The 57,671-nt window shown below is 30.5% G+C and carries 53 protein-coding genes and 3 pseudogenes (1 of these 56 only partly in view); 28 read left to right on the forward strand and 28 right to left on the reverse strand.

Annotation, left to right across the window (positions count from 1 at the left end; all coding sequences use genetic code 11):
* Positions 1–532, forward strand: the 3' portion of a protein-coding gene (locus tag A8C32_RS04455) for a LysR family transcriptional regulator (protein ID WP_069829366.1). It extends 380 nt beyond the left edge of the window; 532 of the gene's 912 nt are visible here — the last part of the coding sequence; the start codon falls outside the window, past its left edge; its stop codon occupies positions 530–532.
* 180 nt (positions 533–712) lie between these two features.
* The gene (locus tag A8C32_RS04460) at positions 713–1,411 is read left to right on the forward strand and encodes a hypothetical protein (protein ID WP_069829251.1); all 699 of its coding nucleotides are present in this window, start codon (positions 713–715) and stop codon (positions 1,409–1,411) included.
* A gap of 529 nt (positions 1,412–1,940) precedes the next feature.
* On the opposite strand, the gene lipB is transcribed toward A8C32_RS04460, so the two are convergent.
* From lipB to A8C32_RS19790, 3 genes are all read right to left on the reverse strand, one after another.
* A complete protein-coding gene (gene lipB, locus A8C32_RS04470; RefSeq protein WP_069829253.1) occupies positions 1,941–2,645 on the reverse strand; it encodes a lipoyl(octanoyl) transferase LipB in 705 nt (234 codons plus the stop codon).
* A 2-nt stretch (positions 2,646–2,647) separates the two neighbouring features.
* The gene (locus tag A8C32_RS04475; protein ID WP_069829254.1) at positions 2,648–3,406 is read right to left on the reverse strand and encodes a hypothetical protein; all 759 of its coding nucleotides are present in this window, start codon (positions 3,404–3,406) and stop codon (positions 2,648–2,650) included.
* A gap of 64 nt (positions 3,407–3,470) precedes the next feature.
* Positions 3,471–3,629: a YqaE/Pmp3 family membrane protein gene (locus A8C32_RS19790; RefSeq protein ID WP_083253250.1), complete on the reverse strand. Its 159-nt coding sequence runs from the start codon at positions 3,627–3,629 to the stop codon at positions 3,471–3,473.
* A gap of 291 nt (positions 3,630–3,920) precedes the next feature.
* Between A8C32_RS19790 and lysS the strand changes: the two genes are divergently transcribed.
* Positions 3,921–5,612 carry a lysine--tRNA ligase gene (gene lysS / locus A8C32_RS04480; RefSeq protein ID WP_069829255.1) on the forward strand — a complete coding sequence of 564 codons (1,692 nt, stop codon included), beginning with the start codon at positions 3,921–3,923 and terminating at the stop codon, positions 5,610–5,612.
* Between the two features lie 95 nt (positions 5,613–5,707).
* On the opposite strand, the gene A8C32_RS04485 is transcribed toward lysS, so the two are convergent.
* Positions 5,708–6,121, reverse strand: a complete 414-nt coding sequence (locus tag A8C32_RS04485) for a nuclear transport factor 2 family protein (RefSeq protein ID WP_205635370.1) — start codon at positions 6,119–6,121, stop codon at positions 5,708–5,710.
* An 84-nt stretch (positions 6,122–6,205) separates the two neighbouring features.
* The gene (locus tag A8C32_RS04490) at positions 6,206–8,839 is read right to left on the reverse strand and encodes a valine--tRNA ligase (protein WP_069829257.1); all 2,634 of its coding nucleotides are present in this window, start codon (positions 8,837–8,839) and stop codon (positions 6,206–6,208) included.
* Positions 8,840–9,149: 310 nt separating this feature from the next.
* On the opposite strand from A8C32_RS04490, the gene A8C32_RS04495 reads away from it, so the two are divergent.
* Entirely contained in the window at positions 9,150–9,575 is a 426-nt protein-coding gene (locus tag A8C32_RS04495; RefSeq protein ID WP_069829367.1) for a DUF1573 domain-containing protein, read from the forward strand.
* A gap of 60 nt (positions 9,576–9,635) precedes the next feature.
* Here the strand turns inward: A8C32_RS04495 and A8C32_RS04500 are convergent, their stop codons facing one another.
* Complete coding sequence (locus A8C32_RS04500) at positions 9,636–10,976, reverse strand: aspartyl protease family protein (protein ID WP_069829258.1); 1,341 nt, start codon at positions 10,974–10,976, stop codon at positions 9,636–9,638.
* Between the two features lie 125 nt (positions 10,977–11,101).
* Here A8C32_RS04500 and A8C32_RS04505 point away from each other — a divergent pair, with 125 nt between their 5' ends.
* The 4 genes from A8C32_RS04505 (at position 11,102) to A8C32_RS04520 (ending at position 14,711) form a co-directional block, all read left to right on the forward strand.
* Positions 11,102–12,292 carry a pyridoxal phosphate-dependent aminotransferase gene (locus A8C32_RS04505; RefSeq protein ID WP_069829259.1) on the forward strand — a complete coding sequence of 397 codons (1,191 nt, stop codon included), beginning with the start codon at positions 11,102–11,104 and terminating at the stop codon, positions 12,290–12,292.
* A gap of 3 nt (positions 12,293–12,295) precedes the next feature.
* Entirely contained in the window at positions 12,296–13,309 is a 1,014-nt protein-coding gene (gene murB, locus A8C32_RS04510; protein WP_069829260.1) for a UDP-N-acetylmuramate dehydrogenase, read from the forward strand.
* Between the two features lie 66 nt (positions 13,310–13,375).
* Positions 13,376–13,906 (forward strand): RNA polymerase sigma factor, encoded by a 531-nt coding sequence (locus A8C32_RS04515; protein ID WP_069829261.1) that lies wholly within the window; start codon positions 13,376–13,378, stop codon positions 13,904–13,906.
* A 16-nt stretch (positions 13,907–13,922) separates the two neighbouring features.
* Positions 13,923–14,711 (forward strand): anti-sigma factor, encoded by a 789-nt coding sequence (locus tag A8C32_RS04520; protein ID WP_069829262.1) that lies wholly within the window; start codon positions 13,923–13,925, stop codon positions 14,709–14,711.
* A gap of 150 nt (positions 14,712–14,861) precedes the next feature.
* Here the strand turns inward: A8C32_RS04520 and A8C32_RS04525 are convergent.
* Positions 14,862–15,233: pseudogene (locus A8C32_RS04525) on the reverse strand (aquaporin); the annotation flags it as partial.
* 555 nt (positions 15,234–15,788) lie between these two features.
* On the opposite strand from A8C32_RS04525, the gene A8C32_RS04530 reads away from it, so the two are divergent.
* Genes A8C32_RS04530 through A8C32_RS04560 form a run of 7 tightly spaced genes read left to right on the forward strand, consistent with a single transcriptional unit; the run spans position 15,789 to position 23,073 of the window.
* The gene (locus A8C32_RS04530; protein WP_069829263.1) at positions 15,789–15,992 is read left to right on the forward strand and encodes a membrane or secreted protein; all 204 of its coding nucleotides are present in this window, start codon (positions 15,789–15,791) and stop codon (positions 15,990–15,992) included.
* Positions 15,993–15,998: 6 nt separating this feature from the next.
* On the forward strand, positions 15,999–17,111 hold the full coding sequence (locus A8C32_RS04535) for a glycosyltransferase (RefSeq protein ID WP_069829264.1): 1,113 nt from the start codon (positions 15,999–16,001) through the stop codon (positions 17,109–17,111).
* A complete protein-coding gene (locus A8C32_RS04540; RefSeq protein ID WP_069829265.1) occupies positions 17,102–17,650 on the forward strand; it encodes an RNA polymerase sigma factor in 549 nt (182 codons plus the stop codon). The genes A8C32_RS04535 and A8C32_RS04540 overlap by 10 nt, the downstream gene beginning before the upstream one ends.
* A complete protein-coding gene (locus A8C32_RS04545) occupies positions 17,647–18,861 on the forward strand; it encodes an Nramp family divalent metal transporter (RefSeq protein WP_093455596.1) in 1,215 nt (404 codons plus the stop codon). Before A8C32_RS04540 ends, A8C32_RS04545 begins: the two co-directional genes overlap by 4 nt.
* A gap of 49 nt (positions 18,862–18,910) precedes the next feature.
* A complete protein-coding gene (gene lipA / locus A8C32_RS04550; protein ID WP_069829266.1) occupies positions 18,911–19,789 on the forward strand; it encodes a lipoyl synthase in 879 nt (292 codons plus the stop codon).
* 2 nt (positions 19,790–19,791) lie between these two features.
* Positions 19,792–20,808, forward strand: a complete 1,017-nt coding sequence (gap, locus tag A8C32_RS04555; RefSeq protein ID WP_069829267.1) for a type I glyceraldehyde-3-phosphate dehydrogenase — start codon at positions 19,792–19,794, stop codon at positions 20,806–20,808.
* A gap of 27 nt (positions 20,809–20,835) precedes the next feature.
* Entirely contained in the window at positions 20,836–23,073 is a 2,238-nt protein-coding gene (locus A8C32_RS04560; protein ID WP_069829268.1) for an ATP-binding response regulator, read from the forward strand.
* Position 23,074: 1 nt separating this feature from the next.
* Here A8C32_RS04560 and lpxK read toward each other — a convergent pair whose 3' ends face one another.
* The gene (gene lpxK, locus A8C32_RS04565) at positions 23,075–24,079 is read right to left on the reverse strand and encodes a tetraacyldisaccharide 4'-kinase (RefSeq protein ID WP_069829269.1); all 1,005 of its coding nucleotides are present in this window, start codon (positions 24,077–24,079) and stop codon (positions 23,075–23,077) included.
* 224 nt (positions 24,080–24,303) lie between these two features.
* Here lpxK and A8C32_RS04570 point away from each other — a divergent pair, with 224 nt between their 5' ends.
* From A8C32_RS04570 to msrA, 3 genes are all read left to right on the forward strand, one after another.
* Positions 24,304–25,398, forward strand: a complete 1,095-nt coding sequence (locus tag A8C32_RS04570; protein WP_069829270.1) for a Nif3-like dinuclear metal center hexameric protein — start codon at positions 24,304–24,306, stop codon at positions 25,396–25,398.
* 3 nt (positions 25,399–25,401) lie between these two features.
* Entirely contained in the window at positions 25,402–26,181 is a 780-nt protein-coding gene (locus A8C32_RS04575) for a zinc ribbon domain-containing protein (RefSeq protein ID WP_069829271.1), read from the forward strand.
* A 128-nt stretch (positions 26,182–26,309) separates the two neighbouring features.
* A complete protein-coding gene (msrA, locus tag A8C32_RS04580) occupies positions 26,310–26,969 on the forward strand; it encodes a peptide-methionine (S)-S-oxide reductase MsrA (protein WP_069829272.1) in 660 nt (219 codons plus the stop codon).
* 437 nt (positions 26,970–27,406) lie between these two features.
* Here msrA and A8C32_RS04585 read toward each other — a convergent pair whose 3' ends face one another.
* The 3 genes from A8C32_RS04585 to A8C32_RS04595 all read right to left on the reverse strand — a co-directional run bounded on the left by A8C32_RS04585 (position 27,407) and on the right by A8C32_RS04595 (position 29,421).
* Positions 27,407–27,796 (reverse strand): nuclear transport factor 2 family protein, encoded by a 390-nt coding sequence (locus A8C32_RS04585; protein WP_069829369.1) that lies wholly within the window; start codon positions 27,794–27,796, stop codon positions 27,407–27,409.
* A gap of 68 nt (positions 27,797–27,864) precedes the next feature.
* Positions 27,865–28,755 carry an MBL fold metallo-hydrolase gene (locus tag A8C32_RS04590; RefSeq protein WP_069829273.1) on the reverse strand — a complete coding sequence of 297 codons (891 nt, stop codon included), beginning with the start codon at positions 28,753–28,755 and terminating at the stop codon, positions 27,865–27,867.
* An 87-nt stretch (positions 28,756–28,842) separates the two neighbouring features.
* Positions 28,843–29,421, reverse strand: a complete 579-nt coding sequence (locus A8C32_RS04595) for a Crp/Fnr family transcriptional regulator (RefSeq protein ID WP_069829274.1) — start codon at positions 29,419–29,421, stop codon at positions 28,843–28,845.
* Between the two features lie 628 nt (positions 29,422–30,049).
* Between A8C32_RS04595 and A8C32_RS04600 the strand changes: the two genes are divergently transcribed.
* From A8C32_RS04600 to A8C32_RS04610, 3 genes are all read left to right on the forward strand, one after another.
* Positions 30,050–31,267: a hypothetical protein gene (locus A8C32_RS04600; RefSeq protein WP_069829275.1), complete on the forward strand. Its 1,218-nt coding sequence runs from the start codon at positions 30,050–30,052 to the stop codon at positions 31,265–31,267.
* Between the two features lie 106 nt (positions 31,268–31,373).
* Positions 31,374–31,835 carry a DUF4890 domain-containing protein gene (locus tag A8C32_RS04605; RefSeq protein WP_069829276.1) on the forward strand — a complete coding sequence of 154 codons (462 nt, stop codon included), beginning with the start codon at positions 31,374–31,376 and terminating at the stop codon, positions 31,833–31,835.
* A gap of 626 nt (positions 31,836–32,461) precedes the next feature.
* A complete protein-coding gene (locus A8C32_RS04610) occupies positions 32,462–33,283 on the forward strand; it encodes an alpha/beta hydrolase (RefSeq protein ID WP_083253251.1) in 822 nt (273 codons plus the stop codon).
* Between the two features lie 11 nt (positions 33,284–33,294).
* On the opposite strand, the gene hemL is transcribed toward A8C32_RS04610, so the two are convergent.
* Genes hemL through A8C32_RS04630 form a run of 4 tightly spaced genes read right to left on the reverse strand, consistent with a single transcriptional unit; the run spans position 33,295 to position 36,654 of the window.
* Entirely contained in the window at positions 33,295–34,584 is a 1,290-nt protein-coding gene (hemL, locus tag A8C32_RS04615; protein WP_069829277.1) for a glutamate-1-semialdehyde 2,1-aminomutase, read from the reverse strand.
* 9 nt (positions 34,585–34,593) lie between these two features.
* Positions 34,594–35,412 (reverse strand): glucosaminidase domain-containing protein, encoded by an 819-nt coding sequence (locus A8C32_RS04620; protein ID WP_069829278.1) that lies wholly within the window; start codon positions 35,410–35,412, stop codon positions 34,594–34,596.
* Positions 35,413–35,414: 2 nt separating this feature from the next.
* Positions 35,415–36,326, reverse strand: a complete 912-nt coding sequence (locus tag A8C32_RS04625) for a 1-aminocyclopropane-1-carboxylate deaminase/D-cysteine desulfhydrase (protein WP_069829279.1) — start codon at positions 36,324–36,326, stop codon at positions 35,415–35,417.
* Positions 36,316–36,654 carry a hypothetical protein gene (locus tag A8C32_RS04630; protein ID WP_069829280.1) on the reverse strand — a complete coding sequence of 113 codons (339 nt, stop codon included), beginning with the start codon at positions 36,652–36,654 and terminating at the stop codon, positions 36,316–36,318. The genes A8C32_RS04625 and A8C32_RS04630 overlap by 11 nt, the downstream gene beginning before the upstream one ends.
* Before the next feature lie 108 nt (positions 36,655–36,762).
* Between A8C32_RS04630 and A8C32_RS20525 the strand changes: the two genes are divergently transcribed.
* A complete protein-coding gene (locus A8C32_RS20525; RefSeq protein WP_165605790.1) occupies positions 36,763–36,927 on the forward strand; it encodes a C1orf53 family protein in 165 nt (54 codons plus the stop codon).
* A gap of 141 nt (positions 36,928–37,068) precedes the next feature.
* Complete coding sequence (locus A8C32_RS04635; RefSeq protein ID WP_069829281.1) at positions 37,069–37,626, forward strand: DUF4136 domain-containing protein; 558 nt, start codon at positions 37,069–37,071, stop codon at positions 37,624–37,626.
* A gap of 207 nt (positions 37,627–37,833) precedes the next feature.
* Here A8C32_RS04635 and A8C32_RS04640 read toward each other — a convergent pair.
* A pseudogene (locus A8C32_RS04640) lies at positions 37,834–39,298 on the reverse strand (IS1182 family transposase).
* A gap of 256 nt (positions 39,299–39,554) precedes the next feature.
* On the opposite strand from A8C32_RS04640, the gene A8C32_RS04645 reads away from it, so the two are divergent.
* Positions 39,555–42,245, forward strand: a complete 2,691-nt coding sequence (locus tag A8C32_RS04645) for a S8 family serine peptidase (RefSeq protein ID WP_069829282.1) — start codon at positions 39,555–39,557, stop codon at positions 42,243–42,245.
* 179 nt (positions 42,246–42,424) lie between these two features.
* Here the strand turns inward: A8C32_RS04645 and A8C32_RS21020 are convergent, their stop codons facing one another.
* The 3 genes from A8C32_RS21020 to A8C32_RS04655 all read right to left on the reverse strand — a co-directional run bounded on the left by A8C32_RS21020 (position 42,425) and on the right by A8C32_RS04655 (position 44,532).
* Positions 42,425–42,619, reverse strand: a complete 195-nt coding sequence (locus tag A8C32_RS21020) for a transposase (RefSeq protein ID WP_069829283.1) — start codon at positions 42,617–42,619, stop codon at positions 42,425–42,427.
* A 308-nt stretch (positions 42,620–42,927) separates the two neighbouring features.
* Entirely contained in the window at positions 42,928–43,077 is a 150-nt protein-coding gene (locus A8C32_RS21025) for a hypothetical protein (protein ID WP_240491689.1), read from the reverse strand.
* 351 nt (positions 43,078–43,428) lie between these two features.
* Positions 43,429–44,532 (reverse strand): bestrophin family protein, encoded by a 1,104-nt coding sequence (locus A8C32_RS04655; RefSeq protein ID WP_069829284.1) that lies wholly within the window; start codon positions 44,530–44,532, stop codon positions 43,429–43,431.
* Positions 44,533–44,695: 163 nt separating this feature from the next.
* On the opposite strand from A8C32_RS04655, the gene A8C32_RS04660 reads away from it, so the two are divergent.
* Positions 44,696–46,456, forward strand: a complete 1,761-nt coding sequence (locus tag A8C32_RS04660) for an aromatic amino acid hydroxylase (RefSeq protein ID WP_069829285.1) — start codon at positions 44,696–44,698, stop codon at positions 46,454–46,456.
* Between the two features lie 184 nt (positions 46,457–46,640).
* Here A8C32_RS04660 and A8C32_RS04665 read toward each other — a convergent pair whose 3' ends face one another.
* The 5 genes from A8C32_RS04665 to A8C32_RS04685 all read right to left on the reverse strand — a co-directional run bounded on the left by A8C32_RS04665 (position 46,641) and on the right by A8C32_RS04685 (position 50,646).
* The gene (locus tag A8C32_RS04665; RefSeq protein ID WP_069829286.1) at positions 46,641–47,393 is read right to left on the reverse strand and encodes an enoyl-CoA hydratase/isomerase family protein; all 753 of its coding nucleotides are present in this window, start codon (positions 47,391–47,393) and stop codon (positions 46,641–46,643) included.
* Positions 47,394–47,434: 41 nt separating this feature from the next.
* Entirely contained in the window at positions 47,435–48,049 is a 615-nt protein-coding gene (locus A8C32_RS04670; RefSeq protein ID WP_069829287.1) for a DUF4230 domain-containing protein, read from the reverse strand.
* Positions 48,050–48,468: 419 nt separating this feature from the next.
* A complete protein-coding gene (locus A8C32_RS04675; RefSeq protein ID WP_069829288.1) occupies positions 48,469–49,464 on the reverse strand; it encodes an MBL fold metallo-hydrolase in 996 nt (331 codons plus the stop codon).
* A 19-nt stretch (positions 49,465–49,483) separates the two neighbouring features.
* Positions 49,484–49,972: a YybH family protein gene (locus A8C32_RS04680; protein WP_083253252.1), complete on the reverse strand. Its 489-nt coding sequence runs from the start codon at positions 49,970–49,972 to the stop codon at positions 49,484–49,486.
* Positions 49,973–50,064: 92 nt separating this feature from the next.
* Positions 50,065–50,646: a Crp/Fnr family transcriptional regulator gene (locus A8C32_RS04685; RefSeq protein ID WP_069829289.1), complete on the reverse strand. Its 582-nt coding sequence runs from the start codon at positions 50,644–50,646 to the stop codon at positions 50,065–50,067.
* A 583-nt stretch (positions 50,647–51,229) separates the two neighbouring features.
* On the opposite strand from A8C32_RS04685, the gene A8C32_RS20530 reads away from it, so the two are divergent.
* Positions 51,230–51,385 carry a hypothetical protein gene (locus tag A8C32_RS20530; protein ID WP_165605791.1) on the forward strand — a complete coding sequence of 52 codons (156 nt, stop codon included), beginning with the start codon at positions 51,230–51,232 and terminating at the stop codon, positions 51,383–51,385.
* A gap of 336 nt (positions 51,386–51,721) precedes the next feature.
* Here A8C32_RS20530 and A8C32_RS04690 read toward each other — a convergent pair whose 3' ends face one another.
* The gene (locus tag A8C32_RS04690) at positions 51,722–53,449 is read right to left on the reverse strand and encodes a glycoside hydrolase family 9 protein (RefSeq protein ID WP_069829290.1); all 1,728 of its coding nucleotides are present in this window, start codon (positions 53,447–53,449) and stop codon (positions 51,722–51,724) included.
* 1,022 nt (positions 53,450–54,471) lie between these two features.
* On the opposite strand from A8C32_RS04690, the pseudogene A8C32_RS21030 reads away from it, so the two are divergent.
* Both A8C32_RS21030 and A8C32_RS04700 read left to right on the forward strand, forming a co-directional pair.
* Positions 54,472–54,969: pseudogene (locus tag A8C32_RS21030) on the forward strand (phage lytic cycle repressor MrpR family protein); the annotation flags it as partial.
* Positions 54,969–56,117 carry an IS91 family transposase gene (locus A8C32_RS04700; RefSeq protein WP_069829291.1) on the forward strand — a complete coding sequence of 383 codons (1,149 nt, stop codon included), beginning with the start codon at positions 54,969–54,971 and terminating at the stop codon, positions 56,115–56,117. The pseudogene A8C32_RS21030 and the gene A8C32_RS04700, both read left to right, overlap by 1 nt.
* Positions 56,118–56,400: 283 nt before the next feature.
* On the opposite strand, the gene A8C32_RS04705 is transcribed toward A8C32_RS04700, so the two are convergent.
* From A8C32_RS04705 to A8C32_RS04715, 3 genes are read right to left on the reverse strand one after another with little or no spacing between them, the layout of a single operon-like run.
* The gene (locus tag A8C32_RS04705) at positions 56,401–56,718 is read right to left on the reverse strand and encodes a type II toxin-antitoxin system RelE/ParE family toxin (protein WP_069829292.1); all 318 of its coding nucleotides are present in this window, start codon (positions 56,716–56,718) and stop codon (positions 56,401–56,403) included.
* Positions 56,718–56,948 carry a hypothetical protein gene (locus A8C32_RS04710; RefSeq protein WP_069829293.1) on the reverse strand — a complete coding sequence of 77 codons (231 nt, stop codon included), beginning with the start codon at positions 56,946–56,948 and terminating at the stop codon, positions 56,718–56,720. The genes A8C32_RS04705 and A8C32_RS04710 overlap by 1 nt, the downstream gene beginning before the upstream one ends.
* Before the next feature lie 31 nt (positions 56,949–56,979).
* Positions 56,980–57,603: a JAB domain-containing protein gene (locus tag A8C32_RS04715; protein ID WP_069829294.1), complete on the reverse strand. Its 624-nt coding sequence runs from the start codon at positions 57,601–57,603 to the stop codon at positions 56,980–56,982.
* Between the last annotated feature and the right edge of the window lie 68 nt (positions 57,604–57,671).

Genomic DNA, 57,671 nt, shown 5'->3' on the forward strand with positions numbered 1-57,671 from the left:
AATGTTAAAAGAACTGGATGAAGGCATTTTAGACTTAGTAATTACTCCTAAAAAAAATACGAATCAGAATATTTTTTACACTTCTTTTTTTAGTCAAAAGCTATTATTAATTGCTAATAATAAAATAGACACTCAAAAAATAGAACTATCAATTAAAAATAAAAATTGGAAGGTCTTAGAAAAACAATTAATGAATCAAATTTGGTATAGTTCATCTAATGTTACTGGCTTTATAAAACAATTTTGGCTTTTAAATTTTAACAAAAAACAATACAACAAACCTAATTACATTGTCCCTAATATGAATTCAATTCTTAGATGTCTAGAAAGCAGTGAAGGAGTTGCGTTAATTCCTAGTTTTTTATGCGAAAAAGAATTAAAAAATGGTACAATAAAACTTATATGGGAAGGTAATAATGAATTAAAAGACATCTTTTATTTTGCCAAGAAAAATACCCTGAAATTGAAAAATGAAATTTTAAAAATTGAAAGTATAATTTCCCAAGAAACTTTAAAATTTAATTCCTTATAAATAATAAACATAATTTCACGATCCTTTTCGATGTAGAAAATTAGCTTAACTTTGTCAGAAAAATTATCAACATTGTTTAATTTACAATATAACAATACCTTTTCTGAGTTATTTCAGATTAAAAAAAAATTACAAACCTTTACAGTTAGAACTATTTAAACAAACAGAAACCCCGTATTTATGAATTTACTTTTAGTAGAAGCTGCAAAAAAATTAGGTACAGATAAAGAGATAATGGATTCATATTGGGCGTACCATGAAAGAGAACAAAACTGGTTTTTCTCTCCCAATCCTAATTTAAACCAAGCATCAAGAAGACCAGCTTCATTTGACAATTGGAGTTCTTGGGATAGACTATCAACTAAACAAAAAATGACATTATCTACTTTGGCTGGATTTAAAAATGATGCAACCGATATAAAAAGGAATAAAAATCACTTCTCAAAATTAAGAGAAGCCTATATAAGTAAATGGAGAACAGATTTATATAGTATTTTTTGGGCTAATGATAGCAATGAGAAATTATGGCTTTGTAATGTTTTTGTTGGAGATGCTATTTATCTATGTAACGGTAAAAACTTTACTTCTGGAAACAATCATTATTATGATCCCAAACAAATTTATAATGGGCAATCCTTTTTAAAGAAACGAAATAGCTTTAAAAATGTACAAGCAGGTGATATTTGTGTTTTTGGAACTAGCCACGTAGAAATTATTACAAAAATTCATAAAAACTGGATTGCCGATGATGGCTTTTGTTCTATTGGAGCTGGACGTGGCGGAAACAGAGATGATATGGGACTTATTAAATGTGACTCATTTTTTTCTTTTGGAAAACGAGAATTAGATAATGATAATCATACTTATTTTCAAATATAAAACATGAAAAAAAACTTTAAATTTCATTTAATAGCCACTATAATTAATATTGTATTAATTATATTTTTATTAAAAATTCATGAATATGTTATTGACGAATTTATAGACGATTTGTTTTTTATAAGGGCTGAAGAAAACTTCTATCTGATATATCTAATTTCAATCTTTCTATTTTCTTGGCTTGCTACTTTTACTATATATAAATTTAAAAATTACAAAAAGCACTTTATAGTTTTTTTATCTTCACTATTACTTTTCATTTTTTCACTTATTGTATATGATATATTTAGTAATATTAAAATTGACATTGAATACTACGATGGTTTTTTTAATTATTGCTTAAAAAAAAGCTATTATGTATTATTCAAAGAAGAGACTCTTATTGCTTCTATTATAATTTCAGTTTCAATTTATATTAGCCAAATGGTAATTGGAAAAAAACTGCTACCAAAAATGTATAGAAATAAGATATAATGGCGGTTATTTATGTTTCTATATCTAGAAGAAGATTACGATCAAAAAAATAAACTTAAGACTTTATAAACTCCGCCTCAAAAAGCTTTGTAAAATGTTTTAATAACTTTTCTTTTACTTCTACCTCATCAACAGTTTTTTGTGCCAATTCTACATTTAAAGATGTTACTGCCTTACCACGAATACCACAAGGAATAATATTATCAAAATACCCTAAATTAGCATTAACATTAAGAGCAAATCCATGCATGGTTACCCAGCGACTTGCTCGCACTCCCATGGCACAAATTTTACGTGCAAATGGTGTACCTACATCCAACCAAACTCCTGTTTCTCCAGGGCTTCTTTCCGCTTTTAAACCGTATTCCTCTAAAGTAAGAATAATCATTTCTTCTAAGAAACGCAGGTATTTATGTATATCTGTAAAAAAGTTTTCTAAATCTAAGATAGGATAGCCTACTATTTGCCCAGGGCCATGATAGGTAATATCTCCACCCCGATTAATTTTATAAAATACCGCGCCTTTTTCTTTTAACTGTTCTTCATTTAAAAGAAGATTAGAAAAATCGCCACTCTTACCTAAAGTATAAACATGAGGATGCTCTACAAACAAAAAATGATTTTCTGTTTGTAAACCTGCATCTTCTCTTCTATTCTTTATTTTAGTATCTACAATATCCTTAAACAATTGCTCTTGGTAATCCCAAGTTTGTTTATAGTCTTTGTTTCCTAAATCTTGTATTTTTATTGTTTTATTCAATCTTAGTCTTCTAATACTATTTCTAAATTCATAACTTCTGGATCTGTCATGTATTCCATCAATCCATATTCTATGGTTACTGTTTTTCCATCTGCGCTAAATAGTGCATTTTCATTAGATACAGATTTTATTCTTCTAGGAAAATGGTATTTAAGTTTATATTTTGAAGTACCAAACATCATTGCGGCTTGTCCCAAACTATCTTGTAATTGTTTTTGTACTTCTTTATCTAATACCTTTACTGTTCGTTTAAATACGCCTTTATTAAATGAATAACTTAATTCTGAATTACCGCCACTTCCCATTGATGAAAATGGATTTGTTGGATCGTTAGCTTTTGCTCCTCCTTTTCCTTGTAAATTTCCCAGAGCACTTAATGCTGTAAACATATCTTGCAGTTCATTAGCATTTTTAAAATCTGTAGAAATATCAAAATTCATTTTCTTTTTCTCTTCACTCATTACCATATGTACTGAGAAAGGTTCTAAAGCTTTTAATTTTTCTTGTTCTTCTTTTGAAAGTAGAGCAACACTATCCTTTTTTTGTTCGAAAATCTCTTTAAATGTAAATGTAGAATCTATTTCTTTTTCGTCTGTCCCTTTGGTTAACTCTCCGCCTCCCATTTGCATAATTTCTGAGGCATCAAAACTAAACTCCATTTTCCCAGAACCATCTTCATTAATGTAAATGTTTTCTGAAAACTGACAACTAGCAAACATAAAGCTTACTACACATAACAGTAAAAGTGTAATTCTATTCATTTTTTATAAATAAATTTAAGGGTTAAAACCATATAACATAGTTTTTAATTTGGACAAAGGTAATTTAATTTTTAGGATTATTAAGTATTACTAATGCTGCAATAACTCCAGGTACCCAGCCACAAAGCCATAGTAAAAAAACAATAAAAATAGATCCACAACCTTTACCTATAACTGCTAAAGGTGGACAAATAATTGCTAATAAAACTCTCCTGAAACTCATAATATTTTTTTTGAATACCAAAATTTAAGTTTGGTATTTTGTTGATGTTATTTATTTGACGCAGCACGATCTATTTTGTTACAGTTTATGCTACAGCTTAATTTGGTATTTTCTTTCTTTTGCGTTAGGGATAGTAATGAAAATCCTTTTTGTAAGGCACGAACAAAAAGATTGTAATGTATAGCCCGACCCTTGTGGTAACGCCAAAAAAAATCGTAATTCAATAATCGTTAATCGTAATTCAAATGATTATCTTTGTGTCTTTAAAAATCACATATAGCATTTTAGAATATGTCGCAATTATCAGAGCAAGAGCTTGTACGAAGAGAAAAATTAGTAAAATTACGTGAATTAGGTGTTAACCCATACCCTGCAGATTTATACCCTGTAAATCATACCTCTAAACAGGTTAAAGATGCGTTTGAAGAAGGCAAGAAGGTTATTATAGCTGGTAGATTAATGATGGTAAAAGTGCAAGGTAAAGCGAGTTTTGCACAATTACAGGATGCTGAAGGAAAAATACAAGTATATTTTAATCGTGATGAGATTTGTCCAGGAGAGGACAAAGTAAAATACAATGAAATCTTTAAAAAATTATTAGATTTTGGTGATTTTATTGGCATTGAGGGTGAATTATTCACAACTCAAGTTGGTGAAAAATCGGTTAGAGTTAAAGATTTCACTTTATTAAGTAAAGCTTTAAAACCACTTCCTTTACCTAAGGAAAAAGATGGTGTAATATATGATGCATTTACAGATCCTGAGCAACGTTACAGACAACGTTATGCAGATTTGGTTGTAAACCCACAGGTTAAAGATGTATTTGTTAAGCGTACTAAATTGTTTAATGCAATGCGTTCGTTTTTTAATGATTCTGGGTATTTTGAGGTTGAGACTCCAGTTTTACAGCCTATTCCTGGTGGTGCAGCTGCGCGTCCTTTTATTACGCATCACAATGCTTTAGATGTGCCTTTATATATGAGAATTGCTAACGAATTATATCTTAAAAGATTAATTGTTGGTGGTTTTGATGGTGTGTATGAGTTTTCTAAAAACTTTAGAAACGAAGGGATGGATAGAACTCATAATCCTGAGTTTACTGCTATGGAGATTTATGTGGCGTATAAGGATTATAACTGGATGATGGGCTTCTGTGAAAGCTTATTAGAGCATTGTGCTATTGCTGTAAACGGAACTTCTAAGGCTACTTTTGGTGAGCATGAAATAGATTTCAAAGCACCTTATGCTAGAGTAACCATGGCAGATTCTATTAAGCATTTTACTGGTTTTGATATTACTGGAAAGAGTGAAAATGAGATTAGACAAGCTGCCAAAGACCTAGGTATTGAAGTTGATGAAACCATGGGTAAAGGTAAATTGATTGATGAGATTTTTGGTGAAAAATGTGAGGGCAACTACATACAGCCTACCTTTATAACGGATTACCCTAAGGAAATGAGTCCTTTATGTAAGGAACACCGTGAAAACCCTGAATTAACGGAGCGTTTTGAGTTAATGGTTTGTGGTAAAGAAATTGCAAATGCTTATTCTGAATTGAATGATCCTATTGACCAACGTGAGCGTTTTGAGCATCAACTTAAGCTTGCTGCTAAGGGTGATGATGAGGCTACTGAGTTTATTGATCATGACTTTTTACGTGCTTTAGAATATGGTATGCCTCCTACTTCTGGAATGGGTATTGGTATGGATAGATTAATTATGTTTTTAACTAACAACCAATCAATACAAGAGGTTTTATTCTTCCCACAAATGCGACCTGAGAAAAAGGCATTGGCTATTAGTGATGAAGGTAAAGCACTTTTAATTTTACTTAAAAAGGCTGAACGTTTAGGTTTAAATGATTTAAAAGTACAGTCTGGCTTATCTAATAAAAAATGGGATAAGACTATTAAAGAACTTACTAAAAACAATCTTGCTAAAGTTGAAAAAACGGAGGAAGGTTTGTTTGTTGAAACAGTATAAGTTTTAAAACTTAATTCTTATACCAAATAAAAAGCTCAAAATTGAATTCAATTTTGAGCTTTTTATTTTATAACTTTCTTTTATTTACAGAAAAACTACTTTAATTTTCTATCTGCTTCGTTTATTGCTAAATCGTTTATACTGGCATACCTCTTTTTCATAAGGCCATTTTCGTCAAACTCCCAATTTTCGTTACCATAGGCTCTAAACCAATCTCCATTCTTAGTTTGGTATTCATATTCAAATCTTACAGCAATTCTATTGTCTGTATGCGCCCAATAGTCTTTTTTAAGTTTATAGTTTAGCTCTGTATTCCACTTTTGCGTAAGAAATGCAATTATTTCTTCACGTCCATTAACAAACTGATCTCTATTTCTCCATTCGCTATCTACAGTATATGCTTTCGATACGTTTTCTGGGTTTTTACTATTCCAACCGTTTTCTGCCATTTGAATTTTTTCTTTGGCAGTTTCTATAGTAAAAGGAGGCAGTGGGTGTTTTTGTTCCATAATTAATGCTTTTATAATTTATTATTACATTAAACGTGTAATACGTTTAATGTAATAATAATGAGTCGAAAACCTAAACAAATACTAACCTAAATTAGCTAAACTTGTTTTAAGCGTTTCTATTTTAGCTAAAGCATCTGCTTCTTTTTTCTTTTCACTTGCTACAACTTGTTCTGGTGCTCCTGCAACAAAACGTTCGTTAGACAACTTCTTTTGTACCGATTTTAAGAAACCTTCTGTATATTTTAATTCTTCTGTTAGTTTTTTAACCTCTGCTTCTACATCGATAGTTCCTGCCATTGGAATAAAATATTCATTAGACTTTACTCTAAATGTTAAAGCGCCTTCAACAGCTTCGGTTGTATAATCTATACTTTCTAAATTACCAAGTTTTGCTATAATGGCATCAAAAGTTGTTGATGACTTTTCATTATTTATTGCAGAAAAACCAATAGCATCTTTAAATGCAATATTTTTTTGTTTTCTAATATTTCTTATCCCCGAAATTACTTCCGAAGCAAATTCAAATTCTGTAATTAAAGCCTCATTTACTGGCTTTGTTTCTGGCCACTTGGCTACGATAAGTGCTTCTTCTGAGGTTCTTTCAGAAATATAATGCCATATATCTTCTGTTAAGAATGGCATAAATGGATGTATTATTTTTAAATTATCTTCAAAAATAGCGATTACGCTTTTTAGTGTTTTCTCGTCTATAGGTTGCTGGTATGCTGGCTTAACCATTTCTAAAAGCCAACCACAAAAATCATCATAAATTAATTTATAGATAGCCATTAAAGCATCACTTAGTCTGTATTTGCTAAAATGATCTTCTATTTCTACTAATGATTTTTGAAATTTAGACTCGTACCATGCTATTGCTATTTTACTAGCTTCTGGTTGTTCTATATTGTTATCTACTTCCCAACCATTTACTAAGCGGTAGGCATTCCATATTTTATTTCCAAAACCTTTACCTTGTTGACATAGGGCTTCATCGAACATTAAATCGTTTCCTGCTGCAGAACTTAATAGCAAACCTACACGTACGCCATCTGCGCTATATTCTTCTATAAGTTTTAGTGAGTCTGGTGAGTTTCCTAAGGATTTACTCATTTTACGACGTTGCTTATCTCGTACCAATCCTGTTAAGTAAACATTATTGAATGGTTTTTCGTCTTTATATTCGTAACCTGCAATAATCATACGGGCTACCCAAAAGAATAGAATATCTGGCCCGGTTACTAAATCGTTTGTTGGGTAATAATATTTTATTTCTTCATTTTCTGGGTTTCTAATACCATCAAAAACACTCATTGGCCATAACCAAGAAGAAAACCAGGTGTCTAACGCATCTTTGTCTTGCGTTAAATTTTCTTTACTTAAAGTTGTATTTCCTGTTTTTGCTCTTGCTTTTTCTAATGCTAACTCTATACTTTCTGCTACTACAAAATCTTCTTTTCCATCACCGTAGTAGTATGCAGGTATTTGTTGTCCCCACATAAGTTGACGAGAAATATTCCAATCGCGAATATTCTCCATCCAGTGTCTGTATGTGTTTTCAAATTTCTTAGGAAACAATTTAATATCATCATCTTCTAAAACAGCTTTAATGGCTGGTTTTACCAAATCTTCCATTTTAAGAAACCATTGGTCACTTAAACGTGGTTCGATAACTGCTTTAGTTCTTTCAGAAGTTCCTACTTTATTTATATGTGTTTCCGTTTTAATTAAAACACCTTGTTCTTCAAGTTCTTTAGCTATTGCTTTACGTACTACAAAACGGTCTTTACCTTCGTAATGCATTCCAAAACTATTTAAGGATGCATCTTCGTTAAAAATGTCTATAACTTCAAGTTTATGCTTATCTCCTAAAACTTTATCGTTTTCATCGTGTGCTGGTGTTACTTTTAAACATCCTGTACCAAATTCTACATCTACATAATCGTCTTCTATAATTGGTATAACACGTTTACATATAGGCACAATGGCTTTTTTACCTTTTAAATGTGTAAAACGGGAGTCGTTAGGGTTAATACAAATGGCTGTATCTCCAAAAATAGTTTCTGGTCTTGTTGTTGCAATGGTTAAAGTATCGTCGCTACCTTCTATTTTATAATTTAAATAATATAGGTTTCCTTGACGTTCTTCGTGTATTACTTCTTCGTCTGATAATGTTGTTTTTGCTTCTGGATCCCAGTTTACCATACGGTAACCTCTGTATATTAATCCTTTTTCATGTAAATCAACAAACACCTTAATAACGGCTTCAGACATATCGTCATCCATTGTAAATTTGGTTCTATCCCAATCGCAAGAACAACCTAGTTTTTTTAATTGCTCCAAGATAACGCCTCCGTATTCGTGAGTCCAATCCCAAGCATGTTTTAAAAATTCTTCTCGAGATAAATCGTTTTTATCAATACCTTGCTCTTTTAATTTAGCAACAACTTTGGCTTCTGTAGCTATAGATGCATGGTCTGTACCTGGTACCCAGCATGCGTTTTTGCCTAATAAACGTGCACGACGAATTAATACATCTTGAATTGTATTGTTTAACATATGCCCCATATGCAGTACTCCTGTGACGTTTGGTGGTGGAATAACGATGGTATATGGTTCTCTATCGTCTGGTGTAGAATGAAAATAATTGTTTTTCATCCAGTAGTCGTACCATTTGTTTTCTACCTGTTTTGCATCATATTTTGCTGGAATGCTCATACTTTGGAATAGTTTTTGAATAATGATTGCAAAAGTACTTATATTTCTTTTGCTGTGAAATGAGCATTACTAAAAATTTTTCTATAAATATGAGATATTTATTATGTGTATTTACTGAAAAGTAATACATATGTATAGCCATGTTGTATATGTTAATATACAGGCAATACATCTATTATTTTTGTAGATTGTCGAAAAAGTAAGTATGTTTGACCCGAACTTAAGATTAAAAATCATGAAATATCCATTAAATTAACAAACAATAGACGGATGTTACATGCTAAACAATAGAACACTAAAAATAAACGCAATGAAACAACTAATTACAATTTTATTCATCGGATTAATAAGTTTTTCTGTTAATGCTCAAAAAGCAGCAAAAATAGAATTTAAAGAAGATACCATTGATTATGGTACAATTGAAAAAGGAGCTAACGGTGTTAGGACTTTTGAATTTACAAACACAGGAGATGCTCCACTTATTATCTCTAAAGTATCTTCTAGTTGTGGGTGTACAATTCCTAAAAAACCAAAAGATCCTATTTTACCTGGAAAAACTGGAGAAATAGAAGTTAAATATGATACAAATAGAGTCAACCCAATAAGAAAAACAATTACTGTTATTTCTAATGCAACAAATACACCTACAGTAGCATTAAAAATTAAAGGTTTGGTTGTAGATCCTAGCAAAACCAATGTACTTGAGAAGAAGAGCAAGAGTATTGTACAAAAATAAACTTCATTTTTAATAAATAATTTAAATAAGGCTTAAACAACATGTTTAAGCCTTATTTAATTAAAATAATTTTTGCAATTGAAAGTAAAAAGTTGAAACAAGACCATTTCTATCTATCTTTAATTTCATCCTTTTGCCTGCATCGTCATAAAACATTTCTACTATTTCCTGTAACGAGTACTCATGTGCTTGCTTATTATTTATACTTAAAATAACATCTCCAATCTTTAACCCTGATTCTTCTGCAGGAGAACCTTCTCGCAATTCTACAATGGTATAAGCTGGTTTTAATGATATTTTATACTCAGGATCTATAATAATTTTAGTACTATTCTGAGTTCCATTATCCACTAATGGAATATCATTATTTCTTAGTCTATTTTTATCAATTTCTTTAACCAACCTGACACCATCATGTTCCAATTCAATACCACTTTTATTATAACTAAATTTTTCTTTAAAATGGTTATTTTTTTTCAATTTTAATATTGCTTTCTGATAATCAAAAATAATATTGAATCGTTTTAAAATATTCCCAGACAAACTCCCATTACGATCCTTTATTTTTTTTGCCAATAATACTGATGTAGAATCGGGAAAAGCAACATTAGCATTTTTAAGTACAAAACTTTTTAAAGAAAATGTTTTAACTTTAGAACGTTTACCATAAACACTACCGCTTAGTCCATGACCAAGAAAATCATTAAAAAACTTATCTCCAGCTCTTATCCCTAAGGAATCATCTTCAAATAACCATAGTGCATCACTACCTCCTGAGTCTATTAATAATTTAACAGGAATATTTTTCTTACCCAGATTAACCTCTGCATATATATAAGGTTTCCCATTATAAAACTCCAAATTAAACCGCTCACATTTTTTACATTTTTTATATTTAAACTTCTTAGGAATAGTTAATTTCAAGTATTTACTTGAGTAATTTATTTCCACTATAAAATCTTTAAATATATCTAAACCAATAATACCATGAACAGGAACTCCCAATTTAAGGCCAAAATTCAAGTTACTATTAAATACAGCATATAAATCTTGTTTTAACTTTACTGCTTCTCCTATTTTAAAAACATTATTTCTAGACCTCAAAGCTTCAACTGTTTCCCCATTACCTAAGCCTCTTAAATGAATCGTTTCTGTATCTCGTATTTTTAGTGTGTCTGAAACATTTAAAAAATTAAAAATAATAGGTTTACTTACTCCAGTATCTAATAAAAAAGATAAGTTAACACCATTTACTTCTACAGGTAGAACTATTAAATTGTTTATTAACTTAAATTTTATTTTATCAGATTGTGTTTTATTTTGAATAACAAATTTACTTTGCGAAAATCCCAAAAAGCTAAAACAATAAAACAATACTATTAGGGCTAAAAACCTTTTCATTCAGGGAATATTAATAGTTTCATAAATTCAATTTACAACTCTTTATATTAGAATAATTATATTATAGTCATTTTTTAAAAAACTTTAAGATAATTTCCTCAACTTTGTACCTTAATTTTTTGTAAATGCCAACAATATCAAATAAAGGGCACTCGATGCCTGAATCGCCTATACGTAAATTAGTCCCACATGCAGAAAAAGCTATAAAAAACGGAAAACATATTTACCACTTAAATATTGGTCAGCCCGATATTAAAACTCCTGAGATTGCTTTACAAGCTGTTAAAGATAATGACATAGACATTCTTGCTTATTCTAATTCCAAAGGTGAAGAATCTTATAGAAAAAAATTAGTAAGCTACTATCATAAAAATGACATTAATATTTCTATTGATGATATTATTGTAACAACTGGAGCTAGTGAAGCTTTATATTTTCTTTTTAGTAGCATCATGGATCCTAACGATGAAGTTATAATTTGTGAACCCTTTTATGCTAATTACATCGCTTTTTCAATAGCATCTGGTGTAAATGTTGTTCCTGCTATTTCTAAAATAGAAGATAATTTTTCATTACCTAGCATTGAAGCTTTTGAAAAACTTATCACTAAAAAAACAAAGGCTATTTTAATTTGTAATCCAGGTAACCCAACAGGTTATTTATATTCGAAAGAAGAAATACAAAATCTTGCTGTCATTGCTAAAACTCACGATCTATTTTTAATAGCTGATGAAGTATATAGAGAATTTGTATATGATGGAAATACTCATTATTCTATTTTGCATGAAAAAGGATTGGACGAACATACTATCATGATTGATTCTGTCTCTAAACGTTATAGTATGTGTGGAGCTAGAATAGGTTGTTTAATTTCCAAAAACAAAACGATTATGCAAACCGTACTTAAATTTGCTCAAGCAAGATTAAGCCCTCCTTCATACGCACAAATTGCCTGTGAAGCTGCTTTAGATACCCCACAAAGCTATTTTGACGATGTTGCTGCAGAATATGTTGACCGTAGAAATACTTTAGTTGAAGAATTACAAAAAATTGATAATATTAAAGTAGCCATGCCTAAAGGTGCCTTTTATTGCATGGTAGAATTACCAATTAAAAACTCTGATAATTTTGCTAAGTGGCTATTAGAAGATTTTGATGTTAATGGTGAAACTATTATGGTTGCTCCTGCTGCTGGTTTTTACTCAACACCAAGTATTGGTTTAAACCAAATAAGAATTGCTTATGTTCTTAAAAAAGAAAGTTTAATAAAAGCTGTCGGTATTTTAAAAGAAGCTCTAAAAGTTTATAAAGACTAACTAGTGCAAATAAAAGATAATATATCCTTAAAACCATATAATACTTTTGGTATAGATGTTAAAGCAAAACATTTTGTTTCTGTTTCTAACATTGAAGACTTAAAGCCAATTGTATTATTACAAAAATACGCTAACAAACTTATTTTAGGAGGCGGCAGTAATATGCTGCTTACTAAAGATTTTGACGGGCTCGTTATTCATATAAATTTAAAAGGCATCGAAATTGTTTCAGAAAATAAAGACACAGTAATTGTAAAAGCTAATGCTGGTGAAAACTGGCATGAGTTTGTACTTTGGTGTATTGATAATGATTATGGAGGTATTGAAAACCTATCTTTAATACCTGGCAATATAGGAACTGCTCCAATTCAAAACATAGGAGCCTATGGTATTGAACTTAAAGATATTTTCGAATCTTGTACTGCTATTTCTTTAGAAACAAATGAGCTTAGTATATTTTCAAAAACGGATTGTAATTTTGGGTATAGAAATTCTATTTTTAAACAACACGCTAAGGGGAAGTTTATAATAACCAGTGTTAATTTTAAACTCACCAAACGCAATCATAAATTAAGTATAAATTATGGTAGTATTGCTTCTCAACTTGAATCTATGCAAATCACTAATCCTAGTATTAAAGACGTTTCGAAAGCAGTTATAGCAATAAGAGAAAGCAAATTACCTAATCCTAAAGACATTGGTAATAGTGGGAGCTTTTTTAAAAACCCTATTATACCTAAAAATCATTTCGATAAGCTAATTAAAAATTTTAAAGACCTACCAAGTTATCCTATTTCTGACAAAGAAGTTAAAATTCCTGCTGGTTGGCTTATTGAAAAATCTGGATTTAAAGGCAAACAATTTGGCAACTATGGTGTACATAAAAACCAAGCCTTAGTACTTGTTAATTATGGAAATGCTATGGGTTCTGATATTTTAAATCTCTCTAAATTAATTCAGAAAACAATAAAACGTCTTTTCGATATTTCTATTGAAGCTGAAGTTAATATCTTGTAATTTAAAAGAAATTTATACCTTTGGCCATTAAAAAATTTATTTAATTTTACATTAAACCAATTCAACTTGATTTCAGCTATAGAAAAAGAAATAGTTAAGTTATTACAAAATAGCAATAAAAAAGCTATTAATTTACTCTATGAGAACTATGCTGATTCATTATATGGCATCATTAAAAAAATAATTACAGATGATGATACAGCCCAAGATGTCCTTCAAGAAAGTTTTGTGAAAATCTGGAGGTACTCAAAAAAATACGACCCCAATAAAGCCAAATTATTTACTTGGTTATATAGAATTGCTTATAATACAGCAATTGATAAAGTTAGATCTCAAAAAAATAAAAGCGGTAAAGAAGTCCAAATAGAAACATCTTCCGTATATAAAATAACATCCAATACATTAAATCAGGATGTCATAGACATAAAAAAACACCTGAGTAGTATAGATGAAAAATACCAAATAGTAATTAACGCCCTATTTTTTGAGGGCATGACCCAACAAGAAGCTAGTGATGAATTAGATATTCCACTAGGAACTATAAAATCGAGATTAAAAATTGGATTGCGTGAATTGAAAAAAATTTACAATCCCTAAACTAAACAATAAAGTCATGAATGAGAAAATAAATACTTTTTTAAATTCTGGCCTATTAGAAAAATATCTATTAGGTGAGACTAATTCTGCTGAAACAGAAAAGGTTGAATCTTATATTTCAAAATATCCAGAAGTACATAATACATATAATACATTACAGTTTAACCTAGAAGTAGTCGCTAAAAGTAATGCTATTGAAGCTCCTAAAATTATCTTAGATAACATTTTAGATGAGCTTGATGAAAAATCTGTTGTTAACTTAAATGCTAAAGCTAAGTACAGATCGTGGTTTAAATATACAGCAGCAGCAAGTGTAGCTGCTTTGGTTTTTGCAGGAACTTCATATTTATTCTACAGCCAGAATAAGAAGCTTTCTCAAGAAAACCAAGTAGTAGTTGATGAGCTTTTCGATTTACGCAGTGATATTGAGAAAAACAATCAAATGCTTGATGATGTTATGCGCCAACTTTTAAAGCTTAACAATCCTGAAACTGAAAAGTATATTATTAAAGGAAATGAAAGAGCTAAAGATTTAAAAACTGTTGCTTACATAAACCCTAAAGAGAAAACATCTATGATTGATGTGGTATCTTTACCTCAATTACCAGAAGAACAATGCTACCAAATATGGGCAGAATTACAAGGTAAAATGGTAAATTTAGGGATTTTAAACGAATCAGACAGACAACTTAAAACGATTCCTTATACAGAAAATGCTCTTGCTTTAAGTATTACTATAGAGCCTAAAGGAGGTAACGAAATAGCCTCTATTGAAAACTCTGTAGCGCAAATAGACTTACAATAAGAGGATTAATAGCAATGAAAAGCCCTGTTTACTTTAAAAGTAAACAGGGCTTTTTTTATATAATCAATATTTTATTATTCTTCATCAAAAAAGGTTTTATGCATAATCCCAGCAATAATAGCTCCAGCAATAGGTGCTAACCAAAGCATCTGGAGACAAGCTACCATATCCATTAGATGCAAACCCTCCAATAGAAACAAAATCAGATTTATTAGATACTATTAAGTATAATATACCAGCTGCCGTAATAGCTCCTATTAATTGTGCTAGCACATAGCCTAGTAAATTTTTAGCATCAAACTTACCTCCTGCCCACAAACCAAGTGAAACTGCTGGGTTAAAATGCCCTCAAGAAATATGACCAACAGCATAAGCCATAGTCAATACTGTAAGTCCAAATGCAAGCGATACACCTACAAAGCCAATTCCTAAATCTGGGTAACCTGCTGCAAAAACAGCACTTCCACAGCCTCCTAAAACAAGCCAAAAAGTTCCAAAAAACTCTGCAAATAATTTTTTCATAATAAACGGTTTAATAGTTAGATTATTAATTTACAAATAATTATACAATTTAGACACTAAAAAATAGCTAGGTCACATCTGTAATCTATAACCTTTATTCAATCTTGTCCTAAATAAATTTAGTTAAAATTTCAATAGAGAACTCCTTGTACATATTGATTTGTAGGGGTTTGTTTTTTTTTAGAAACAGATTGTCAAACCATTTATAATAGGTCAACTTTCATGAAAAGGTTAAGTTTTATGTTTTGCAATACAAATATCTACACCACTTTTTATTTTGCAAAAAAAAATTTAAACCCTTCAAAAGTTCTAATACAGAATACAAGTTAAAACATTATCTTTGCGAAAAATAAATAAAAAATTTCTTGAAACTGCCTATCCTTAAGACAGGGCATGAAGGAATTCTATTCCCTCTTTCATTTTGGTCTTAGAACCAAAACTGAAATTTTGTATTTTACCTTACCCAGAACTGCAAAAAAAAATAGTTCTGACCTCTCCGAAGGAGAGGTGAATAGGAAACCCCGACCAAAAGGTCGAAGAATTATTTTAAATTAAATGAAACTTCTTTTAATAACAATCGCTTTATTAGGAATAGGAATTGCAGGAATTGCTATTAAAATTTGGGCGAAAAAAGACGGAAAATTTGCCGGTACTTGTGCAAGTCAAAATCCAATGCTTAATAAAGATGGAGATGCTTGTGGTTTTTGCGGAAAAACTCCTGATCAATTTAGTGACTGTAACGAACCTCAACATTCGTAATAGTTTATGGTGTTACTTGATATTATTTTCTACGCATTTGTTGCTGTAGTTTTTATTCAAGCTGTTTTTTATATTTTTTTCTTTGGAAGATTTGCTTTTCTTAAGGCAAAAAAAGTATCTTCTAAAAATATCCCTATTTCAGTTATTATTTGTGCAAAAAATGAAGCTAAAAATCTAAAAGCTTTCATCCCTTCAATTATTTCGCAAGACTATTCAGATTTTGAAATTGTTTTAATCAATGATGCTTCAAATGATAATACTCTTGAGGTTATTAAAGATTTTGAGAAGCAAAATAGTAATATTAAAGTTGTTGATGTAAAAAACACCGAAGCATTTTGGGGCAATAAAAAATACGCCTTAACTTTAGGCATAAAAGCTTCTAAAAATGAGTTTCTTTTATTTACAGATGCAGATTGCAAACCACTTTCTAAACACTGGATTAAAGAAATGAGCTCACATTTCAATAATAAAAAATCAATTGTTTTAGGTTACGGCAGCTATTCAAAAATTAAAAATTCATTTATAAATAAGTTAGTTCGTTTCGAAACACTAATAACTGCTGTAAATTATTTTTCATTTGCAAAACTAGGCATACCTTATATGGGAGTTGGACGAAATTTAGCCTATACAAAAAAAGAGTTTTTTAATGCCAATGGTTTTATAAATCATATTAAAGTTAGATCTGGCGATGATGACTTATTTATAAATCAAGTAGCAAATCGTAAAAATACAGCCATTTGTTTTTCAAAACAAAGCTTTACCGATTCAATTCCTAAAACAAGTTTTAAAAATTGGTTTAGACAAAAAAGAAGACATGTCTCAACAGCATCTCACTATAAATTAAAACATAAAATATTATTAACTTTAATATATAGTTCGCAACTATTATTTTGGCTTTTAATAATCCCCCTATTTACATTTATGTATAATTGGCAGATAACATCGGGTCTAATTCTATTTAGATTTATCTTACAATACATTATTTTAGGAAAATCATCAAAAAAATTGGATGAGACCGACCTTTTATTTTTTCTTCCTTTATTAGAAATCTTTCTAATTATAATACAATTAACTATATTTATAAATAATCTTATATCAAAACCCAATCATTGGAAATAGAAGAAGCCATTAAACTCGCAAAAGCAAATAACCAAAAGGCCTTTAATTATTTGTTAGATCTTTTTTGGGATGATGTATATGGTTTCCAATTAAAACGGATACAAAATGAAAATGATGCCGAAGATGTTACTATTCAAACATTTTCTAAAGCATTTGATAAAATTGCAACTTACGATGATGCCTATAAGTTTAAAACCTGGTTAATTACTATTTCAAAAAATATTCACATAGATTTATTAAGAAAAGAAAAAAATTCTATTTCTCAAATCATATCTAAAGATGATCGAGGCATTTTTCAAATCCTAGACGAATCTCCTACTCCAGAAGATAAGCTTATTACAGAACAACATTTAGCTAAATTACTTCGCGATATAAAAAAACTAAAACCACATTATCAAGAAGTCATCAACTTACGCTATTTTCAAGAACTTAGTTATAAAGAAATTTCAAAAGAACTTAACGAACCTATTAATAATGTAAAAGTCAAACTACTACGCGCTAAAAAACTACTTGCAGAAATTATTAGAAAAAGTAAATGATCAATAAACTAAAAGAATTAGGTCCTGGATTATTATTTGCTGGAGCAGCCATAGGCGTTTCGCATTTAGTACAATCCACAAGAGCTGGAGCAGATTTTGGCCTAGGTTTATTATGGGCATTACTTTTAGTTAACTTATTTAAATACCCTTTTTTTCAATTTGGACCACGTTATGCAGCTGCAACAGGAGAAAGTTTATTAGATGGTTATAATAAATTAGGTAAAGGCATTCTTGCTGCTTATTATGTATTAAGTATTACAACCATGTTTACAATCCAAACTGCTGTTACTATTGTTACGGCTGGTTTAGCATCTTCATTGTTTGGTGATTTTATTAGTATAAAGACTTGGACGGTTATTATCCTTTTTATTTGCCTTGGCTTATTAATTTTCGGAAAATATAAGTTACTCGATAAGTTAATAAAAATTATAATAATCACTTTAACCATTAGTACCATTGTTGCTGTAACAATAGCATTATTTAATAATTCTAATCCACTTTCTTTTAACCAGATGCTTCCCAACAATAACTTAGAAATCGCTTTTTTAATTGCCTTCATGGGATGGATGCCTGGACCTTTAGATATTTCTGTATGGCATTCATTATGGACTATAGAAAAAAACAAAAACTTAAAAAAATACAATACTAAATCTGCTTTATTCGATTTTAATGTAGGTTATTTAAGTACTATTATATTAGGTATCGGTTTCCTGCTTTTAGGAGCCTTAGTTATGTTTAATAGTGGAGAGACGTTTAGTAAGTCGGCTAGTGTATTTTCTAGTCAACTCATAAATATGTATACAATTAGCCTAGGTAAGTGGTCTTATATTATTATTGGAATTGCTGCTTTTACTACCATGTTTAGTACCACATTAACAACTTTAGATGCTTCACCAAGAGCTATGGCAAAAACCACTCAATTACTATTTAAAAGACCTTCTCGTTTCGGGTATTTATTTTGGATTACTTTATTAACTATAGGTACGATTTCTATTTTCTTGTTTTTAGCTTCAGAAATGGGGTTATTAATTAAAATTGCGACTATCCTATCTTTTATTACGGCTCCATTTTATGCTATTATAAATTATAAATTGATTTCAAGCAAACATACTCCTAAAGCATGGCGACCATCAAAACAACTACACATTTTAAGTTGGCTAGGAATTGTTTTTTTAACAGGTTTTAGCATTTGGTATCTCACCACTCTGTAAGCTATTTTAAAAGAATACTTTGTATCTTTGTATCTTTACTTTTATACATATGAACACTAAAACAGCTTCAAATATATTACCAGAACGTCAACCAAAACCAAAATGGCTTCGTGTTAAGCTTCCAACAGGAAAAAAATACACAGAACTTAGAGGTTTAGTCGATAAATATAAACTAAATACTATTTGTACTTCAGGAAGTTGCCCTAATATGGGAGAATGCTGGGGGGAAGGCACTGCTACCTTTATGATTTTAGGTAATGTATGTACAAGATCTTGTGGTTTTTGTGGTGTGAAGACAGGGCGCCCAGAAACGGTTGATTGGGATGAACCAGAAAAAGTAGCACGTTCAATAAAAATCATGAAAATTAAACATGCTGTATTAACTAGTGTTGATAGAGATGATTTAAAAGATATGGGAAGCATCATGTGGGCAGAAACCATTAAGGCTGTTAGAAGAATGAACCCTCAAATAACTCTTGAAACACTTATTCCAGATTTTCAGGGTTTAGAACAACATATTGATAGAATCGTTGATGTCGCTCCAGAAGTAGTCTCTCACAATATTGAAACTGTCCGCAGATTAACTCGTGAAGTTAGAATTCAAGCACAATACGATAGAAGTTTAGGTGTTTTAAAATATTTAAAACAACAAGGTCAACGTAGAACAAAATCTGGTATTATGTTAGGCTTAGGCGAAACACGTGAAGAGGTTATTGAAACGCTTCATGATTTAAAAGCCAATAATGTTGATGTTGTAACTATTGGACAATATTTACAACCAAGTAAAAAACATTTACCTGTTAAACAATTTATAACACCAGATCAATTTAAAGAATTTGAAGAAATTGGTTTAGATCTAGGATTTCGCCATATAGAAAGCAGTGCATTAGTAAGATCCTCTTATAAAGCACAAAAACATATTAATTAATTATGATTAATGTAGCCATTAATGGTTTTGGTAGAATAGGCAGACGTGTTTTTAGGTTACTTCAGGACTACCAAGATATACAAATTGTTGCTATTAATGATTTAGCAAATACTAAAACCTTAGCTCATTTGCTAAAATATGATAGCATACATGGTATATTTAATGGTAACGTTTACCATGATCAGCATCATATAATAATTAATGATAAAAAAATTCCATTATTAAATAATAAATTACCTAAAGATATTAATTGGCTACCTTATAATGTTGATTTTGTTATTGAATCTACAGGTAAGTTTAAAACAACTTCAGAATTACAATACCATATAACTAATGGAGCCAAACAAGTCATTTTAAGTGTGCCTCCTATAGAAGATAATATAAAAACTATAGTAATAGGTGTTAATGATGATAGTATAGATGGAACTGAAACCATAATTTCTAATGCTTCATGTACCACTAACAATGCAGCACCAATGATTGATATCATTAATAAACTTTGTGGTATAAATCAAGCTTATATTACTACGGTTCATTCTTATACCACGGATCAAAGTTTGCATGATCAACCACATCGCGATTTAAGAAGGTCGAGAGCTGCAAGTCAATCTATTGTTCCTACTACAACTGGAGCTGCAAAAGCGCTCACCAAAATATTCCCTGATCTATCAAATGTTATTGGTGGTTGTGGTATTAGAGTTCCTGTTATAAATGGTTCTTTAACAGATATTACTTTTAATGTAAAAGAGACTGTTTCTATAAATGATATAAATAACGCTTTTAAAGAAGCATCTAAGAGTAGCTACAAAGGTGTTTTAGAATACACAGAAGACCCAATTGTTTCCATAGATATTGTGGGAAACACAAATTCTTGTATTTTTGATTCACAGATGACCTCCGTTATTGGTAACATGGTTAAAATAATTGGTTGGTATGATAATGAAACAGGTTATTCAAAGCGAATAATCGACCTAATGTGCAATTTATCGGTTAAAAATCACATTTTATCGATAAAATAACTATATTTGTCGATGATATATAAGAAAATGTCTCATATAAAAAACTATATATACATTATAATAATGCTATTCAGTCTTGGCGTGTCATCGCAAAAAACGATTGATGACGATCCTGAAATAGCTCAAAATAATATCAACTACCGTATTGCACAATCCCAGTCTGAGTTAGAAAACTTCAACTATTATAAAGCTCAAAAAAACTTAGACGAAGCTCTGTTTTTAGCAGAAAAAGCAGATAATAAAAAAAGTATAGGTCGTATTTATGCCATTAAAGGAAGATTACAATTAATAATTGGAGAGGAAGATAAAGCTATAAAATCCTTAAACAAAGCTGTTGAAGTTCAGCGTATTATAAACGACAATAAAAACTTAGGTAAATCCTATAAAATCTTTGGAGATGTTTTTCTTTCTAAAAAGAACTATTATCAAGCTATAGACTCTTATACTGCAGCTAAATCCAAATTTGAAGAAGAAGATTTAAAAAAAGATTTAGCAGAAACACTTTTAAGCGAAGGAAAAACTTATGCACAGTTAAGCAATTTCCAAAAAGCCAGAGATGTCATTGAACAATCTCTAGCTATATCAAAAAATGAGGGTTTTTTAAAAATACAAAGTGAGGCATTAATTAATCATGCTATAATTTATAATAAGTTAGATAATAACGAAAAAGCGTTAACTTTAGCTTATAACGGCTTACATATAGCTAAGGATAATAAATTCACAAGAATTCGTAATCAAGCATATTTTATTCTCAGTAATTTATATAATGATACAGAAAACTATAAACGCTCAAGGGACTTTCTATTTTCTCATTACAATCTTACAGATTCTATTAGACATTTAACACGATTAAATTCATCAAACGATCAAGAAACTCAATATTTATTAAATGATCAGATTGAAAAAAACAAAGAAGTTGTAGAAAAACTAGAAAAAGCAGAAGATGATAAAAGTCTAGGTACTTTAATATCTATTCTAAGTGTTGCATTAATTACCATATTATCGCTTCTAACTTTATCACTTTATAAAAATAATAACATTAGGTTAAAAACAAATAACATGCTCCACAAAAAAAATGGAGAACTTATTATAGCTAAAGAAAAAGCAGAATTAGCATCAAAAACTAAAGCCAATTTCTTATCTACAGTTACACATGAACTACGAACGCCCCTATATGCCGTTACAGGTTTAAGCAACATGTTATTAGATGAAAATCCTAAGCCAGAACAAGTACAACACTTAAAATCATTAAAATTTTCTGGTGATTATCTTTTAACATTCATCAACGATATTCTACAAATAAATAAAATTGAAGCTAATAAGGTAGATATAGAACCTGAGTCTTTCAACTTAAAAAAGAAAATAAACAATATTGTTTTAGCTCTAAACAACTCTGCATTAGACAATAACATCAATATCCATTTTGAATATGATAAAGATTTACCTGAAAATTTTATTGCTGATCAATTAAAAATTTCTCAAATCTTAATTAATTTAATAGGTAACTCAATTAAATTCACAAAAGATGGTGATATTTGGATTCGTGTATACAAAATAGAAGATTACGGTAAAATATATAAACTTCGTTTCGAAGTAGAAGACAACGGTATTGGTATTAATCAAGAAAAACAAGACAATATGTTTGAAAGTTTTTCTCAAGGATCTATACAAATTAATCGTAAATACGGAGGTACTGGTTTAGGTTTATCTATCGTAAAAGGTTTAATAGACCTTTTAAAAGGAAAAATTTACGTAAAAAGTCAATTAGGCAAGGGTACTACATTTTACTTTGAAATTCCTTTAGAACATACAACCATAGAAGAAGTGCAAGAAAAAAGAGCTACTTATTTTAGTGATAATAATAACAATAAATTAAACTTATCTAATGTTAAAATATTAGTAGTTGAAGACAATAAAATCAACCAAATGATCACCAAAAAGATCCTAACTAAAATGGATCTTAATTGTGATATTACAGATAATGGTGAAGATGCTGTAGAAATGATTAAATCCAATAACTACAATATTGTGTTAATGGATATCCATATGCCTGGTATTAGTGGTATTGAGGCAACAAAAATTATTAGAACTTTTGATAAAGAATTAACCATTTTTGCACTTACAGCTGTGACTATTGAAGATAAAATGCATGAATTTGAAGAAGCTGGTTTTACAGACATTATTCCAAAACCATTTAAACAAGAAGAGTTTGAAAAAAAACTTTACAATGCATTATCAAACAATAACCAATCAACATCTGTTTAATTTAGTTTGCTAAAAAATGTTTAATTAATTCACCAATTTTAGTGTCATCACTAATAGAAACAGATATTGGCAAGTAAAATAATTTATCTTTTAAAGATTTATAGTCTTTTAATCTCATAAAATCTTTTTCGGTAGTAACTATAAGTTCCTTTTTATTTAACTCATCAATATCTTGTTGAGAAAACTCATGATGGTCTTTAAAGTTTAAATGATTAAATTTTAATCCTTTACTATTCAAAAAATCAATTAGCGGTGTTGCATTTGCAATACCTGTCACTAAAGTAAAAGCCTTTAAGCCTTCAATAATCTTACTAGTATTCTCTGAAACTATAGTATTAGAATAAGTTATAGTACTAAAAAAAACATGTTGATTAGGCTCTCGCTTAATTTGTGCTAATATATTCTCTTTTGTTGCTTTATCTAAATTTTCTGGACACTTAGTAATGATAATTATATTAGCACGTTTAGCACCATTTCTTGACTCTCTTAAATTTCCTGTTGGTAAAACAACATCGCTAAAATACGGATCACTATAAGTCGTTAACAATATATTAAAACCAGCTTTTACTTTTCTGTGTTGAAAAGCATCATCTAGTAAAACAACTTCTGGCGGATTTTCAATTAATTGTAACGATTTAATGCCATTATTTCTATCGGCATCTACAGCAACATGAATATCATTTTTAAACTTATTGTAAAACTGAAAAGGCTCATCTCCTAAAGATTCCGCATTAGATGTTTTATTACCTAACTGAAAACCTTTAGTTTTCCTTTTATACCCTCTACTTAATGTTGCTACTTTATAATCATCTTTTAAAAGCTTAATTAAATATTCTATCATAGGCGTTTTTCCAGTCCCTCCAACGCTTAAATTGCCAACGCAAATCACAGGAAAACTATATGAAATAGATTTTTTAATACCCAAATCATACAATTTGTTTCTTAGCCAAGTTGCAAAAAAGTATATCTGCATTATAGGAAATAATATGTACCTTAATATTTTCATCTAGTCTTACGAATTATTTTTAATCATTAGATGTAACATCTATTTAAAACTTATAATAATTAATTAGAAGTTTCACCACAACGAAAGTAATTATTTTATACGTCCTCTGAAATAAAACATTTTAAATTTAAACCTCGATTTTATAGTCAAATATATTTTTCATTTAAATTTCTTATTTTAAAAATGAAAAAATATATGTACGTTTGAGGTAAACATAATAAAACATGGTCATACAAGACGTTATTAATCATATAGAAGAACTTGCCCCTTTAGCTTATGCCGAAGATTTTGATAATGTTGGCTTATTAGTTGGTAATAAGAATAATCCAATTACAGGAGTTTTAGTTACTTTGGATACCTTAGAAACTGTTATAGATGAAGCTATTCAAGAAAAGTGTAATCTTATAGTTAGCTTTCACCCTATAATTTTTAAAGGCCTAAAAAAGCTTACTGGAAAAAACTATGTAGAACGCGTTGTAATAAAAGCTATTAAACATGATATAGCTATTTACAGCATGCATACTGCTCTAGATAACTCCCTACAAGGCGTAAATAATATGATCTGTAATAAATTAGAGTTAATAAATAAACAGATATTAATTCCTCAAGCAAAAACAATAAAAAAACTAACAACTTATGTACCCAAAAATGAAGCAGAACAATTACGAACAGCTTTATTTAAAATTGGGGCTGGTAGCCTAGGGAATTATAACGATTGTAGTTTTAATGTAGAAGGCTATGGCACATTTAATGGGAATGAATCATCTTCACCAACCAAAGGTAAAAAAGGTGCAACACATATTGAAGAGGAAACTAAAATAACAGTTACCTATGCAAAGCATATAGAATCGCAAATAATTCAAACACTTTTCAAAACACATTCTTATGAAGAAGTAGCTTACGAAATAACGACATTAGAAAACAAAAATCAAAGTATAGGTATGGGTATGGTTGGGGATTTTAAAGAATCTATGGATGAATCTAGTTTTTTATCTTATTTAAAAACCAAAATGAATACAGAAAGCATAAGGCATTCTTCTTTTTTAAATAAAAACATAAAAAGAGTTGCTGTACTGGGAGGTTCTGGTAGTTTTGCCATTGCTGCTGCCAAAGCTAGTGGTGCAGATGCTTTTATAACTGCAGATTTAAAATATCATGATTTTTTCACAGCCGAAAAAAATATTCTTTTAGCCGATATTGGACATTATGAAAGTGAGCAATTCACAAAAAATCTTTTAGTAGCATATCTTACAAAAAAAATCACTAATTTTGCAATCATTTTATCAAAGACAAATACCAATCCTGTTAAGTATTTTTAAAATATGGCTAAAAAGAAAGAAGTAACTGTTGAAGAGCGCTTAAGAGCTCTATACGATTTACAACTCATCGATTCTCGTATAGATGAAATAAGAAATGTTCGTGGAGAACTTCCTTTAGAAGTTCGTGATTTAGAAGACGAAGTTGCTGGATTAAGCATAAGATTAGAAAAGCTTGTTGCAAGCTTAGCAGTAGTAGATAATGATATTGCTGGGAAGAAAAATCTAATTCAAGAATCGAACAATTTAATTGTTAAATATAGTGAACAACAAAAAAATGTTAGAAATAACAGAGAATTTAATTCACTAACTAAAGAAATTGAGTTTCAAGAATTAGAAATCCAATTAGCAGAGAAGCATATTAAGGAATTTAAGGCGCAAATAGAGCAGAAAAAAGCAGTTATTTCTGAAACTAAAGGTCGTTTAAAAGAGCGTGAAAATCACCTGAAACACAAAAAAGGTGAGTTAAATGACATTTTAGCTGAAACAGAAAAAGAAGAACAAGCTTTAATTGAAAAATCTGAGACTTATAAAACTCAAATTGAAGAACGCTTAGTTGCTGCTTATAACAGAATTCGTAAAAACGTAAAAAATGGTTTAGCTGTTGTACCAATTGAAAGAGGTGCTTCTGGAGGATCTTTTTTCACTATCCCTCCACAAGTACAGGTAGAAATTGCTTCTCGTAAAAAAGTAATTACAGATGAGCATAGTGGTAGAATTTTAGTTGACGCTGTTTTAGCTGAAGAACAAAAAGCAAAAATGGAAAAATTGTTTTCTAAATTATAAATCCATTTATAATACATATTTTAAAGCCTTCATATTAATGAAGGCTTTTTTTATTTTAAAAATTTCCATACCTTCTTATTAAGGTTTTTAATTTTAATTCGTCTATAAATAAGAAGAAAAAAACTCTCATGAAAAAAATTATTCCACTTATACTAGTTGCATTATTTTATAATTGCAAAAACCAAGCTCAAACAAAAGAAGAAAAAGAAACCATTATTAACGCAAAACCAGTTGAAGTTCCCCTTGAAAATGGAAAAGCTAAGGCGTACTTCGCTAGCGGTTGTTTTTGGTGCGTAGAAGCTATTTATGAAAGTGTAAAAGGTGTAAAAGAATCTATTTCTGGATACTCTGGCGGTCATACAAAAAAACCAACTTATGCTGCAAGTAATACTGGAAAAACTGGACATGCAGAAGCTGTAGAAATTATTTACGATCCTAAAATTGTTAGTTTTAATACTTTAGTTGATGTCTATTTTGCTTCGCAAAATGTAACACAAGTAAATGGACAAGGTAACGATAGAGGTTCTCAATATCGTTCAATAATATTTTACCAAAATGACGAACAAAAACAAATCATTTTAAAGAAAAAGGAAACTTTAAGCAAAAAATTAAACACAAAAATTGCTGCAGAAGTCTATCCGTTTCAAAAGTTTTGGATAGCTGAAGATTATCACCAAAACTATGAAAGACTTCACCCAAATAATAGCTATATAAGAAATGTATCTATACCGAGACTAAATAGGTTTAAAGCTAAGTTTCCAAAGGAATTACTTAAAGAGATACATTAATTAATAACTTCTTATAAAATAATTTTACATGAAGTTTTTAACCAAAAAGCCTACTGAATAATAGAGGTTTTGTATAACAAAATTGATAATATATGTGCTCTTTCTTTATATCTGCATAAATTGGTAATTAGGAAAAAATATTTTTCTCTGTTATTTATAAGGTTTAAAACAAGCCAATAAGTGCATGCAGTTTCAGTTCTAGCTTATACTATACTTAAAAATTTATAAAAAACAGCCCTAAAAAGTGTAGCAAGAGTTCTAAATGCCATTCAAAGTAGTATAAATCTCCAAAATGAGACCTCCTGTAATTGTAATTGGTTTTAAAAAGCCTATAATAAATATCTAAAAAACAAAACACTTTAAGATCAGGTAAATATGATTTTGGTGGTTTTTTTAGAGGGTTGTGCAACGATTACCGGTGTTAAGGCGTAGTGGCTTTAATGTATTGCTTCGTCAACCAATTTACTATCCACAAACTGCTCAAAACTAATAATCTTACCATTGTTTAGTTTCCATATATGGGCAACCCGTGCTTCAAAATACTTGTTTGTCCTTTTATAGGTGCCTGAATAAGTTCCATAAGCAACAACTTTATCTTCATTTGAAATATAGTCTTCAGGCAAAAACTTATAATCAATCCACTCGCTACCTAAGCGCTTAAAAACATTTTCGGTAATACTATCTAAACCAATATAAGTTCCTGCATAAGGAAAACCTTTGGCTTCAGTCCAACTAATATTTTCAGCAACATGTTTGGCTAAGTTTTTACCGTTTTCTTCTGAAGTTTTACCTTCATAGGTACTTTTTATTATTTCTAAATTTGTCATTGCTTCTTGTTTAAATGAACAACTTGACACTACTAAAAGCAATGTCAAGTTGATAATTATTATAGGTCTTACCATTTTATTTCTCCTGTGTTCACTTTTGCTCCTAGTACTAAAGCTGTTTCAAAAGTTAAACTTGGATATTTTGATTTTATTGTTGCTATTAACGCTTCAGAAGTTGTGCTGCTTTTTAAAGCTTCTTCATAAAATTGAATATAGTTCTTCGTATGGTTTACAGCACCTATAGTGAAATCTGAATTTGTATTTGCGTGTGCAGGAATTACTATTTCTGGTTCTAAATCACTGATGATATTTAAAATTGATATCCAGTTATTACGAGACTCTGTTGTTTGTGCATCAGCCATCCATAAATTAAATGTTGTGCCAAAAACATTAATTCCGCCTAAAGCTGTTTTAATTGATGGAATCCATACGAAGGTTCTTTTTGGGAAATCATCTAATCCAATGATTTCTAATTTTTCGCCTTCTAAATTAATAGAATTTCCTTTTAGAACTTGAGGCAATATAGCATTGGACGTAATTTTATCGCCTAATCTTTCGCCCCAGACTTCCAATTTTTTTTGAGCTGTTGTTTTAATATGTTCTACTGTTCCAGGCGATGCATAAGCCGTAACCTCTGGAAAATATTTTTTGAAAACTTCTAATCCGAAATAAAAATCAGGGTCACCGTGAGAAACATAAATAGTAGTTAAGGTTTTCCCTGAGTTTTTAATTTCTTGAGCAACCTTTTCGGCTTCTGCCAATGTAAATTGTGCATCAATCAATACTGCTTCATTTTTACCTGAAATGATTACAGATGCCACACCAAAACTATTTTCTGATGCGTTATAAACTTGTAGTTTAAATTTGTTTGTTTCTATTGTTTTGAAACTTTGTTCTTGTGCGTTCATTTTGAATAAAATTAAAATTGCGAATAATGTTTTTGAAATAATTGATTTCATTTTGTCTTGTTTTTAATAATGATACAAAGATACAATGGATATCAGTCACAAAATATTGAACAAGTTCAATAACTGAATTCTCAACTATCATTTACTAGCGATTTTTCGTCTTATTTTACTCAAAAATTCGTGGCTTATACCCAAATAAGCGGCAATCTGCACGTTAGTTAATCGTTGAAAGAGGTTGGGATATTTTTCAATAAAGTCTAAATAACGTTGGTCGGCAGTTTTACTCAAATTATCTATTATTCTTCGCTGCAAGGCAATATGTGTTTTTTGAGTCATGACTCTAAACAGTTCTTCTATTTTAGGAATGTTATTATAAGCAAACTCTTTATCTCTTTTTGATATTAATAATACTTCACTATCCTCTAATGCTTGAATATAAAGTTGTGATGGTTTATCGTTAGTGAAACTGTCTATATCTGTAACCCACCAATTTTCTTTAGCAAAATAGAGTACTTGTTCAAAGCCATTACTATCTATATGATATACTCTAAAAAGTCCTTTGATAACAAAGCCCTCAAACTTGCAAAGTTTACCTTCTCGTAGAAGAAAGTGTTTTTTTAAAACCTCCTTTTGGTTAAATAAATTACAGAAATTTTCTAGCTCTTTGTTAGAAAGCGTAATATGGTTTAAAATATTTCGTATCAGTAACTCTGTCATATTTGAGAGGTTTCTACATTACGCCCAACAGGCTATCCCAAGAAAAGTAGGGCAATTGTATGCTATACTTTTCGGATTTAGCTAAAACCAAATTTTTAAATTTTGTAAATTATCTTTTCTAATTTTAATTATACCAAATTTAAAATTTGACGACTTAGCAAAATACACACAGACCTTTCGATTAAGCACTTTTTGCTCTATTTTTTTTATATGTTGTACCTGTTGCATAACTTCTTTCGAAATATAACGAAATTTCGTATATTAATATATGTAAGGAAGTAAAATATATCAAGAAAAAGTATTCAACAGTTTTCAGTTGAGCAATCGAGTTCCAAAAGATAATTTTTATCGAAGATTATCTAAGGTTTTAGGTTTAGAATTTCTACGTAAAAAAACGAAAGTTTTAAACTGCTATTCAAAGTAGTATAAATTTCCAAATGAGACCTCATATACTTAATTTTAATAACTCTTAATTATAGGTGAAATTATAAAATCAAGTAAATATCAGTTTTAGTGAGTTTGTTTAGAGTGTTGTGTAACGGTTAATATAGTTAGCATATCTGCTTTTGTAACTAAAGATTATTTAAAATTGAATCTTTATTATTTAAACTTTATTTATTTTTATTTGATGTTAAAAAAAATACTTTTAATTGTAATAAACATTTGCAGCTATATCTTAATTGCTCAACAAAAAGATAGTTTATCTATTAAAAATGGTATTGATAACCCTAATCTTTTAGCAACACATCATTTTGGTATTTTTAGTTCTAGAATTAATAGTAACTTTAAATTTTTTCCTTCAAAAAAAACGACATTATCTTTAAGTTCTATAAGTGGAAATAATTTCCACCCTTTTGTAGAAGGGTACTTTCCTAAAGACCCTCAAATAAGAAAAGAATTAAGTGAACAAGCTTGGAATACCCGAAAATTTCATTTTATTAATCAAGAAACCACTCCTGCAGATTACTTAAATATTGTTATTGATGCCGTTATTAAAGATTTTAGAATAGGTATAAATATACCAATAGCAAAGGAACATGAATTGAGTATTAACCTAAGATCTTATCTAATTACTAAAGGAAAATTTCCTTTCTCTACTTTTACCAGCGATGAACTTATTGAATGGTTTCATAGTAATATTAATGGTGGTGAAGACCCATTTGGAAGACGTTACTATGGGCTGAACCAAGTTCATTTTAAATATGTTGATAGAAATGGAAATACACTTAAATTAGACCAAAATGACTTTTTTATAGGTGGCATTGAATTAAATCATTTTTACTATCCTAGACTTTTAATAAATAAAACCAAAAACATATTTATTAATCTTGGTAGTCATCTAGGTATAAATACCTCTAAATTTAATTCATCCATAGATTTTGGCATTTCTTCAAACATCATAAAAAAAATCTCTTTAAAAAATAATTACGAATTCAACCTTGCCCTTGGAGCAAATCTATTACGCAAAAACCTCATCAATTTCAAGAAGGTTATCGATTTAGGAACTAATCCTTATTTAGGAACTATTGAAAGCCATGTTGAAATAACAAAATACACAAAAAAGGGCAACTATAATTCTTTTGGTATTAATTATCAAATCCAATCGCGTTACAACAAAATAGAAGAGCAAGATTATTATAAATTAGAAGGCAAATGGCGAGAAATAAATAGTGGATGGCATAACGGTATTGCTACTCTATACGATACATTATGTAATTGGAACCTAACATATTCTTACGGCAGACCAAACTATATAGTATCAATATATATGAAAGAAGATTTTAAAATTAATAACGCTCCAGATTTCCAAACAGGTATAAGTTTAAAAATACTTGTATTTAAATAACACACTAAACCTCAATTATAAAAACTCGTTAATTTTTAAATACTTATTAAACCTTTCTTGATTTACAAGGTCTTATTTGTAGATTAACCTTAAAAGACATAATAAAATGAAGAAATTAATAATAGTTGCCATAGCATTTATAGGTATACAAGTAACAGCTCAAGGAATAAAAAACCATAGACCAAATAATCATCAAAAAATGATGAATCTTTCTGCTGAAGAAGCTGCTAAACTTAAAACAAAAAAGATGACTTTATTTTTAGATTTAAATGAATCTCAACAAGCAGAAATTCATAAAATAAATTTAGAAAATGCTAATGCACGTAAAGCACGCATGAAAGCTATAAAAGAAAAAAAGGAAAGCAATAACACGCAAAAACTTACTAAAGAACAACGTCTTAAAATGACAAATGCTAAACTGGATCGTAAAATTGCCATGAAAGCAAAAATGAAAACCATTTTAAACGCTGAACAATATACCAAATGGGAAAAAGCTCAAATAAAAAAAATTTCTAAAGGGAAAAAGAAAAAACAAGGCATGAAAAAAAACATGCACCAAAAAAAATAGTTTTGTTAATTAAGTTTAGTTTAGATGTTAATAAAAAGCGCATTTCTTAATTTTAGATATGCGCTTTGTTTTTTCTTAACTTTTAAATTGATATCATGTCTAATTTAACACCTTATTTACTTTACAATCCTTATTATTTTAGAATTTACACCATAATTTACTCGTAAAAAATAAATGTCCTTGCTTAAATATAAGTGTTAGTACCGATTTCTACTATATCATGATTTTGAATCTACTTAACTAGGTTCTCCTTTTTAAATAATATAAAAGGAAAAACGCAACCATAGAATAAAACAGAAACATTTCCAATTTAATAACTTTATCTTACATCATTTCTACCATAATACAAATACTATATTCACTTATTAAAATAGGTTACTTGCTTATAAGTATAAGCATATTATAAAAAATATTATTCTCTTTAAAAGAATCTCTAGATTAAATATTATAAATTTATATATTCAGAACTCATCTTAACTTTTTCTATTTCTTAAAAAATGTCCAAAATTCACCCATATTTCAGTTATTTTCTCATGTTTAGCGACACTATGCCTTTTAAAAACGAAAAGTCTAAATGAGTTCTCAGTAAGCCTATAAATTTTACTCAAAAACTAAAAATATTTTCCTTGAAAATCAATCTTATCAAAATTCGAAAGCGTATAATTTACTTTTTTAAAATTCTCTGTTTTCTATACTTCTTTACTTTAATTTTTTTTTACATCAAACAAGAGAAGTTTTTCTTTAACCCTAAACAGTTAAATAAAAACTATGTTTTTAAGTTTCAAGAAAAATTTGAAGAACTTAAAATAAATGTTGACAAGAACACTAACTTAAGCGCATTACTTTTTAAAGCTCAACAGTCTAAAGGTGTTATACTATATTTACATGGAAATGCAGGAGCTATAAATGATTGGGGAAAAAGAGCTAATCTATTTCTTGATAATAATTATGATGTTTTATTTGTAGATTATAGAGGGTATGGAAAAAGTGATGGCTCTTACTCTAACAGCGATCAATTATTTAATGACATGCAAAAAGTATATAATTACGTAAAAACCAGATACACAGAAAACCAAATTACTGTACTCGGGTTCTCTCTAGGGTCTGGATTAGCTGCATATATAGCAGCTAATAACCAACCCAAAAAACTTATTTTAAATGCTCCTTATTACTCATGGAAAACGCTTATTGCTGATGAGATAGCTCCACCAATTCCTAAATTCTTAATACGATATGATATAGCTACTTATAAGTTTTTAAATACCGTATCCTGTCCAATACACATTTTCCATGGAACTAAAGACTTTTTAATAAATCCCGAAACGAATTCTATTAAATTACAAAAATTATATCCAAATAAAATTGAATTAACTTTTATTGATGATGCTTCTCATAATAGTATACATATAGCAAAACAATATTATGATAGTTTAAAAAAATTACTTTAACTTTTTTACTCTTAGTTTAATGTTTTTGCCACAGTATTTACGGCCAAAATTGTAAAATCTAAATCTTCATAAGATAAAGCATCTGTTATAAACCAAGTTTCAAAAGCACTTGGTGCAATATAAACACCTTCGTTAAGCAGACCATGAAAAAATTTCTTAAAACTCTCATTATTACCTTTTGCGGCAGTTTCAAAATCTACAACATTTCCTTCATCAAAATGAACCGAAATCATAGACCCTACTCTATTTATGGTATGAACAACATTATTTTCTTTTAAAACTCTAGCTATTCCTTCATGTAAATATGCTGTTTTTTCAGCTAAACGCTTAAAAATATCAGGATCCGTATTCAATTCAGTCAACATAGCTAAACCAGCAGCCATAGCTAACGGGTTTCCACTTAAAGTACCTGCTTGATACACTGGTCCCAATGGAGCCAAATGATTCATTATTTCATTTCGTGCCGCAAAAGCTCCAACTGGTAAACCTCCGCCAATTACTTTTCCAAAACAAACAATGTCTGCATTAATATTAAAAAGTGCTTGAGCGCCTCCTTTTGCTAAACGAAACCCCGTCATAACCTCATCAAATACTAACAAAATATTATTAGTATCACACAAATCTCTTAACCCTTGTAAAAAACCTTCTTTAGGAGGAATACATCCCATATTACCAGCAACTGGTTCTATAATAATACAAGCTATTTCATTTTTATTTGCTTCTATTAATTCGCTAACATTTTCAAGATCATTATAACGTGCCAATAAAGTATCTTTAGCTGTACCTTGAGTAACACCAGGACTATTAGGCGTACCAAATGTACTCGCTCCACTACCTGCTTGTATTAAAAACGAATCGCTATGTCCATGATAGCACCCTGCAAATTTGATTATTTTATCTTTCCCTGTAAAACCACGAGCCAAACGCACAGCACTCATACAAGCCTCTGTTCCTGAATTTACAAAACGTATTTTATCAATGTTTGGCACCATTGATACTGCTAATTGGGCTATTTGAGTTTCAATTTCTGTTGGCATTCCAAAAGATGTTCCCTTCTTCGCTTTTTCAACAACTGCATTTACAACAGGTTCAAAAGCATGCCCTAAAATCATAGGCCCCCAAGAATTTATATAATCAATTAAACGATTATCATCTTCATCATATAAATATGCGCCTTTTGCTCCCTTTACAAATATTGGAGTTCCTCCAACACCTTTAAAAGCTCTAACTGGTGAATTAACGCCTCCAGGAATAACCTTTTCCGATTCAGCAAATAATGCACTACTTCTTTTATAATTCATTAAACTATTTTATTTTAAACTTAATTCTAGTTTTTGCCCTATTTTAATATCTGTTCCCTTAATATCATTTATTTTTTGAAGGTCTTCAACACGCATATTATACATCTTAGATATAGAATACAAAGTATCTCCTTTAGTAACAACATGAACTTCTCCTTTAGAAACTTCTTTTACAACTGCCTCTTTAACTTTAGGTTTTATTCTATTACCTTTTTTTGTGCCATCAAGCTTATATAATTGGTAACGTTCTATTAAAGTAATTAACTTTGCAGGGTATTTTCTATCTGTAGCATAACCAGCAGCTCTTAATTCTATAGCCCAACCTTTATAATCACTTTTTTTAAGTTTGAATAATTTCGCATAACGTTTTCTTTCTTTTAAAAATAAAGAGTGATCTCTAAACGAATATTTTGCATCCTTATATTTTCTAAAACATTCTTGTTTTGCATCATCGTCATGATACACTCTTGCTCCTGTCCAATCATGGCATTTAATTCCAAAATGATTATTAGCATTTCTAGACAAAGCTCCTTTTCCTGAGCCAGATTCTAATATACCTTGAGCCAAAGTAATACTTGCTGGTATACCATATAGGTTCATTTCTTGTTGCGCTATATCTTTATAAGTGTCTATATAACGCTCTGTACTATTCGCATAAATTTTATTAGAAGCTGAAGTTTCTTTAACATTTACTTTAGGCTGCTCTTGTTTTTTTATGACTACTTTTTTAGTCGTTCTATTAGGTCGCTTTGTAACTACCACTTTTTTAGAACGACAGCTAAAAAACAAACACCCAAAACATAATACTAATAATACTAATCTTTTCATTACTAATTAATTATTTGTAAATTTTTCTTTTTTAAAATTGTATTCATCCCTTCAATTCCTTGTAAACCTCCAGTGTGAATTGCTAAAATTTTTGAACCCTTTTTAAAAAAACCTTTATCAATTAAATCCATGATTCCAAACATCATTTTTCCAGTATAAACAGGATCTAAAGGTATATTATAGTCTGCTTTAAATTGATTAACAAACGTCACTAAATCTTCATTTATTTTAGCGTAACCGCCAAAATGATAATTAGTTATTAAATTCCAATTAGCTTTAGTTGCAAATTTACTAATATCTTCTTTTAAAAAGTCTCCTTTTAAAGCTGGAAAACCTAAAATTTGTTGATTCGGTTTCGATGCATTTATAAGACCAGAAATAGTACCTCCAGTCCCTACTGCACAACACACAAAATCGAACATATTATCTTTATCTACCAATATTTCTTCACAACCTTTAACAGCTAAACTATTTGTGCCTCCTTCTGGAATAAGGTAAAAGTCACCAAACTCTTCTTTTAAACTATCTAAAAAAGAATCTGATGTTTTATATCTATAAACCTCTCTGGAAATAAACTTGAATTGCATCCCATTTTTTTTTGCAAAACTAAGCGTTTCATTATCCGAGATTTTAGCTTCCAACTCCTCTCCTCTAATAATTCCAATTGTTTTAAAACCTAAATTTTCACCTGCAGAAGCTACCGCAGCAATATGATTAGAAAACGCGCCTCCAAAAGTTAATAACGTTTTAAAATCTTCTTTTTTAGCTTGCTGAAGATTATATTTAAGCTTTCTGTATTTATTTCCAGAAACAAAAGGATGGATTTCATCTTCACGCTTTAAAAATAAAGTAACTCCTCTTTCTTCTGGTAAAATTATTTGCTGATTAATACTGCTCTCTATCTTAAATACCATGACGACGAAGATACTTTAAAAAACTCCAAAATGGTCTCTGCTTTAAATAATTCAAATGTACTTCATGAGCATAAGCCTCTCTTTCAAAAGAAATATTTCTATAAGCTAAATCCCATTTTTTATATTGAAAAAACCTTATTAGAAACTCTAAACCATAAATCAAATAAAAAGGCAGTACCAACATTTCTAACTGCTGTCTTAAATGAATTCTTTCATGATTTATTAAAATACAATTCTTTTTAAAGTATTCACTTTTCAATAAAATAAAAGGAAAAATGGTTATTCCATTATAATCCTTAGGCACTAAATATTTCGAAACAAAAATCATGTTTTATAACATATAAAAATCAATCCAATATTACTTTTCTTGGGTTTATAGAAATTTTGAGAATAAACATCAAAAAATTATTCTTCCAATTTACATTATATTTGTGATATGAAGAAGATTATTCCTGTTGAAGAAGGTGATTATTACCTAACGCCAGAAGGATACCGATGTTTTACAGAACAATACCATTTAAAACGTGGATATTGTTGTGAAAGTGGATGTAGACATTGCCCCTACGGTTATAATAAAAAAACAAACACAAGAAACCAATAGAGCAAAAGCTTTATACTTGGTACGATTGTTGATACTAGATATTTTAAAGAAAAACTTATATAATCTCTTAGTATTAAATGCTTTGATTGACAACCTCTATTAAGTTTCAATCAAAACTTTTTAACCAATAAAAAAAGCATTATGAAAAATTTATTAAAAACATTACCGCTTTTAGCATTATTAATAGTGGTAACTTCTTGCTCTTCTGTTCGCGTTGCTGCAGATTATGATAAAAATGCAACATTTACCGAATATAAAACCTTTGCCTTTTTTAAAACAGGCATTGATAAAGCTGAAATTAGCGATTTAGACAAACGTAGAATCCTTCGTGCTATTGAAACAGAACTACTAGCGAAAGGCTTTACAAAATCTGAAAAACCAGATTTATTAATTAGCCTTTTCACTAAATCTCAACAACGTGTAGATGTCTATAACAACTCATGGGGTTATGGCACCTGGGGTTGGGGTGGCTGGGGTGGCTTTGGTCCTGGTTGGGGCTGGGGTTGGAACCAACCTAGTGTATCTACTAGTACACAAGGCACTTTATATATAGATCTTATTGATGCCAATAAAAAAGAACTTGTATGGCAAGGTATGGGAACTGGCTACTTAAGCCGTAGTATGGAGAAAAAAGAAGAACGTATCAAAGAATTTGTTTCTAAAATTATAGAAAAATACCCTCCTGGAACTCAACAATAAAAAAAAAGCAACTTGAAAAGAGGAGTCTACTGAAAAAGTAAGTCTCTTTTCAAAAAGAGAGTTTCATATAAGAGATTTCACGAGCTAATTTTGTGAAATCTCTTTTTGGTTTATAGGTTCTCAAAGTTGTTTGGACTCTCTTAAAAAGGCTTATTTTAGTTTAAATGGTATTATAATCAAAACGGTATTGTTTTGTCTCATTTTGGACTAGTTTAAATTTAAAATTCTTTTCAAATTCACAGTAAATATGGTTAAAGCACTTTGCATTTGCATATTTACTATACCATAAGCTATAGCTCTTCCATAACCATGAACGTTTTTTAATTCTCCGTTTTTGGCTTCGATTTTATAACGCTGTTTGTATTTCTCTTTAAAACAATCAGAAGTTTCAAACTCCATCTGTTCTTTGTGGATGTCTGACTTTAAAGTAATGGAGTAAGATTTTGATTTAGCCCCTTCTTTATAACAGCCTTCCCTTAAAGGACAGGTCTTACATTTTTCAACATCAAAGTAATAGGTAATAACTTGATTTGTGGCGACATTCTTTTTGCCTTGTTTCGCTTTTCTTATAGCTAAATGACCTGCTGGACAAACAAACATATCTGCATCTTTATTATAATCAAATTAGTCTTCTTCTTTCCTAAACCCTTGGCTGATAGCTGGATCTAATCTAGCTACAATCTTTATATCTTTTTCTTGGGCTAATTCTAAATTCTTTTTGCCAGAATAAGCGGCATCTCCTATAACAGTATCCACATCAATCCCATGTTGTTCACTTTGTGTTATTAATTCTGGTAAAATTGGATCATCTCCTTTTTCTCCTGAAGTAACAACTGCTCCTGTGATAATTCTCTCTTCAGTCATTGCCAAATGAGTTTTGTAACCAAAAAACGGGCTGTCCTGTGATTTGTGGCCAATCTTTGCATCCTTATCTTTTGAAACCTTTTGAAACAACATCTTGAGCCGCGTGTTCAATATCATCAACAGATTCTTTAAGTAAGTTCAATTTTTATTTTATTGCTGGAATTTTGCTAAGTGTAGGAGTGCCATCTAATAAGGTTCCTAATTCCTTGCAGTAAGTTAGTTCTTTTTCTAAATCATTGCCCTGATTCTTGACCGGCATCTTACAGGTCCAATCTTCTTGGTAAGCATAAACTGATTTGCGAAGTTGTTTTGAACGTTCCCGTAAAACGTCTATAGCTAAAATGGGGTTCGATTTTGATAAACTATGGGTAGCATCTACAATAATTGATCTGGATTTTATGATGCCTTGTTCAACAGCAATGCTAACTGTTCTATTGATAAGCATATCCAGCAAATTGGTGTCCTTTAAACGTTGCCTACGAAACTTTGTTAAAGTACTTGGGGCAATAACATCTTCTTCTGGTAACATTTCTAAAAAGTATTTGAAGGACATGTCATAGCGTGAACGCTCCACTACATCTACATCTGAAATGGTATAAATTACTTTTAGCAGAAGATATTTGAATAGTCTTATGGGACTTTCTGCTTTTCTGCCTAGAGTTTGTGAATACTTAGATGCTAGTTCGTCATAGATGAAATTAAAATCTATTAAATCATTGATACGCCTTAACAAATTAGTGTTAGGAACAATTAAATCATATAAAGAACTGTACTTGCTTAACCGAAGAGATTCCTGTTGAACTATCATGAATACAAAATACAAAAAACGGCAAGTATCTAAAATACTTACCGCTTTTATTTAAGTTCGTGACTTTTTCAGTAGCCTCGTGAAAAGAGTTGCTTTTTTTTATCGCTAACTCTCGCTACTAAATCTAAGTAATCATAAGTATACACCAAGACATACCCCCTTAGCACAATATACTTTAACAAAAAATTTACATTCAATACAAAATAATATTTGTAGCTTCACTTTCTAATTTTAAATAAACTAACACTCCACAAAAATGAAACTACAAAAGAGTCTACTCTTAACTAGCCTTTTCCTATGCCTTATTTTTTCAGTATCTGCACAAAAAGCAGAACATTTAAAAGGTGAAATTTTAGTTAAAATGAAGCCCAACATAAATGCTAGAACATGGGCAAAAAATAAACAACAATTTAGAGGAAAAAAAACAAGACTAAGATTTCGTGAAACGGTATCTAAGCCTATGAATATTTACTGCTATACTTTTGATGCAGATAATATAGATGAAAACACTATGTTAGGCTCTATACAAAGTGACCCCATGGTAGAAGTTGCACAATTTAACCATCGTGTCAAACTTCGTTCTACCGTTCCTAACGATACACAATTTACAAATCAATGGCAATATATTAATAATGGTCAAAATGGAGGTACTATTGGTGCAGATATAGATGCAGATTTAGCATGGGATGTCACCACTGGAGGTTCTACTATAGATGGCGATGAAATTGTAGTTTGTATTATAGATGGTGGTTTTCAAATTACGCATCCAGATTTAGCTCCAAACATTTGGTATAATACCGCAGAAATACCTAACAATGGTATTGATGATGACAATAATGGTTTTATTGATGATTATAAAGGATGGAATACAGAAACTAATGATGATGATGTTGAAAATGGAGAAGATCCTGAACATGGTACAGCTGTAGCTGGTATTGTAGGTGCTAAAGGAAATAATGGTATTGGTGTAACTGGTGTTAACTGGGATATTAAACTCATGCTAGTTTCTGGAGGTACAGGTGTAGAAAGTGAAGTATTAAGAGCGTATTCTTATGCTTTGGCTGCTCGAAAAAAGTATAATGAAACCAATGGAGCAGAAGGCGCTTTTGTTGTTGCAACAAGTGCCTCTTGGGGTGTCGATTTTGGTCAAGCTACTAGTGCACCTTTATGGTGTGAATTATATGACACTCTGGGAAGGCAAGGTATTTTAAATGCAGGTGCAACTGTAAATGATGATCTGAATGTTGATATAGTAGGAGATCTACCTACCAATTGTCCTAGCGATTACCTTATAGGTGTAACAAACATAAAACGTAATGACGAAAAAAACGAATATGCTGGTTATGGTACAACAAGTATCGATATAGGTGCTTTTGGAGAAGACACATGGACAACTGCAATGCCAACAAATGAATTCCCCAATAGTTATGCTGCTTTTGGAGGCACATCGGCAGCTACACCTCATGTAGCAGGTACGATTGCATTACTTTATTCTGCACCATGTTCTAATTTTATAAATTTAGCAAAATCCAACCCTGCTATTGCTGCTTTAGAAGTAAAAAAATATATTCTTAATGGAGGGGATGATAATGCCTCTCTAAATGGTATTACTCTTACAGGCAAACGACTAAACGTAAACAACAGTTTACAATTATTAGTAAATCAATGTGATGAATGCGTAGCACCTGCTTATTTAGGTTCTCAAAATGTAATAGACACAGAAGCTGATCTTACTTGGGAATTATTAAACACGCCAACCAGTACAACACTTCGTTGGAGACAAATAGGTACAACGGACTGGATAGAAGTTAACAACCCTACCAATCCATTAAAAATATTTGGTTTAATAGCATGTACAGATTATGAATTTCAAACGAGAAATACTTGCAACTCTGAAACCTCGGAATACTCAGAAAGTTACATTTTCAAGACCGATGGTTGCTGTCTAAATCCTGACAATTTAATACCAGATGTAATAACCGAAAATAACATGTCTATATCTTGGAATAGCATATTAGCCGCTCAAAGCTATAACATTAGATTAAGAGAAAATGGAACTTCTATATGGACAACTAATAACACTTCAAATACTACAACAAATTTTTCAAACTTAATAGCTTGTACAGATTATGAAATACAGATTCAAACTATTTGCTTAGGAGAAACCATAGCTTTTAGTCCTAGTCAAATAATAAGAACAAAAGGTTGTGGTGCTTGTACAGATTTAACATATTGTCCGCCTCCTTTTCTTAATTCTGATGAAGAATGGATAAAATCTGTTACTTTTAACACAATCAATAATGCGTCAACAAAAGAACGTGGTTACGCCGACTATACAGGTAGTATAAGTACAGATGTCATACTTAATCAATCCTATGATATAACAGTCATTCCTGATTTTTCGGTTGCACCGTTCGAAGACTATTTAAAAGTATGGATTGATTATAACGCTGACGGTGATTTTGATGATTCTGGCGAAGAAATATTTAATGAAACTGAGTTTGACGAAACATCTAGTCGCTCTATAACAATTCCACCCACAGCCACTCTAGGGTTAACTAGAATGCGTGTTATGATGAGTTTTAATGAAATTACTGATGCTTGCTCTCCTACCGACAATAAATTTGGAGAAATTGAAGATTATTGTGTTAACATTATAGACCCGACTGCATCTGTAAGTGATTATTATACTTTGTTTTCAGATTTAAATATTTCACCTAATCCATTTAGTGACAAAATTGTTATAGAATTTTCTACAAGAGAATCTATAGAAGTTAATAACATAGAACTGGTAAATTTAACTGGACAAGTTTTACAATCTAAATCATTAAATAGCCTTTCTAACCAAAATGTTGAATTAAAAGTAGACAACCTATCAAATGGAATATACTTCTTAATAATCAAAACAACACAAGGAACTATTTCTCGTAAAATGGTAAAACAATAAACTCTCAATATTCACAAAATAAATTAAATAAAAAAGCCCTTTATAAGTCAATCATGGTCGGAAGAAATTCCGGCCATTTTTTATAAGTCTCAAAATCATCTAATTCTCCATTGCATTTGACAACAATCATGGCAATAACCAAATTTTTAAGTTCCATTTTAAATCTTCTTTTGGCAGTTTTATAGCCTCTTGTTAGCTTTTTTTTTGTAGATTAAGATAGTTACACCAATTAAAGTCATACATAAGGTAACCTCTATTCCATTTTTATTTAACGATACAAGATGACTTACATTTAGTTCTTGTTTAATAAAACGAAAGAATACCTCAATATACCATCTTTTTCTATAGGCTTGAGCAATCTCTTTTGTTGGCAAATCAAAATCATTGGTAATAAACCAGAATTCTTTTGATTGATGATGTATAATTCATTATAGCTTCGTGTAAAACCATATCTTCACTAGAGTACTTTGCATTGGTAAATACTTCAGACTAACAAAGCAACAAACCATCAAAAGTCATACTATATTTAACGGACTTCTTTCCGTTTTTTATGATCAATGCCATTTAGTAATTTAGCAAAAGCTTAACTGAGCATAGAACTATCTACATGAATTAAATGACGTTTTTCCTTGTTCTTGCTAGAATAGGCTTGATTAAATTGTTGGTATACAAACTGGTATATTTAACGAAAGTAATTGGAATCGATTTTCGATAACCTTTCAGAAATAGAACGTCGTCTTATTATGGTTTCAAATTTATCTAAATCAAAAAGTGTTTTAAACAGAAAATTATTATAAGTATCTTCTAAAGTACGTTGGCTTAGTTTTTTCATTCTCTAAAATACCATAAAGCAATAAATAGAATATCTTTTTTCCGTGAAGAACCTTTGTGTCATAATCGACTTTAGTGGTTAATGATAATTCAGATAAAAGCGCTTCTGGAACACCACCAAAAAATTGATTTACTGTAATTTTATGATCTTTTAAATACTAACATAATTATTTGATTATCAATCAATAACACGCAGTAATTAAACAACAAAAACAATACAGATAACTAATAATCAACCGATTAAACCACTACAATAAATACTTTATAAAACAAAAAAGTCGGAAGAAAAAATCTTCCGACCATGACTGACTTTTAAGTCACTTTTTTATTTAAGATATTTAACTATAAAATATTACATTACAATATCGTTCTTCCAAACATAAGGTTCAGGAATATTGGTATCATCAATAAGTTGTCTAATATCTATTTCTATACCTCTACTCATATCTGTAATAGGCACATCATTTGTCCCACCTTCAAAAGGATTCTCTGTATTTTCACCAATAGCTTCCATAGTATGAAACACCCAAGATATTAATGCGCTAAATGGCACAGAGAACCATACAAAATGCTTAGCTATAAACTCTTGCATTTGGTGTGCTAAACTAAAATGCTCTGCATGAGTATCTAAATCCATAAGAATATGATCTCCTATAACCTCAAATCCTTCCATAATTCCAAAAGGAATAAGCAAAATAAAAATCCAAACAAACATATAATTAAGCGTAGCAAATTGCCTTGGATAAGGAAAATTTTTAATACGCTCACTTTTACCTTGAAGCGTATAAAACTCTACTAGCATATTTGCCATTTCCATATGTCTAAAATCTTCAATCAATCCATCTCCCATTAGCTCTTTTAACCTTCTAGATTGGATACCAATAATTTGAGACGCTTGATTCCCCTTAGCAAAAACTTCTTTGAATTCTGTTTCAGAAATATAAGGTCTAATTTCATTTTCAACTGAAATTTCATCTTCACAAACTCTAAACTGAGAAGCCCTAAACTCTTTATTAGATTTCTTTGCCTTTAAGTGCATTTCCCACGGTTTTTCTTTACGCAATTGATAACGTAATGCCGTTAACCATGCTACATGCCTATGCACCAATTCTCGTTTTATGGCTTGTATTTCTTCATCTGTTCTAATTTCTTTTGCATGATCATTAGTTATAAAATCTTTAACCATAATGGTCCAAGATCTTGAAGCATTAACAATACCTCCCCAAATTTTTCTAGCCTCCCATAACCTATCATAAGACGCATTATTTTTAAAACTCACAACAAAAGCAACAGCAGTACCTAACACTCCTAAAGGTAACCAAGGTACATGTAACCACTTCAATCCTAAAACATCAAATAATATAACAGGAATTAAAGATATAATTATAAATAAAAAAATATGCCTTCGGGTCCATTTTAAAACACCTTTAATTGGAAAAATTCGTCTTGTATACATGTATTTTAATTAAAATTATACAGATATAAATATATAGAATTATTTGTCTAATTTTTAAACACAAATCACATAACAAGCATATTATTTAATTAAACCACAAAAAATAATCGATTTTATGAATAATTCGTATTTTTACTTAGATTAATTTTATGAAAATACATCCATGTCTAATACTATTGAATCTAACGATATTTTAAAACGTTTGCCCGAGCATTTAAAGCAATTTATAAAACCTCAAAATTATGAGGACTATTCTGCTATTGATCAAGCAGTATGGCGTTACGTGATGCGAAAAAATGTAGATTTTTTAAGTACGGTTGCTCATAAATCTTATTTAGAAGGTCTAAAACAAACAGGAATCTCTATAGATAATATTCCTAATATGTATGGAATGAACCGAATTTTAAAGGGTATTGGTTGGGCAGCAGTTGCAGTAGATGGTTTTATACCTCCTAATGCTTTTATGGAGTTTCAAGCCTATAACATACTCGTTATAGCTAGTGATATTAGACAATTAGAACATATAGAATATACACCAGCTCCAGATATTATTCATGAAGGAGCAGGACACGCTCCTATAATTGCAAACCCCGAATATGCAGAATATTTAAGACGCTTTGGAGAAATTGGTTGCAAAGCCATTTCATCTGCAAAAGATTATGAGCTATACGAAGCTATTAGGCACTTATCTATTATTAAGGAAGCTCCAAACTCTAATGAACAAAATATTGCTTCTGCGGAAAAAAAAGTAGAAGACTTACAACAAAATATAGGAGAGCCTAGTGAAATGGCACTTATTAGAAATTTACATTGGTGGACGGTTGAATATGGCTTGATTGGCTCCATAGAAAACCCAAAAATATACGGCGCTGGTTTATTATCCTCCATAGGTGAAAGTGCTTGGTGTATGACTAATGAAGTTAAAAAACAACCTTATAACATAAAAGCAACCTACAAAAACTTTGATATTACTAAACCACAACCCCAACTATTTGTCACTCCAGATTTCGCGCATTTAAGCTTAATTTTAGAAGAATTTGCTAATACTATGGCTGTTCGCACAGGTGGAATTTCTGGAATCAATAAATTAATACAATCTAATGCATTAGGCTCCATAGAGTTAAGTACAGGTATACAAATTTCTGGAATATTTACGCATGTCATTGAAGCCAATGGAAAGCCTATTTATATACAAACCAAAGGAGAAACAGCTTTAGCTTACAGAGAAAAAGAATTAGTTGGTCATGGCGTAAATAAACATGTAACTGGTTTTGGCTCTCCTATAGGAAAACTTAAAGGGATTAATCTAGCCATTGAAGATATGAGTCCACGAGATTTAGCTGCGTATACTATTTATGAAGAACAAACTACAACGCTTGATTTTGAAGGAGGTATTACGGTTTCTGGAGAAATTATTACAGGAAAACGGAATCTACAAGGAAAAATAATATTAATCAGTTTTAAAAACTGTACTGTTACTCATAATGATACTATTCTATTTAAACCTGAATGGGGCATATATGATATGGCGGTTGGTAAAAATATTGTTTCTGCTTTTTCTGGACCAGCAGACTTAAATAGTTTTAATTTAATAAATCATAAACCCTCGTCTCAAACTATTCAAATAAAAAAAACAAATGAGCAATTAGAACTTGAAATGTTATACCAACAAGTTAGAGATTATAGAACAGACAAAAACAAAACAATTTCCAGAACTAAAGTTTTAGAACAGCTCATTAAAAATCACCCAAACGATTGGTTATTATCAATAGAACTGTATGAATTAGCGCATTTAGGGAATGAAATCGCACTCTGTAAAAATATTCTACAACACTTAGAATCTATAAAACAAAACAGACCAGAAGTAAGTAGATTAATTGATGATGGATTAGCAATTATTAGCCAAAAAACTATGGTAAATTAATTTTTATTTTTGGGATAAATTCACGTCTGTGAATTAAAAATGAGAGCACACTGTAAAACAAATAATACTTGTAAAACTAAGCGCAATCGAAGTTTTTATCTTTTGAATAACAAAGTATTTGGATTGCGCTCAATGTAATGTAGTATTTAAATAAAAAAGTTCCTCTTTGACAGCTTTCATATAACTACCTAAAACGCTTCAATGTGTTTTTAGTAAACTCACTTAATACTAACTCGCCACTAATTGCAGCACGTTCAGATAATAACGTATCCCAATGTGCTGTATCTTTCCAAAAAACCATCTTCATTTGCTTCAAGGCCTCAGGATTATAACTAGATAATTTTTCAGCTAATGCTTTTACTGCCTCATCTAACTCTTCTGTTGTTTCAAAAACTTCAGCATACAGTCCTTTTTCTTTAGCAAACCCCGAAGAGAAAAATGTTTCTGCATCAATAGTCATTTGAGACATCGCTTGCATACCCATCTTTCTTGATACTGCTGGCTCTATTACAAAAGGTCCAATTCCAATACTTAATTCACTTAATCTTATCGAAGCATGTTTTGCTGCCAAACAATAATCTGTAGCTGCTGCTAAACCAACACCTCCACCAACGGTTTTTCCTTGTACTCGACCAATAACAAGTTTTGGACACATACGTATTGCATTAATAACATTAGCAAAACCTAAGAAAAACCGTTTACCAGCTTCTTTATCGTTAATAGACATCACTTCGTTAAAACTAGCTCCTGCACAAAAGGTTCTATTTCCACCACTTCTTAAAACAATAACATTTACAGCATCATTATTTCCTACTTCATTAATTGTTTTCTCTAATTGCGATAGTATATCGCTTGGTATTGAATTTCTGTTTGGATGAAAGAATTCTATATATCCAACTTTATTTTCAATATTTAACGCTACGTAAGGATGTTCCATAAACTAATATATTTTATAAAAAAGGGTTAATATACATAAAACTAAAATTTCGCATCTTGTAAAGTTTCTATTTTATCAATAGGTCTTTCATTATATTGAAGTTTCCAACCTAAAGAATTTGTAAGAATATAAAATTTTGAGAGTTCGCTAATTAATCTATTTTGCGCATTTTTTTTTAAGTCTGAAGCTTCTATTTTTTTAACTAAAGATTTTTTTACAATATTTTTAATATCATTATAATCTTTCGCCTCAAATGGATTAAAAAAATCCGACTGAATATCATAATATTCTAAATCTGGATTAATTTTTATTTCTTCTTTTGGAATATTTATAATATTTAAAGTTTTAGTCGTTTCATCAAGATTGAATTCAATCTTACTCAAATCATACGCAATGGTTACTTCTGCATTTACTACAATTAGCGCTTTTTTTTCTGATGTAAAATATTCTCCTAAAACATCCTTAGAGTTCTTATAATTAAAAACTTCACTAAAATGCCCTTCTGTGACAATTAGCTTTCCAACATTTTTGATTTGCTTTTGAATTAGAGAAGAGCTTTCTTGAAGCACTACTTTATCCTCTCTCTTATCTTCACAATGTTTAAAAGTAAACAAGACAACTAAAGTGATAATTACACCAAATAAAATTTTTCGCATGCACTAATTTATAACTATTTTAGAAATAGTAAGCAGAAACAGATATTAACTTATGATAATATTTAGATTTCCAATTTATTAATAATGTTAGTAAAAAATAAGGTGTTTTCTACATTTAAGAAGATTGATTGCAAAAAAAAACATTAGTTTTCTTCGACATAAGAAGCCTAACTAATGAATCTCTCAACTAAACAGGTCAAAGATAATAAGGTTATTAAAAAGTTACATTAACCTAAGGTTAAACAATTATTAAGCTAAATTATTTTAGAACTCATATACTTGATTTTAATAACTCTTAATTATTGGTGGAGTTATAAATTCATAAAAAAAGCCCTTAAAATCAAGTAAATATCAGTTTTGGTTAGTTTTTTTAGAGGGTTGTGCAACGGTTACCGTTGTTGCAGTTAATCTATTCTAAACTAATCATCCCATCGAACATAATTTAACATCGTCGAAATATGACTTTTTGTAAACACATCGACTCCAGCCAATTGACTAATCCAACGTGATTTAATTTCTTTATAACTATCTTCAATCACTTTGTTTAAGAAGGTATCAAATAATAGGTATTTATTGTTCCAGCCTATTTTTTCTGCTGCTGCACTCATCACTTCCAACATGTTTGTCGAACTATGAATTCGTTTAACTGTTTCATATAAATCATTAACATAGGCTTTATTTAATAAGACATCATCTTTAGTTCCTATTCCTGTCAAATGTCCACCAATAAAGACATCAAAATCATAAGCTAAAATTTGGTCGAACACTTTCAAGTAATTATGGACATTATTACTCAAATCAAGATTTTTAAAAGGAACATAACCAGGTGCCAAAACATCTATTACCATTAAAAATTTATCTTGTGGAACTGATACAAATAAATCTCCTTCATTTGAATGATAATTCATGTGATTGGAAAGATAAATCTGTTTACTTCCTTTTTTTAAAACTAAAGCTCCTTCAAAAGTTCTAGTGGGAATTAATCTTCTAGAATCATTCTTCTCTCTCAAAAAATCAGCTACTCCAGTTTGCGATATGATTTCTAAATCTTTGAGGTTAGATAAATATTGAGAACCACCAATATGATCTGAATGTCCATGTGTATAAACCAATGTTCTAATTGGCTCATTAGTTACTTCTTTAACAGCTTTTTCAATTTTTTGACCAAAACTCTCTGGGGCATCAATTAAAACAACACCATCTGAGGTTACGATTGCTGCAGATTGCCATATTCCATCCGTTAACACATAAATATTTGGTTTAACCTCTTCAATAACATAGCCTTTTTCGTAGCTTACCTTTATAGATTTTTCTAAAGTACTATTTAATACTGGTTCATAGCTCTCTAATGTCTTTTGAGCATACGAACTAATTGATATTGCTACAATTGCTACTATTGTTATTACATTTTTCATTTTTCTAGATTTAGTATTATTATTTAGTTTTGTTAAACATATAGCGTGCTATTTTCCACTTCCCGTTTTCTTTTTCAAAAACAAATAACTCTCTATTTTCTTCTGGAATAGTTTCTCCATTTGTATGAATCAAGGTTGTTCCTTTTGAGCTAGTAACCGCATAGGCCAAGGTGTTTTCGATAGTAATCTCTTCGATATAAAACTCGATGTTCAATTGTATTTGCGAAAACACGAAGTCGTAAGCTCCTTTAATGCTATCTGTTCCTATTGCAGAGGGTGCACCACTTGGCATAAAAATGCCATCTTTAGCGTATAAAGAAGTTGCTTTTTCAGCATCAGACGTGTTTAATGTTTCTTTATAAGCCATTAATAAACTTTTGATTTCTTGTTTTGCTAATTTCTCCATTGTTTGTGTGTTTTTAAGGGTTTTATTATTTGCATTTTCAGATATGTTTTGACAAGAAGCTAATAGCATTGATCCTATTAAAATGATGAAAAGTTTTTTCATAGATTGTCAATATTAATTATTAATACCACAAAGATGAGATGTAATAATAAGGTGTACCTATAAGATACCTTAAGAAAGACGCTTAATGTAGATTAAGATTTTGCTATTTTCTTACGAATAGTACTTAAAAACTCTGGCGTAACGCCAAGGAAAGATGCAATTTGGACGTTTGAAATACGATTGGAGAAATATGGATAACGGTTCATGAAATCAAGATAACGCTCTTCGGCAGTCGAACTAATATTTTGTAAGACACGCTTTTGATAAGAAACCAGAGCATTTTCAGTAAAGACTCTGAATATTCTATTGAATTTGGGATAATTCACAAACAAATCTAGTTGGTCTTGTTTTTTTATTTGAAGTATTACAGAATTTTCAATGGCTTCAATATATAATTTACTTGGCTCTTCAGAATGAAAACTTCCAATATCACCAATCCACCAATTTTCCACTGCAAATTGGATGTTATGTTCTTTTCCATTTTCGTTAACAAAATACATTCTAAAACACCCTTCAACGACAAATGTGTTTAGCATACATATATCGCCTTCTTGAAGAATAATTTGTCTTCGCTTAATTCTACGTTCTTTAAACACTTTTTTTAGAGCATCTATTTCCTCTCTTTTAAGTGGTAAAATATTGGAAAAGTAATTTATGATTGGTTCTATGTTCATTTTTCAGATTACCTACAACGTCTCAATCTCAAATAAAAAGTCGTTTTTAATACTTTTTATTTATTTATTTATTTATTTATTTTTTTTTTTTGTGTGTGTGTGTGTGTGCCAAGCATATACATCTTTTTATTTACCGAAATTAAATAATTAATCTATAGGATGCAAGTCCCTTATGGGCAGGAGTAACGTTTCTAACCATTAATAAAGCCCCAAGGGTGGTAACTTTGAGGTTACATCTGAAGGACACGAGACAACAAAACTTGGTACTGACGAACAGAAATCATATAAAGGAGCATAATTACTTGGGTAAGCAAGCACATCATTGTAACGCCCAAAAAAATACTAAAAGGGTAATTATTAGATGCCATTACCTAGAGAGATCTCTATAATCACGAGTTGGTCATCAAGTAGAGAAGTCAGCAGAAGTCATAGTACTTACTTATTGGAAACGAGTTGTGCCGCAGTAACACATAGGTCTCACGAGTAAGGAAGAACAGAACATTAAATTAGATCTAAATTCGATTAGGGTGCTGAGCTAGCCCAATCTAAGGCAGACAGGAGTTTGGTAAATTATTATAAATCAATGCTACTAAAGGCTATTAGAAGTAATCGTTATTTACCCAAAACAATCTTAGTTGCCCATGTTCATAAAAGTCAAGGAAAATCACGACTTTTAGGAATATTAACAGTAGTAAATAAGATGTCTTCAACAAGCGATAAGCCAGCAATTAATGGTTAAATTTGAGTGTGATTTCACCTCTTTAGCTATGGCTTTCGCCCGAATCAAAATCTTCAAAAGACAATACTACAAGCACAGGCATACATCAACCATGGCTACCAAGATATTCTAGATATCGACTTAGAAGGATTCTTTGATAAAGTATACCATAGTATCCTAATTACAGCTTATTTACAATAAAGATAGATGTTCCAATAACCTTGCGTTTAATCCGGAAATGGCTTCGATCACCTATACTTATAACAGATCCCCACACACACGGTGATGTGAGAGACGTAGTGGCAACCGTTAGACCGTCACCCGTCTACTCTATGTGTACTGGTTTTATTGTGAGGTTTAATAAGTCAAATAAGCTTTTAATCTTGTCAAACCACTTATCCAACCTGCTGGATGATGTATTCCTCCTTCATCTCCAAACACAATTGGTAAGTCAGTTTCTTTAGATGGTTTTTCAAGTCTAAATTGACCATCTGATTCAAAACCGTTTGTAATAGTGCCAACCATGGCATCCCAATCTTCTTTATACCGATTCCCTATACCAACAATCATACTTGCAGAAAAATCTGGAGTGTTTTCATGAAATCCAGAGTGTAATCCAGTTATCCATTGCAAGTTACCTGTTGCTATTTCAATGAATTGTTGGTCATTATACAAATGATAGAACTCCATTGCTAAACCTGCAGCATACCCAAAAATTTTGTTGTGTCCATGATACCAGCCACTCCAGTTTAGTAAGCCTATGCCTTTATAATATCCAGCAGGTAGTATTTTAAATGGATTTTGGTTTGTAGCTGGAACTAAATAATTATAAGCAAAGCTTTTAACTGTCTGATTCCATTTTTTTGAATCCTCATGGTTTGACCACAAGGAACTCATTTCGATAAACGGGATAATATAGTGAGGGAAATGACCTCCCTGATTATATGCTTTGTAATTAGCATTCCATGCTCCACAATGTATATTTGCTTTTTCGGTAAAATCGTAAGAATCGTAAGTATAAAAATGACCATACAAACCATCTTCTGCCCTAGTTTTAGGTACTTGCCTTACCATTATCCTATTCGCATAATTAATAGCATTTTGTTTGTATTCTGTCTTTCCGCATTTGTATAGTTCCACAGAAGCCCACATCATCATTATTAAGTCACGCGTCATCCATTCTTTAGGTGGTTTACGCATTCCATAAGGTGCTCCATGTGTAATTGCAAAATAATTTGTATTATCCCAATGAAGCACAGGCCCATAGGTTGATATCCAATTGTATGCTTTTACCGAACGTTTCAAATATGAATCCGCCAACAATGGATTTTTATTTTTTATCAGACGTGAAATACGTGCTAATATCATAGCTGTTTTCGCTACATTTCCTGTAACTACCTTATAGTTTTCCCTCATTTCATGAATTACGGCACCTTCTTGAAAACCAATTTCTTTTGCTTTGTCTTGGCAGCGTGTAACATAATTAGCCCCTACAATTATTTGTTGGTAGGCTTCTTTTAATTCATGGGTTGATAATTCATTAGCAGTTAATTCGATTACATCGCACAATGCATTTAACATTATTATATGGCTACTAACTTCTTGCAATGGGCTACCACAATCTTTCCAGCCACCTTCAGGTTGATAACTTAAACTATCACGAATCTTTAGGTGAGCGAGGGCTGTTTTATACCATGTTTCGTTCCATAAATGGTTTTTGCTAATTTTAATTGGGAGTTCTTTTTTGCTGCTATAAAAAACTTGCTTCCTTTCTTTTATTATCAAATAATATTCTCCAGTAACATTCCAATCGGTAAAATCAATCTTCCACCAATACTTATTCCATTTTTTTCCCTGCGGTATTATCGTTCCTGAATAAACTTTTTTATCAGTTGAACTTTGTTTTAGGAAAAAAGAAGCTTTGGAGCTTAAAAAAGTAGAGTCTTTATGTTGAATCATTGCAACTTTAGGCAATTCTAAATCATAACCAATCTGTGAATAGGTTAAAACTCTGTAGTCAAAATCATCCTGAGCGTAGATGCTAATTGACAATAATAAAAGTAAAAATGTAATAATCTTATTCATATTTTATTCTATTTGATATTTGTGTAAGCTTCCCCTGATTTAAGACTGTTTAAATTTCTAATTATTATCAAATTTATTATTTTTAATTCTAATAGAGCTAGCTCTATTAGAATTAAGTAGGCCAAAACCAAGCAATGAATTATACACGTTGTACCTGTGCACAACCTATTTCGAAATATAGCTAAATTTTGTATATTAATACATGTAAGGAAATAAAATATATCAAGAAAAATTATTCAGCAGTTTTCAGTTGAGTAATCGAGTTCGAAAAGATAGTTTTTATCGGAGACTATCAAACATTTTAGATTTAGAATTTCTACGTAAAAAACAAAAGTTTATTATGACTTCTATGGACAAAAGAGTATAGATTCTATTTTTTGGATAAGCTAATAGGTGTACGCAGCTTTCTACTTTAGCTTATAATTTAAAGAAATACTTAAAATTCACAAAAAACAAAAGTCTTTAAAATCAAGCAAATATCAGTTTTGGTAAGTTTTTTTAGAGGGTTGTGCAACGGTTACCATTGTTGAACTAATCCTCGTGCCTCGGAAGCTAACCAGTGCATATAAAAATAGTTTAAATTTAGGTACTAAATAAAAATTTAAAAATTATGTATCAAAAAAAAACAAAAGACGATCCTAGAAACGGCTTTAGTTCGTGTTCCAAAATTCGCAATATTAGTTGAGAAACTCACCCTAAGTTTCTCCATAAACGGTAAATCAACAAGTACGTTAACTAATTATTTACGCTGCTTATCTCATTTAGCCATTCATAGTAATACAAGTCCAGAGTTATTGGGTATAGAAGCTATAAACGACTACCTTTTTCATTGCCAAAACCATCATAAAACACCCTCAGAAAGTTTTTTTAAACATACTATTTTTGGTTTACGTGCAGGATACAAGGTTATGGGCATGGAACAAAAACGGATCCAACTCCCCCAAATTCGCAGACAAAAAGATCTTCCCATAGTACTTAATAAGCAATAAACCCTAGCGTTATTAAAAGCACCAAAATTCTTAAAACATCGCTTGATCCTTGGACTGTTATATGGCTGCGGACTCCGAAGCTATGAACTCTGCAATTTATTACAATCTGATGTCGATTTTGAACGAAAAACAGTATTTATAAAGAAGCAAAAAGGAAAAACAGACCGTTACCTCCCCTTAAGCAAGCATCTTATTAGAGGTCTCAAGCTTTACTTAGAAACAGAAAAACCAATACGCTATCTTTTTAACAACCAAGTTACAAAAGCTGGTACCGCGCAGCCTATTACGGTTAGAGCCATCCAATGGCTTATAAAAGAAAGCCGCTCAAAAGTAAATACCCAAAAGAAGTTTACAGCCCATACCTTACGTCATAGTTATGCCACCCATTTACTAGAAGCAGGTTTGAATATCATGAGTTTAAAAGAACTTTTAGGGCATGCACATATAGAAACCACGATAATCTATCTGCATGTTGCCCATACTGGGAGCTCTATAAAGTTCAGTCCTTTAGATACCTTGTTTTCTAAATAATGCTTGCTAAACATACGGTTGCAGAGGTGCTAAATCTAGAAGTATTAGACCTAAAAGACTTAGCCAATACGAGTTGGCATTTAAGGGCACTACATGCTATTAGAAAATGCAGAACCCAAGCCCTTGGCGGACATTTAGATTGGTGTAGAACTTGTGGAAAACTACAGCTTCAATTTAATTCATGTAGAAATAGACATTGCCCAACCTGTCAAGGTCATAAACAACAGCAATGGATAGCTGCAAGAAGACAAGAGTTATTGCCTGTTCCTTATTTTCATGTAGTTTTTACCTTACCAGATCATCTTAATAGCATAGCACTTGCAGATGCAAAAACGCTCTATAATATTTTATTTGATTCTGTTTGGCAGACGCTTTGCTGTTTTGCTAAGAATCCCAAGCACTTAGGAGCAAAAATGGGTATGATTGCCGTCTTACATACTTGGGGACAAAATTTAAGTCTACATCCTCACCTGCATTGCATTGTGTCCAAAGGAGGTGTTACTAAATCAGGGTATTGGAAAAAGGCAAAAGGCAAAGACCATTTTCTTTTTAGTGTGAAGGCTTTAAGTAAAAAGTTCAGAGGCCTTTTTGTCTCTAAACTAAGAAAGCAACTCCCTGGAATTCCGCAGGCATTGTATGATAAATTATTTTCTAAGAAATGGGTGGTTTATGCCAAAGCTCCTTTTGGTAAACCTGAACATGTTATTGAATATTTAGGACGCTACACACATAAAATAGCGATTAGTAATCATAGAATATTAAACATAGATACCACTAATAGAACCGTAACATTTAGTTTAAAAAATTACCGTAATCAAGGTGAGAAAACAACACAAACCTTATCTAAACAGAACTTTATTAAACGTTTTCAAAATCATATTCTACCTAAAGGATTTACAAGAATTCGGCATTACGGATTTTTAAGTAGCAGCTGGAAAAAGGAAAAATTACCAAGACTACAACTCCAATTATTAGATAAAGATCTAGAAACGACAGCTGTATTAACTCATCAAGAGACCTCGTTACATCGACGTTGTAGACATTGTAAAAAAGGGATTTTAATCACCTTACTAACTTTTGATAGTCGTGGACCTCCATTTGATTACAAAAAAATAGCAACACGTAAAATACAGAAATATAAAAATTAAGGCTATGACCATGTGCTCATACAGGATAACTATGGACTAAATTTAAATAATTAGAATAAAATACTGACTTAAAGAAGATTGTGAATGAAAATAGTTTGTAAAATACACGTTTTAATGTCTTAACTAAGTTGCTCTTAGTACTCCTTATGTGATTTCTGCTTTAATAAATACTTTCAAGAAAACGTTTTCCCCCTTATTTAAGTAACGGATCAGTCAACAAGACATATAGCATTGGCCTATCGGCACGCCATATGCTTAGTTATTAGGCACTGGCTTTTAATCTTTATTTCTCTCGTTCAATTTTTGTCGGATTTTGTCGAGTGTCAAAAATATCTGCAATTCTAATCAATTGTTCATTCTCGATAATCGAATAAATAATTTTGTAACTATTGCAAACTAAATATCTGTATGATATTTTTCTATCGGTCAAAGTATTTTCTATTTGTCCAGCAAATGGAGTTTTCTCCAAAATAATAACTTCAGATAAAATTTTTTGAATGATTTTCGTAGCAGTTCTTTTATTTACTTTTTTCGAGTAGTAATCAAAAATTTCATTCAATTGTTGATCTGAAAAATCAGACCAAATAATTTGATATTTCATTATTGATATTTAGCAATTATTTCTGAATGGGTTTTAAAACGACCGTTTTTAAAATCATTTTCAGATTTATCAATTCGGTTGTTTAATTCTTCAATAGACATAGGTTCGAACTCTTTTCCGGAAGACTTTATCTGTTTTTTCAATAACCTTTCGAAGCTAGAAATTACTTCCTCACTTTGAAGTTTTAAAAACTCTTGAACAAATTCTATTTTTCTCGATTGTAAATCCATTTTAATCAGCTTTTTTCAAAGATACGAAAATCTATTTTTTACGAACTCTTAATTTTTCCACTTCCTCAATTGAAAGCCCTGTAGAAGAAGCTATTGTTTCATTGTCAACTCCGTTTCTTTTGAGCTGTTTGGCAATTTCAATTGTATTCTTTTTTTCTGCAATTTCCGAAGCTTCTTTTTTGATACGTTGTTCCAGTACATATTTAGGAACATATTTTGTGCTTGTTTTCAACTCATCTAACAATCCAGAATCGGCAAAACTAAAATAGCTTTTGTCTGTAATAATCAAATGATCTAAAACTTGAGTGTCAACAATAATTCCAACTTGAATTAATCTATCCGAAATATCTTTATCGCCTTCTGATGGTTTTAATTCTCCGCTTGGGTGATTATGACATAAAATTATTTTGACAGCTCTTTTTTGCAATGCAAAGCTGAAAACTTCCATTGGTTCTGCAATAGTTTTATTTACTGAACCTAAACTGATGAGTTCTATAAAAAGAATTCTATTGTTGTTTTCTAATCCAATTACCCAAAAATGTTCTCTATTTTGGTCAATCTTATTTTCTCGAAGTAAAATTTGTTGCATGATTCCGAAAATATCATCGGAATTCAGGATTTTAATTTTCTCTTCTTCTGTCAGTTTTATGTCCATAGCGTAAATGTAAGACTTTTTTCAAAATCGAAGATAGGTATTTTGGGGACTTGTGCCTAACAGCCTAG

Source organism: Flavivirga aquatica, assembly GCF_001747085.1.
Lineage (GTDB): Bacteria > Bacteroidota > Bacteroidia > Flavobacteriales > Flavobacteriaceae > Algibacter_C > Algibacter_C aquatica.

What these genes read in the sequence shown, in the direction of transcription:
- A8C32_RS04460 (WP_069829251.1), top strand. Translation starts at nt 713, where the DNA reads ATGAATTTACTTTTAGTAGAAGCTGCAAAAAAATTAGGTACAGATAAA.
- A8C32_RS04475 (WP_069829254.1), bottom strand. Translation starts at nt 3,406, where the DNA reads ATGAATAGAATTACACTTTTACTGTTATGTGTAGTAAGCTTTATGTTT.
- A8C32_RS19790 (WP_083253250.1), bottom strand. Translation starts at nt 3,629, where the DNA reads ATGAGTTTCAGGAGAGTTTTATTAGCAATTATTTGTCCACCTTTAGCA.
- lysS (WP_069829255.1), top strand. Translation starts at nt 3,921, where the DNA reads ATGTCGCAATTATCAGAGCAAGAGCTTGTACGAAGAGAAAAATTAGTA.
- A8C32_RS04485 (WP_205635370.1), bottom strand. Translation starts at nt 6,121, where the DNA reads ATGGAACAAAAACACCCACTGCCTCCTTTTACTATAGAAACTGCCAAA.
- A8C32_RS04490 (WP_069829257.1), bottom strand. Translation starts at nt 8,839, where the DNA reads ATGAGCATTCCAGCAAAATATGATGCAAAACAGGTAGAAAACAAATGG.
- A8C32_RS04495 (WP_069829367.1), top strand. Translation starts at nt 9,150, where the DNA reads ATGAAACAACTAATTACAATTTTATTCATCGGATTAATAAGTTTTTCT.
- A8C32_RS04500 (WP_069829258.1), bottom strand. Translation starts at nt 10,976, where the DNA reads ATGAAAAGGTTTTTAGCCCTAATAGTATTGTTTTATTGTTTTAGCTTT.
- A8C32_RS04505 (WP_069829259.1), top strand. Translation starts at nt 11,102, where the DNA reads ATGCCAACAATATCAAATAAAGGGCACTCGATGCCTGAATCGCCTATA.
- A8C32_RS04520 (WP_069829262.1), top strand. Translation starts at nt 13,923, where the DNA reads ATGAATGAGAAAATAAATACTTTTTTAAATTCTGGCCTATTAGAAAAA.
- A8C32_RS04530 (WP_069829263.1), top strand. Translation starts at nt 15,789, where the DNA reads ATGAAACTTCTTTTAATAACAATCGCTTTATTAGGAATAGGAATTGCA.
- A8C32_RS04535 (WP_069829264.1), top strand. Translation starts at nt 15,999, where the DNA reads ATGGTGTTACTTGATATTATTTTCTACGCATTTGTTGCTGTAGTTTTT.
- A8C32_RS04545 (WP_093455596.1), top strand. Translation starts at nt 17,647, where the DNA reads ATGATCAATAAACTAAAAGAATTAGGTCCTGGATTATTATTTGCTGGA.
- lipA (WP_069829266.1), top strand. Translation starts at nt 18,911, where the DNA reads ATGAACACTAAAACAGCTTCAAATATATTACCAGAACGTCAACCAAAA.
- gap (WP_069829267.1), top strand. Translation starts at nt 19,792, where the DNA reads ATGATTAATGTAGCCATTAATGGTTTTGGTAGAATAGGCAGACGTGTT.
- A8C32_RS04560 (WP_069829268.1), top strand. Translation starts at nt 20,836, where the DNA reads ATGTCTCATATAAAAAACTATATATACATTATAATAATGCTATTCAGT.
- lpxK (WP_069829269.1), bottom strand. Translation starts at nt 24,079, where the DNA reads ATGAAAATATTAAGGTACATATTATTTCCTATAATGCAGATATACTTT.
- A8C32_RS04570 (WP_069829270.1), top strand. Translation starts at nt 24,304, where the DNA reads ATGGTCATACAAGACGTTATTAATCATATAGAAGAACTTGCCCCTTTA.
- A8C32_RS04575 (WP_069829271.1), top strand. Translation starts at nt 25,402, where the DNA reads ATGGCTAAAAAGAAAGAAGTAACTGTTGAAGAGCGCTTAAGAGCTCTA.
- msrA (WP_069829272.1), top strand. Translation starts at nt 26,310, where the DNA reads ATGAAAAAAATTATTCCACTTATACTAGTTGCATTATTTTATAATTGC.
- A8C32_RS04585 (WP_069829369.1), bottom strand. Translation starts at nt 27,796, where the DNA reads ATGACAAATTTAGAAATAATAAAAAGTACCTATGAAGGTAAAACTTCA.
- A8C32_RS04590 (WP_069829273.1), bottom strand. Translation starts at nt 28,755, where the DNA reads ATGAAATCAATTATTTCAAAAACATTATTCGCAATTTTAATTTTATTC.
- A8C32_RS04595 (WP_069829274.1), bottom strand. Translation starts at nt 29,421, where the DNA reads ATGACAGAGTTACTGATACGAAATATTTTAAACCATATTACGCTTTCT.
- A8C32_RS04600 (WP_069829275.1), top strand. Translation starts at nt 30,050, where the DNA reads ATGTTAAAAAAAATACTTTTAATTGTAATAAACATTTGCAGCTATATC.
- A8C32_RS04605 (WP_069829276.1), top strand. Translation starts at nt 31,374, where the DNA reads ATGAAGAAATTAATAATAGTTGCCATAGCATTTATAGGTATACAAGTA.
- hemL (WP_069829277.1), bottom strand. Translation starts at nt 34,584, where the DNA reads ATGAATTATAAAAGAAGTAGTGCATTATTTGCTGAATCGGAAAAGGTT.
- A8C32_RS04620 (WP_069829278.1), bottom strand. Translation starts at nt 35,412, where the DNA reads ATGAAAAGATTAGTATTATTAGTATTATGTTTTGGGTGTTTGTTTTTT.
- A8C32_RS04625 (WP_069829279.1), bottom strand. Translation starts at nt 36,326, where the DNA reads ATGGTATTTAAGATAGAGAGCAGTATTAATCAGCAAATAATTTTACCA.
- A8C32_RS04630 (WP_069829280.1), bottom strand. Translation starts at nt 36,654, where the DNA reads ATGATTTTTGTTTCGAAATATTTAGTGCCTAAGGATTATAATGGAATA.
- A8C32_RS20525 (WP_165605790.1), top strand. Translation starts at nt 36,763, where the DNA reads ATGAAGAAGATTATTCCTGTTGAAGAAGGTGATTATTACCTAACGCCA.
- A8C32_RS04635 (WP_069829281.1), top strand. Translation starts at nt 37,069, where the DNA reads ATGAAAAATTTATTAAAAACATTACCGCTTTTAGCATTATTAATAGTG.
- A8C32_RS04645 (WP_069829282.1), top strand. Translation starts at nt 39,555, where the DNA reads ATGAAACTACAAAAGAGTCTACTCTTAACTAGCCTTTTCCTATGCCTT.
- A8C32_RS21025 (WP_240491689.1), bottom strand. Translation starts at nt 43,077, where the DNA reads ATGAAAAAACTAAGCCAACGTACTTTAGAAGATACTTATAATAATTTT.
- A8C32_RS04655 (WP_069829284.1), bottom strand. Translation starts at nt 44,532, where the DNA reads ATGTATACAAGACGAATTTTTCCAATTAAAGGTGTTTTAAAATGGACC.
- A8C32_RS04660 (WP_069829285.1), top strand. Translation starts at nt 44,696, where the DNA reads ATGTCTAATACTATTGAATCTAACGATATTTTAAAACGTTTGCCCGAG.
- A8C32_RS04665 (WP_069829286.1), bottom strand. Translation starts at nt 47,393, where the DNA reads ATGGAACATCCTTACGTAGCGTTAAATATTGAAAATAAAGTTGGATAT.
- A8C32_RS04670 (WP_069829287.1), bottom strand. Translation starts at nt 48,049, where the DNA reads ATGCGAAAAATTTTATTTGGTGTAATTATCACTTTAGTTGTCTTGTTT.
- A8C32_RS04675 (WP_069829288.1), bottom strand. Translation starts at nt 49,464, where the DNA reads ATGAAAAATGTAATAACAATAGTAGCAATTGTAGCAATATCAATTAGT.
- A8C32_RS04680 (WP_083253252.1), bottom strand. Translation starts at nt 49,972, where the DNA reads ATGAAAAAACTTTTCATCATTTTAATAGGATCAATGCTATTAGCTTCT.
- A8C32_RS04685 (WP_069829289.1), bottom strand. Translation starts at nt 50,646, where the DNA reads ATGAACATAGAACCAATCATAAATTACTTTTCCAATATTTTACCACTT.
- A8C32_RS20530 (WP_165605791.1), top strand. Translation starts at nt 51,230, where the DNA reads ATGCTACTAAAGGCTATTAGAAGTAATCGTTATTTACCCAAAACAATC.
- A8C32_RS04690 (WP_069829290.1), bottom strand. Translation starts at nt 53,449, where the DNA reads ATGAATAAGATTATTACATTTTTACTTTTATTATTGTCAATTAGCATC.
- A8C32_RS04700 (WP_069829291.1), top strand. Translation starts at nt 54,969, where the DNA reads ATGCTTGCTAAACATACGGTTGCAGAGGTGCTAAATCTAGAAGTATTA.
- A8C32_RS04705 (WP_069829292.1), bottom strand. Translation starts at nt 56,718, where the DNA reads ATGAAATATCAAATTATTTGGTCTGATTTTTCAGATCAACAATTGAAT.
- A8C32_RS04710 (WP_069829293.1), bottom strand. Translation starts at nt 56,948, where the DNA reads ATGGATTTACAATCGAGAAAAATAGAATTTGTTCAAGAGTTTTTAAAA.
- A8C32_RS04715 (WP_069829294.1), bottom strand. Translation starts at nt 57,603, where the DNA reads ATGGACATAAAACTGACAGAAGAAGAGAAAATTAAAATCCTGAATTCC.